54 protein-coding genes and 2 tRNA genes (1 of these 56 only partly in view) are annotated in these 57,399 nt (G+C 66.7%); 21 read left to right on the top strand and 35 right to left on the bottom strand.

Features of this window, described 5'->3' with window-relative positions:
* Positions 1-63: 63 nt before the first annotated feature.
* On the top strand, positions 64-486 hold the full coding sequence (locus OHB12_RS26785) for a PPOX class F420-dependent oxidoreductase (protein WP_327111816.1): 423 nt from the start codon (positions 64-66) through the stop codon (positions 484-486).
* 185 nt (positions 487-671) lie between these two features.
* On the opposite strand, the gene OHB12_RS26780 is transcribed toward OHB12_RS26785, so the two are convergent.
* From OHB12_RS26780 to OHB12_RS26760, 5 genes are all read right to left on the bottom strand, one after another.
* Positions 672-747, bottom strand: a tRNA-Thr gene (locus OHB12_RS26780).
* 62 nt (positions 748-809) lie between these two features.
* Positions 810-2,009, bottom strand: coding sequence for a DNA polymerase III subunit delta' (locus OHB12_RS26775; RefSeq protein WP_327121506.1), 1,200 nt, complete (start codon positions 2,007-2,009; stop codon positions 810-812).
* Positions 2,010-2,071: 62 nt separating this feature from the next.
* Entirely contained in the window at positions 2,072-2,578 is a 507-nt protein-coding gene (locus tag OHB12_RS26770; protein WP_327111814.1) for a mycothiol transferase, read from the bottom strand.
* Positions 2,579-2,615: 37 nt separating this feature from the next.
* Positions 2,616-5,516, bottom strand: coding sequence for a type I DNA topoisomerase (gene topA, locus OHB12_RS26765; protein ID WP_442799853.1), 2,901 nt, complete (start codon positions 5,514-5,516; stop codon positions 2,616-2,618).
* A gap of 322 nt (positions 5,517-5,838) precedes the next feature.
* Entirely contained in the window at positions 5,839-6,045 is a 207-nt protein-coding gene (locus OHB12_RS26760; protein ID WP_011206895.1) for a cold-shock protein, read from the bottom strand.
* Between the two features lie 499 nt (positions 6,046-6,544).
* On the opposite strand from OHB12_RS26760, the gene OHB12_RS26755 reads away from it, so the two are divergent.
* Positions 6,545-8,845 (top strand): DEAD/DEAH box helicase, encoded by a 2,301-nt coding sequence (locus OHB12_RS26755; RefSeq protein ID WP_327111812.1) that lies wholly within the window; start codon positions 6,545-6,547, stop codon positions 8,843-8,845.
* A 311-nt stretch (positions 8,846-9,156) separates the two neighbouring features.
* Here OHB12_RS26755 and OHB12_RS26750 read toward each other — a convergent pair whose 3' ends face one another.
* The 7 genes from OHB12_RS26750 to ssd form a co-directional block, all read right to left on the bottom strand.
* Entirely contained in the window at positions 9,157-9,696 is a 540-nt protein-coding gene (locus tag OHB12_RS26750) for an Rv3654c family TadE-like protein (RefSeq protein ID WP_327111810.1), read from the bottom strand.
* Positions 9,693-10,007, bottom strand: a complete 315-nt coding sequence (locus tag OHB12_RS26745) for a TadE family type IV pilus minor pilin (protein WP_327111809.1) — start codon at positions 10,005-10,007, stop codon at positions 9,693-9,695. The genes OHB12_RS26750 and OHB12_RS26745 overlap by 4 nt, the downstream gene beginning before the upstream one ends.
* A 53-nt stretch (positions 10,008-10,060) precedes the next feature.
* The gene (locus OHB12_RS26740; protein WP_327111807.1) at positions 10,061-10,246 is read right to left on the bottom strand and encodes a DUF4244 domain-containing protein; all 186 of its coding nucleotides are present in this window, start codon (positions 10,244-10,246) and stop codon (positions 10,061-10,063) included.
* Between the two features lie 126 nt (positions 10,247-10,372).
* Positions 10,373-10,999: a type II secretion system F family protein gene (locus OHB12_RS26735; protein WP_327111805.1), complete on the bottom strand. Its 627-nt coding sequence runs from the start codon at positions 10,997-10,999 to the stop codon at positions 10,373-10,375.
* A 285-nt stretch (positions 11,000-11,284) separates the two neighbouring features.
* Positions 11,285-12,076, bottom strand: a complete 792-nt coding sequence (locus OHB12_RS26730; RefSeq protein WP_327111803.1) for a type II secretion system F family protein — start codon at positions 12,074-12,076, stop codon at positions 11,285-11,287.
* Positions 12,073-13,257: a TadA family conjugal transfer-associated ATPase gene (locus OHB12_RS26725; RefSeq protein ID WP_327111801.1), complete on the bottom strand. Its 1,185-nt coding sequence runs from the start codon at positions 13,255-13,257 to the stop codon at positions 12,073-12,075. The genes OHB12_RS26730 and OHB12_RS26725 overlap by 4 nt, the downstream gene beginning before the upstream one ends.
* Before the next feature lie 10 nt (positions 13,258-13,267).
* Positions 13,268-14,374, bottom strand: a complete 1,107-nt coding sequence (gene ssd, locus OHB12_RS26720; protein ID WP_327111798.1) for a septum site-determining protein Ssd — start codon at positions 14,372-14,374, stop codon at positions 13,268-13,270.
* A 539-nt stretch (positions 14,375-14,913) separates the two neighbouring features.
* Between ssd and OHB12_RS26715 the strand changes: the two genes are divergently transcribed.
* Positions 14,914-15,723: an HAD-IB family hydrolase gene (locus OHB12_RS26715; RefSeq protein WP_327111796.1), complete on the top strand. Its 810-nt coding sequence runs from the start codon at positions 14,914-14,916 to the stop codon at positions 15,721-15,723.
* Between the two features lie 489 nt (positions 15,724-16,212).
* On the opposite strand, the gene OHB12_RS26710 is transcribed toward OHB12_RS26715, so the two are convergent.
* The 5 genes from OHB12_RS26710 to OHB12_RS26690 form a co-directional block, all read right to left on the bottom strand.
* The gene (locus OHB12_RS26710) at positions 16,213-16,956 is read right to left on the bottom strand and encodes an oxidoreductase (RefSeq protein WP_327111794.1); all 744 of its coding nucleotides are present in this window, start codon (positions 16,954-16,956) and stop codon (positions 16,213-16,215) included.
* Between the two features lie 45 nt (positions 16,957-17,001).
* Positions 17,002-18,702, bottom strand: coding sequence for an ABC transporter ATP-binding protein (locus OHB12_RS26705; RefSeq protein ID WP_327111792.1), 1,701 nt, complete (start codon positions 18,700-18,702; stop codon positions 17,002-17,004).
* Positions 18,699-19,658, bottom strand: a complete 960-nt coding sequence (locus OHB12_RS26700) for an ABC transporter permease (RefSeq protein WP_327111790.1) — start codon at positions 19,656-19,658, stop codon at positions 18,699-18,701. The genes OHB12_RS26705 and OHB12_RS26700 overlap by 4 nt, the downstream gene beginning before the upstream one ends.
* Positions 19,651-20,577 (bottom strand): ABC transporter permease, encoded by a 927-nt coding sequence (locus OHB12_RS26695; RefSeq protein WP_327111788.1) that lies wholly within the window; start codon positions 20,575-20,577, stop codon positions 19,651-19,653. Before OHB12_RS26695 ends, OHB12_RS26700 begins: the two co-directional genes overlap by 8 nt.
* Positions 20,578-20,640: 63 nt before the next feature.
* On the bottom strand, positions 20,641-22,230 hold the full coding sequence (locus OHB12_RS26690) for a peptide ABC transporter substrate-binding protein (protein WP_327121502.1): 1,590 nt from the start codon (positions 22,228-22,230) through the stop codon (positions 20,641-20,643).
* A gap of 411 nt (positions 22,231-22,641) precedes the next feature.
* On the opposite strand from OHB12_RS26690, the gene acs reads away from it, so the two are divergent.
* From acs to OHB12_RS26670, 4 genes are all read left to right on the top strand, one after another.
* Positions 22,642-24,621: an acetate--CoA ligase gene (gene acs / locus OHB12_RS26685; RefSeq protein ID WP_327111786.1), complete on the top strand. Its 1,980-nt coding sequence runs from the start codon at positions 22,642-22,644 to the stop codon at positions 24,619-24,621.
* Between the two features lie 180 nt (positions 24,622-24,801).
* Positions 24,802-26,019 (top strand): Na+/H+ antiporter NhaA, encoded by a 1,218-nt coding sequence (nhaA, locus tag OHB12_RS26680; RefSeq protein ID WP_327121500.1) that lies wholly within the window; start codon positions 24,802-24,804, stop codon positions 26,017-26,019.
* Positions 26,020-26,289: 270 nt separating this feature from the next.
* The gene (locus tag OHB12_RS26675; RefSeq protein WP_327111785.1) at positions 26,290-26,796 is read left to right on the top strand and encodes a phage holin family protein; all 507 of its coding nucleotides are present in this window, start codon (positions 26,290-26,292) and stop codon (positions 26,794-26,796) included.
* A gap of 45 nt (positions 26,797-26,841) precedes the next feature.
* Complete coding sequence (locus tag OHB12_RS26670) at positions 26,842-27,777, top strand: alpha/beta fold hydrolase (protein ID WP_327111783.1); 936 nt, start codon at positions 26,842-26,844, stop codon at positions 27,775-27,777.
* A 60-nt stretch (positions 27,778-27,837) separates the two neighbouring features.
* Here the strand turns inward: OHB12_RS26670 and OHB12_RS26665 are convergent, their stop codons facing one another.
* The 4 genes from OHB12_RS26665 to nth all read right to left on the bottom strand — a co-directional run bounded on the left by OHB12_RS26665 (position 27,838) and on the right by nth (position 31,187).
* Positions 27,838-29,031, bottom strand: coding sequence for a MarP family serine protease (locus OHB12_RS26665; protein WP_327111781.1), 1,194 nt, complete (start codon positions 29,029-29,031; stop codon positions 27,838-27,840).
* On the bottom strand, positions 29,028-29,744 hold the full coding sequence (locus OHB12_RS26660) for an NUDIX hydrolase (RefSeq protein ID WP_327111779.1): 717 nt from the start codon (positions 29,742-29,744) through the stop codon (positions 29,028-29,030). The genes OHB12_RS26665 and OHB12_RS26660 overlap by 4 nt, the downstream gene beginning before the upstream one ends.
* An 82-nt stretch (positions 29,745-29,826) precedes the next feature.
* Positions 29,827-30,417: a TlpA family protein disulfide reductase gene (locus OHB12_RS26655; protein WP_327121498.1), complete on the bottom strand. Its 591-nt coding sequence runs from the start codon at positions 30,415-30,417 to the stop codon at positions 29,827-29,829.
* Between the two features lie 68 nt (positions 30,418-30,485).
* Entirely contained in the window at positions 30,486-31,187 is a 702-nt protein-coding gene (nth, locus tag OHB12_RS26650) for an endonuclease III (RefSeq protein ID WP_327121496.1), read from the bottom strand.
* A gap of 238 nt (positions 31,188-31,425) precedes the next feature.
* Between nth and OHB12_RS26645 the strand changes: the two genes are divergently transcribed.
* Entirely contained in the window at positions 31,426-31,653 is a 228-nt protein-coding gene (locus OHB12_RS26645; RefSeq protein WP_327111777.1) for a hypothetical protein, read from the top strand.
* Positions 31,654-31,870: 217 nt separating this feature from the next.
* On the top strand, positions 31,871-32,545 hold the full coding sequence (locus OHB12_RS26640) for a Crp/Fnr family transcriptional regulator (RefSeq protein ID WP_019044571.1): 675 nt from the start codon (positions 31,871-31,873) through the stop codon (positions 32,543-32,545).
* A 75-nt stretch (positions 32,546-32,620) separates the two neighbouring features.
* Here OHB12_RS26640 and OHB12_RS26635 read toward each other — a convergent pair whose 3' ends face one another.
* The 3 genes from OHB12_RS26635 to OHB12_RS26625 form a co-directional block, all read right to left on the bottom strand.
* Positions 32,621-33,412: an MBL fold metallo-hydrolase gene (locus tag OHB12_RS26635; protein WP_327111760.1), complete on the bottom strand. Its 792-nt coding sequence runs from the start codon at positions 33,410-33,412 to the stop codon at positions 32,621-32,623.
* 709 nt (positions 33,413-34,121) lie between these two features.
* Positions 34,122-34,580, bottom strand: a complete 459-nt coding sequence (locus OHB12_RS26630; RefSeq protein WP_327111758.1) for a RidA family protein — start codon at positions 34,578-34,580, stop codon at positions 34,122-34,124.
* A gap of 14 nt (positions 34,581-34,594) precedes the next feature.
* Complete coding sequence (locus OHB12_RS26625; RefSeq protein ID WP_327111756.1) at positions 34,595-34,756, bottom strand: DUF4177 domain-containing protein; 162 nt, start codon at positions 34,754-34,756, stop codon at positions 34,595-34,597.
* An 866-nt stretch (positions 34,757-35,622) separates the two neighbouring features.
* Here OHB12_RS26625 and OHB12_RS26620 point away from each other — a divergent pair.
* Together OHB12_RS26620 and OHB12_RS26615 are read left to right on the top strand one after the other, a co-directional pair.
* Positions 35,623-36,642 carry an ArsA family ATPase gene (locus tag OHB12_RS26620; RefSeq protein ID WP_327121494.1) on the top strand — a complete coding sequence of 340 codons (1,020 nt, stop codon included), beginning with the start codon at positions 35,623-35,625 and terminating at the stop codon, positions 36,640-36,642.
* Positions 36,639-37,778 (top strand): ArsA family ATPase, encoded by a 1,140-nt coding sequence (locus OHB12_RS26615; RefSeq protein ID WP_327111754.1) that lies wholly within the window; start codon positions 36,639-36,641, stop codon positions 37,776-37,778. The genes OHB12_RS26620 and OHB12_RS26615 overlap by 4 nt, the downstream gene beginning before the upstream one ends.
* 100 nt (positions 37,779-37,878) lie before the next feature.
* On the opposite strand, the gene OHB12_RS26610 is transcribed toward OHB12_RS26615, so the two are convergent.
* Positions 37,879-38,202, bottom strand: a complete 324-nt coding sequence (locus tag OHB12_RS26610; protein WP_014981178.1) for a WhiB family transcriptional regulator — start codon at positions 38,200-38,202, stop codon at positions 37,879-37,881.
* Positions 38,203-38,572: 370 nt separating this feature from the next.
* Here OHB12_RS26610 and OHB12_RS26605 point away from each other — a divergent pair, with 370 nt between their 5' ends.
* On the top strand, positions 38,573-40,942 hold the full coding sequence (locus OHB12_RS26605) for a penicillin-binding protein (RefSeq protein WP_327111749.1): 2,370 nt from the start codon (positions 38,573-38,575) through the stop codon (positions 40,940-40,942).
* Between the two features lie 60 nt (positions 40,943-41,002).
* On the opposite strand, the gene OHB12_RS26600 is transcribed toward OHB12_RS26605, so the two are convergent.
* Positions 41,003-41,467 (bottom strand): GatB/YqeY domain-containing protein, encoded by a 465-nt coding sequence (locus OHB12_RS26600; RefSeq protein WP_327111747.1) that lies wholly within the window; start codon positions 41,465-41,467, stop codon positions 41,003-41,005.
* 133 nt (positions 41,468-41,600) lie between these two features.
* Here OHB12_RS26600 and OHB12_RS26595 point away from each other — a divergent pair, with 133 nt between their 5' ends.
* From OHB12_RS26595 to OHB12_RS26575, 5 genes are all read left to right on the top strand, one after another.
* A complete protein-coding gene (locus tag OHB12_RS26595; RefSeq protein ID WP_327111745.1) occupies positions 41,601-42,563 on the top strand; it encodes a metallophosphoesterase in 963 nt (320 codons plus the stop codon).
* A gap of 37 nt (positions 42,564-42,600) precedes the next feature.
* Positions 42,601-44,622 (top strand): hypothetical protein, encoded by a 2,022-nt coding sequence (locus OHB12_RS26590; RefSeq protein ID WP_327111743.1) that lies wholly within the window; start codon positions 42,601-42,603, stop codon positions 44,620-44,622.
* Positions 44,623-44,682: 60 nt separating this feature from the next.
* Positions 44,683-44,756: transfer RNA gene (locus tag OHB12_RS26585), tRNA-Pro, on the top strand.
* A gap of 325 nt (positions 44,757-45,081) precedes the next feature.
* The gene (locus OHB12_RS26580; protein ID WP_327111741.1) at positions 45,082-45,654 is read left to right on the top strand and encodes a hypothetical protein; all 573 of its coding nucleotides are present in this window, start codon (positions 45,082-45,084) and stop codon (positions 45,652-45,654) included.
* Between the two features lie 137 nt (positions 45,655-45,791).
* Positions 45,792-46,523, top strand: coding sequence for an SDR family NAD(P)-dependent oxidoreductase (locus tag OHB12_RS26575; RefSeq protein ID WP_327111739.1), 732 nt, complete (start codon positions 45,792-45,794; stop codon positions 46,521-46,523).
* A 172-nt stretch (positions 46,524-46,695) separates the two neighbouring features.
* On the opposite strand, the gene OHB12_RS26570 is transcribed toward OHB12_RS26575, so the two are convergent.
* Entirely contained in the window at positions 46,696-47,163 is a 468-nt protein-coding gene (locus OHB12_RS26570) for a hypothetical protein (RefSeq protein ID WP_327111737.1), read from the bottom strand.
* A 293-nt stretch (positions 47,164-47,456) separates the two neighbouring features.
* On the opposite strand from OHB12_RS26570, the gene OHB12_RS26565 reads away from it, so the two are divergent.
* Both OHB12_RS26565 and OHB12_RS26560 read left to right on the top strand, forming a co-directional pair.
* On the top strand, positions 47,457-48,164 hold the full coding sequence (locus OHB12_RS26565) for a GntR family transcriptional regulator (protein ID WP_327111735.1): 708 nt from the start codon (positions 47,457-47,459) through the stop codon (positions 48,162-48,164).
* Positions 48,165-48,654: 490 nt separating this feature from the next.
* Entirely contained in the window at positions 48,655-49,878 is a 1,224-nt protein-coding gene (locus OHB12_RS26560) for an FAD-dependent monooxygenase (protein ID WP_327111733.1), read from the top strand.
* 269 nt (positions 49,879-50,147) lie between these two features.
* Here OHB12_RS26560 and OHB12_RS26555 read toward each other — a convergent pair whose 3' ends face one another.
* The 8 genes from OHB12_RS26555 to OHB12_RS26520 all read right to left on the bottom strand — a co-directional run bounded on the left by OHB12_RS26555 (position 50,148) and on the right by OHB12_RS26520 (position 56,023).
* Positions 50,148-50,777: a hypothetical protein gene (locus OHB12_RS26555; protein ID WP_327111731.1), complete on the bottom strand. Its 630-nt coding sequence runs from the start codon at positions 50,775-50,777 to the stop codon at positions 50,148-50,150.
* A gap of 899 nt (positions 50,778-51,676) precedes the next feature.
* The gene (locus OHB12_RS26550) at positions 51,677-52,441 is read right to left on the bottom strand and encodes an ESX secretion-associated protein EspG (RefSeq protein ID WP_327111729.1); all 765 of its coding nucleotides are present in this window, start codon (positions 52,439-52,441) and stop codon (positions 51,677-51,679) included.
* A 64-nt stretch (positions 52,442-52,505) separates the two neighbouring features.
* Positions 52,506-53,852: a hypothetical protein gene (locus OHB12_RS26545; RefSeq protein WP_327111728.1), complete on the bottom strand. Its 1,347-nt coding sequence runs from the start codon at positions 53,850-53,852 to the stop codon at positions 52,506-52,508.
* On the bottom strand, positions 53,852-54,256 hold the full coding sequence (locus tag OHB12_RS26540; RefSeq protein WP_327111726.1) for a hypothetical protein: 405 nt from the start codon (positions 54,254-54,256) through the stop codon (positions 53,852-53,854). The genes OHB12_RS26545 and OHB12_RS26540 overlap by 1 nt, the downstream gene beginning before the upstream one ends.
* Positions 54,257-54,304: 48 nt before the next feature.
* The gene (locus OHB12_RS26535) at positions 54,305-54,853 is read right to left on the bottom strand and encodes a DUF3558 domain-containing protein (protein ID WP_327111724.1); all 549 of its coding nucleotides are present in this window, start codon (positions 54,851-54,853) and stop codon (positions 54,305-54,307) included.
* A 234-nt stretch (positions 54,854-55,087) separates the two neighbouring features.
* Positions 55,088-55,324: a hypothetical protein gene (locus tag OHB12_RS26530; RefSeq protein ID WP_327111722.1), complete on the bottom strand. Its 237-nt coding sequence runs from the start codon at positions 55,322-55,324 to the stop codon at positions 55,088-55,090.
* Positions 55,306-55,581: a hypothetical protein gene (locus tag OHB12_RS26525; RefSeq protein WP_327111720.1), complete on the bottom strand. Its 276-nt coding sequence runs from the start codon at positions 55,579-55,581 to the stop codon at positions 55,306-55,308. The genes OHB12_RS26530 and OHB12_RS26525 overlap by 19 nt, the downstream gene beginning before the upstream one ends.
* A complete protein-coding gene (locus tag OHB12_RS26520) occupies positions 55,574-56,023 on the bottom strand; it encodes a DNA-directed RNA polymerase subunit beta (protein WP_327111718.1) in 450 nt (149 codons plus the stop codon). Before OHB12_RS26520 ends, OHB12_RS26525 begins: the two co-directional genes overlap by 8 nt.
* 294 nt (positions 56,024-56,317) lie before the next feature.
* On the opposite strand from OHB12_RS26520, the gene OHB12_RS26515 reads away from it, so the two are divergent.
* Both OHB12_RS26515 and OHB12_RS26510 read left to right on the top strand, forming a co-directional pair.
* Positions 56,318-57,205 carry a helix-turn-helix domain-containing protein gene (locus OHB12_RS26515; RefSeq protein ID WP_327111716.1) on the top strand — a complete coding sequence of 296 codons (888 nt, stop codon included), beginning with the start codon at positions 56,318-56,320 and terminating at the stop codon, positions 57,203-57,205.
* Positions 57,195-57,399, top strand: the 5' portion of a protein-coding gene (locus OHB12_RS26510; RefSeq protein WP_327111714.1) for a DUF397 domain-containing protein. Its footprint extends 2 nt past the window's final position; 205 of the gene's 207 nt are visible here — the first part of the coding sequence; it begins with the start codon at positions 57,195-57,197; its stop codon straddles the right edge of the window (only 1 of its three bases is visible, at position 57,399). The genes OHB12_RS26515 and OHB12_RS26510 overlap by 11 nt, the downstream gene beginning before the upstream one ends.

Genomic DNA, 57,399 nt, shown 5'->3' with positions numbered 1-57,399 from the left:
TTCGATGCCGGTCAGCGCTGGTGCGCAGGGAATGAAAGCGTCGGTCAAGCGGTAGAACAACACATGAAACTCGACGATTCCGCTCGGGCCCTCATCGGTTCCGGTGCCGACGCAACGCTGGTCACGATCAACCCCGACGGGAGCCCTCAGGTGTCCGTCGTCTGGGTGGCCCTGCAATCAATGCCGGACGGCGACGAACTGGTTTCCGCTCACCTCGCCGAGTACAAGAAGACCCGCAACATCCGCCGCGACCCCCGCGTCGCGGTGACGATCCTCTCCCCCGAACGTGGCGAAGTGATGCGGCCCTACCTGTCGATCACCGGGACCGCTCGCATCGTCGAGGGCGGCGCCCCCGAACTCCTCACCGAACTGGCCAAGACCCTGGCCAGCCCGAACGTCGATTTCCCACCCGAAAACGCTCCACCCGGCCTGCTCACCCGCATTCGAATCGAAAAGGTCGGCGGCATCGGCCCATGGACGTCTTGACAACCGATCGACAGGAATCGACCCCCGCACCGAGCTCCAACGCGAACTCGCAGACAGGCAGGCAACTTGCCAAGTTTGCCGGTTTTGTGTGGCGCGACCGAACCGCAACGAGTGGCATTCGACGAAGATCCTCGCGATATCGCGCAGGCGTGTCTCACTCAACGGGTTTACTGGGGCTTTATCCGTGGAGCCGCCTGGGGGAATCGAACCCCCGACCTTTTCATTACGAGTGAAGCGCTCTACCGACTGAGCTAAGGCGGCGTGCCTCTCGGCCACGCGAGTCTATCGTCTCCGGCCCGGATCGCGAAAACGGGTGGTCACGGTCATTGGGCCGCGATCAGGGCGGCGGCCATGGCGGCGAGGGCGAAGCGGGGTTTGACGTTTAGATCGAGGGCTTCGCGGCAAGCGAGGACGGCCTCGATGGAGCTGAGCAAACCCTCGGGGCGCACCCGCGCGGCGAGGTCGTGGATCTGATCGGACAGGTCCGGGTGGGTGAGGGCGACGCCGGAACCGTTGCCCGCGGCGCCGAACCGGACGGCCAGCGCGTCGCGGTAGACGCCCGCCACGTCGATCAGGGCACGGTCGAGGGCATCGCGTCCGGTGCGGGTGGCGCGGGATTTCTGCCGCCGTTCCAGGTCTTTGAGTACGCCGGCGGACCCGCGGGTGGCACCGGCCGCACCCTTGCCGGTGCCACCCGCGCCCAGCGCGGTCGCGAGTTCCTCGCGTTCGCGTTCGTCGCGGGTGGCGCTCATCTGCTTGGCCTCGTCGTCGGCCGCACGCACCAACTCATCGGCGGCGGCGTAAGCCGCGCCGGGCTTGCCGACCGCGGCGACCAGGGCCAACGCGCGTTGACGTCGGGCTCGCGCCTCCTCGTCGGTGGCGAGTCGTCGGGCGCGACCGACGTGCCCGCCGCTGATGGATGCGGCCCAGGTCGCGGTCTCCTCGTCCAGCTTGTCGCGTTCCTGAAGCACCCGCGCGATGGCGGGTACCGACGGCGTCACCAGGTGCACATGCCTGCATCGAGAACGCAGCGTCACCGAAATGTCCTCGGGATCCACCGACGGTGCGCACAGCAGGAACACTGTCCGGTTCGGCGGCTCCTCGACCACTTTCAACAGCACGTTGCCCGCGGCCTCGGTCAACCGGTCGCCGTCCTCGATGACGACCACCTGCCAGCGCCCCGTGCTGGGCCTGCGCGAGGCGACCTGCACGATCTCGCGCATCTCCTTGGTGCTGATACTCAGCCCCTCGGGCACCACTCGACGAACGTCGCCGTGCGTGCCCGCCATCGTCGTCGTGCAGGCGTGACACCTGCCGCATCCAGGGGTCTCCGGGTCGGTGCATTGCAATGCGGCCGCGAAGCACAGCGCCGCAACGGATCTGCCCGATCCCGGCGGTCCCGTGAACAGCCATGAATGGGTCATCGCCCCTGCTACCACGCCCCCGCGAGCCGCGATCGCAGCGGCCGTCAGCTCGGACTCGACCGCATTCTGGCCGACCAACCGATCGAAGACACCCGCCACGTCGTACACCATAGCCGCCCGCACCGACACAACTGCCCGGACATCGGTCCCGAATGCGCGAGCTAAGAGGCGCGCTGATGCGTGGTGCTCGCGCCGTCGAGCGCCTCACGAATGAAATCGGCGTGCCCGGAATGGTGCGCGATCTCCCGCAGGATGTGCAGCACTGTGTAGCGCACCGACTGCCAGATTCGGTCCGGCGTCCACGGCGTGGTCGGTGTGGGGATAGAGGTGTCGAGGCTTTTCACCGAACGAATCAACTCCGCCGTAGCCGCGGCGACCTCGTCCCAGGTAGCCAGCAGCCCAGCGACGGTCTCGTCGGCCGCCATCACGTACTCGCCCTCGAATTCTGCGAGATCGAGTTCCGCATGCTCGTCACGCTCCACGATCACCGCGGTCCAGTGCCGTTCGCAGCTGATCAGATGATGCAGCAGACCACCTAGGGTCAGCTCGCTCGTCGTGGTCCGCCGACTAGCCAGCTCGTCATCGATGCCGCGCAAGGTGATCCGGAAAAGTTCGCGCTGGTCGGCGAGCATCGCCACGAGATCCTCGCGTTCCTGTTCGGTACTCATGGCGCTCAGGCTACGGCCGATACCCCGCTGCGCGAATTCACGACTTTCCGATGCCGGTCCTCTTCGCCGTCGCCTTCTGCGCCGGGGTCTTCTTGGCCACCGTCTTGGTGGTCGTCGCCTTCTTGGCGGCGGCCTTCTTGGCAGCTGTCTTGGCCGGGGTCTTCTTCGCCGCGGTCTTCTTCGCCGCGGTCTTCTTCGCCGCCTTCTTCACCGGTCCCCGCGCCCGCCGATCAGCGAGCAGCTCCATCGCCCGCTCCGGGGTGATCGACTCGATCTCGTCGCCCTTCCGCAGCGTCGCGTTGGTCTCACCGTCGGTGACATACGGACCGAAACGGCCGTCCTTGATCACCATCGGCTTGCCGGTGGCCGAGTCGTCCCCCAGCTCACGCAGCGGGGCCGCGGTGGCGGCCTGCCGCCCGCGCCGTTTGGGCTCCGAGTAGATCTTCAGCGCCTCTTCCAGCGACACGGTGAAGATCTGATCCTCGGTGTTCAGCGATCGCGAGTCGGTGCCCTTCTTCAAATACGGCCCGTACCGCCCGTTTTGCGCGGTGATCTCCTCACCGGTGGCCGGGTCGGCGCCGACCACGCGCGGCAGCGACAGCAGCTGGAGCGCATCGTCGAGCGTGATGGTCGCCAGGTCCATCGACTTGAACAGGGAACCGGTGCGCGGCTTCGGCGCGGTGGCCTTCTTCGCGGTCTTCTTGGCGGGCGCCTGGCTGTCCGCGGGCAGGATCTCGGTAACATACGGACCGAAACGCCCTTCTTTGGCAACGATCTCGTGCCCCGACTCGGGATCGATACCGAGCGAACGTCCTTCCTGCGGCGTCGCGAACAGCTTCTCGGCCACCTCGGGCGTCAGCTCGTCCGGCGGAAGGTCGTCGGGCAGGTTGGCGCGCTGCGAAACCGAACCCCCTTCGGGGTCATCGGAATTGGCGATCAATCGCTCCAAGTACGGCCCGTACTTACCCACGCGGACGACGACGTCGCGTCCCTCGGAATCACCGAACAGCTTGATGGAGTTGATTTCCCGTGCATCGATGTCGTCGAGCCGCTCGCCGACCATCTTCTTCAGCCCGCCCGACCGCGCGACCGAACCCTCGACGCCGTGATCGCCACCGAAGTAGAAGCTGGACAACCAGTTTCCGCGCTGCTCGCGTCCGCCCGCGATGGCGTCGAGATCGTCCTCCATGGCCGCGGTGAAATCGAAATCGACCAGTCGACCGAAATGTTCTTCCAGCAGGCCGATCACGGCGAACGCGACCCAGGACGGCACCAGCGCGCTGCCTCGCTTGTACACATACCCGCGGTCCAGGATCGTCTTGATGATCGACGAATACGTCGACGGACGGCCGATGCCGAGCTCTTCGAGCGTCTTGATCAGCGACGCCTCGGTGTAGCGCGCGGGCGGATTCGTGCTGTGCCCATCAGGATTCAGCTCGACCGCGGTGACGCCCTGCCCCTCCTCCAGCGCGGGCAAGCGGGATTCGGCGTCGTCGGACTGACCGCCCGCCTCCTCGTCCACACTCTCCACGTAGGCCTTCAGGAAGCCGGGGAAGGTGATGGTGCGGCCGGAGGCGGAGAACACGCATTCCTCGCCGGTGCCCGCGACGCCGGTGATGCGCAGAGTCAGAGTGGTGCCCCTGGCGTCGGCCATCTGCGAGGCGACAGTGCGTTGCCAGATGAGTTCGTAGAGCCGGAACTCGTCGTTGTCCAGCCGCGAGTGCAGCTGTCCAGGCGTAGCAAACGTATCGCCTGCGGGCCGGATCGCCTCGTGCGCCTCCTGCGCGTTCTTCACCTTGCGGTTGTACTGCCGCGCAGTGGGGTGCACGTACTCGGCGCCGTACAGCTGCGTCGCCTGTGAGCGAGCCGCGGCGATCGCTGACTCCGACAGCGTGGTCGAGTCGGTACGCATGTAGGTGATGTAGCCGTTCTCGTACAGCCGCTGCGCCACCCGCATGGTCCGCTCGGACGTGAAGCGCAGCTTGCGCCCCGCCTCCTGCTGCAGCGTCGAGGTCATGAACGGCGGGTACGGCTTGCGGGTGTACGGCTTGGCCTCCGCGGAGGAGACCACCAGGTCGGCGCCGTCCAGCCCCTCGGCGAGACGCCGGGCGTAGCCCTCGTCCAGCACGATGACGCCGTTGGTGGCCTTGAGTTGTCCGTCCGAGCCGAAATCCCGGCCGGATGCGACCCTCGCGCCATCGACCACGACCAGTCGTGCGCCGAAGGTCCTCGGGTTGGCGGCGTCGGCTTCCTCGCCGGTGCCCGCGTCCAGCTTGGCGGCAATGTCCCAGTACTCGGCCGAGCGGAACGCCATCCGCTCGCGCTCACGTCGCACGATCACCCGGGTGGCGACCGACTGCACGCGGCCTGCCGACAGCCGGGGCATGACCTTCTTCCACAGCACCGGGCTGACCTCGTAGCCGTAGAGCCGGTCCAGGATGCGCCGGGTCTCCTGGGCGTCGACCAGGTCGCTGTCGAGTTCGCGGGTGTCCGCGGCGGCGGCCTGGATAGCGGGCTCGGTGATCTCATGGAACACCATTCGCCGGACCGGCACCTTGGGCTTGAGCGTCTCAAGCAGGTGCCAGGCGATGGCCTCGCCCTCGCGGTCGGGGTCGGTGGCCAGATAGAGTTCGTCGGCGTCCTTCAGCAGGCTCTTGAGCTCGGTGACCTTGGCCTTCTTGTCCGGGCTCACGATGTAGATGGGCTCGAAGTCGTTGTCCACGTCTACGCCGAGGCGGGCCCAGGACTGCCCTTTGTACTTGGCGGGAACGTCCGCCGCGCCACGCGGCAGATCCCGGATATGACCGACCGACGCCTCGACCATGTAGTTACGACCGAGGTAGGGCGCGATCTTGCGGGCCTTGGTCGGGGACTCGACGATCACGAGACGACGCAGGGGACGGCCCTGGTCGGCTGCACCGCGGTCTCGTGTTGCCACCGGCGAATACACCTTTCCTAATCGACCCGCGCTGCGTTGTTTTGCGCTGTGCGCGGCTGGGGCAAGCGGCGGCGACGGCTGGACGTTGCCACCAGACACGTTTATACCTTGACGCCGCGTGCGGTCGAGTGCTTGCGACTCGAACCACTGAGCGTACGCGCGTCAGTTCGGATCAGTATGCCCTGTCTTTTGGCTACACCTGCGCCGCGGCGTGCTCCGGCGGGCCTTCCGCCGTTCGCGCGGCCGTGTCCAACCCCAGATATAGCTCGTCCCTCACCTCCGATACCGGCGGTGAGGGACGAGCGATAGATCCTTTCGTCGCTCAGCTGAGCGCGCGGACTCCGGTGGCCTGTGGGCCCTTTGTGCCCTGGCCTACCTCGAACTCGACCTTCTGGTTCTCCTCGAGGGTGCGGAAGCCCGAACCCTGGATCTCGGAGTAGTGGACGAAGACGTCAGCGGAGCCGTCCTCGGGCGCGATGAAGCCGAACCCCTTCTCCGCGTTGAACCACTTCACAGTTCCCTGTGCCATTCTGTTCCTTCTCTTTTCTTACCGGAACGGCGGACAACTGGGTTCGTCCACCGGGTCCGTTCCGACCGCTGTACTGTTGGTTCCCCCTGCAGGAAAGCACCTAGCACACCGTTCGCAACATCGATCCTGCTGACGGTTTGGACTTTGGATCCGTCCCTCGAACACAGAAGCTTGCGACCAGGAACCAGTGAACCATGTCTTCGGGCAATTCAACAGTCGAGTTAGCGACAATTTGCAAAAAAGTTGATCTTGCGAATGCGCAGGTAAGGGACACAATGGCGGAATCTGGACTTGGGGTTCGTTTGCCCCTCGATAACCGAGTCACCGTTCGGCAATCAGGCTGTGACCCAGGTCGCTATTTGGTATCGAAATGGCAGGTGGAGCTTCCCAAGCGCACACGTTTCACACTATCTGAGCGTGTTGCGGAGCCTGCCTCGTGAATCCGGCGGAGTCTGCAGTCCGTTCGGAGCCTCGAACCGGCCTCAGCTATGGCGCATCGTTGCTGAATCGTGTCCTAACCGGGGTCCCGGATAACGATCCCCGGCTGACCCATGTCGTCGAACTCTCCGCGCGGGCCGCCGATGTCACCACCTGGCCGACATGGGCGGCGCCGGAAGTGGTTGCGGCATTACACGACATAGGCGTCGACACACCGTGGACTCATCAGATCAGGACGGCGGATCTCGCGTTCCAGGGAAACCACGTGGTCATCAGCACCGGAACCGCATCTGGTAAGTCGCTCGGTTATCAGCTTCCGGTGCTCACCGCGCTGCAAGCGGATCCGAAGGCCACCGCGTTGTATCTGGCGCCCACCAAGGCGTTGGGCGCCGATCAGCTGCGCGCCGTCGGCGCGCTGACCCACGAGAGTCCGCTGCGCGACGTCTATCCGGCCACCTACGACGGCGACACCCCGGCCGAGATCCGGCAGTGGGTGCGCGCCAACGCACGGTGGATTTTCACCAACCCGGACATGCTCCACCTGGGAATTCTGCGGTCACACCAGCGCTGGGCCCGTGTCCTGCGCAGATTGCGCTATGTGGTCATCGACGAATGCCACGCCTACCGTGGGGTTTTCGGCTCGCACGTGGCGTTGGTGCTGCGCAGGCTGCGGCGGATCGCGGCACGGTACGGCGCCGATCCGGTGTTCGTGCTGTGCTCGGCGACCACCGCCGAACCGGCGGCGGCCGCGTCACGGCTGATCGGGGCGCCCTGTGCCGCGGTCACCGAGGACGGCTCCCCGCAGGGGCCGCGGACCATCGCACTGTGGGAGCCGCCCCTGCTCACCACGGTGACCGGCGAAAATGGCGCACCCGTACGCCGGGCGGCCACCGCGGAGACGGCGCGGATCCTGGCGGACTTGGTGACGGAAGGAGCACGAACCTTGGCGTTCGTGCGCTCGCGCCGGGCCGCCGAACTGACCGCGATGGACGCGAAGAGGCGGTTGGCCGAGGTCGATCCAGCCCTGGCCGAGCGGGTTGCGTCCTATCGCGCGGGGTATCTCGCGGAGGATCGACGCGATCTGGAGGCGGCGCTGTCGGACGGGTCCCTGCTCGGCGCGGCGACCACCAACGCGTTGGAACTCGGGGTCGATATCGCGGGGCTGGACGCCGTGGTGATCTCCGGATTTCCCGGCACCGTCGCATCCTTCTGGCAGCAGGCCGGACGTGCCGGGCGGCGCACCCATGGATCACTGGTCCTGCTGGTGGCCAGGGACGATCCGCTGGACACCTACCTGGTCCACCACCCGGAGGCGCTGCTGGACAAGCCGGTCGAGGCCACCATCACCGATCCGCACAATCCCTATGTGCTCGGGCCGCAACTGCTCTGCGCCGCGCTTGAACTGCCGCTCAGCGACACCGAGGTCGCGGAACTCGGCGCGCATGAGGTGCTGCACGATCTGGCCGAGAAAGGGCTGATCAAGCGGCGCGCGGTGCGGGAAGGCGCGCGGTGGTACGTGACCGCCGATGCACAGCCGCACGACGCGGTCGACGTCCGCGGCGGAATCGGGAATCCGGTGGCCATCGTGGACGGCGAGACCGGCAGGCTGCTCGGCACCGCCGACGCAGGCCGAGCGCCGGCGAGCCTGCACCAAGGTGCCGTGCACCTACACCAAGGCGACACCTATGAAGTCGACGAGCTGGACCTCGAAGGCGGCGTCGCCTTCGTGCATGCGTCCGAACCGGGATGGACCACCAGCGCGCGGCAGGTCACTTCGATCGCCATCGACACCGTGACCGAACACCGCCGCCACGGTCACGTGACGACCGGACTTGCCCAGGTGCGGGTCACCAGCCAGGTGGTCGGCTACCTGCGCACGCTGGTCACCGGCGAGGTGCTCGACTTGGTCGAACTCGACCTGCCCGCGCAAACGCTGCCGACCAGGGCGGTCATGTACACCGTGACGCCCGAGCTGTTGGCGCAGGCCGGAATCGAACCCCAGGACGTTCCCGGAGCCCTGCACGCGGCCGAGCACGCGGCAATCGGCCTGTTGCCCTTGGTGGCGACCTGCGACCGCTGGGATATCGGCGGTGTCTCCACCGCCGAGCACCCGGACACCGGGCTGCCCACCGTCTTCGTCCACGACGGCCAGCCAGGAGGAGCGGGCTTTGCCGAGCGGGGGTTCACCCGACTGCGGCACTGGCTGTCCGCGACCCTCGCGGCCATCGAGTCGTGCGGATGCGCGGGCGGGTGCCCGTCCTGCGTCCAATCACCCAAGTGCGGTAACGGGAATCATCCGCTGAACAAGGCGGGTGCGGCGCGGCTGCTCACGGCTGTGCTGGCCGAGCTGCCGGCCATGTGAAAGCCGCCGCACTCGATTTCATGACGATGTCGAGCCGAGCATGTGACCGGTTGACCGTCCGCCCGGGAGATCTCCGGGATCACCGAGGTGCGTCCGAGTGGAATGGAGTCACTTCACCCCTCTCTGAATAAAAAGGAATAAATTCATGTTAACTACGTTATTGCCACGCGGCCATTTGCGAACATGCGCATTCATTCGTTCCGGTTATCCGCCCCCGCGCGGAGAATTCGCTAGTCCACATTTATCCCGCCAGCGGAATTGCAGATTCAGCCGCTCCGACAACGACCGACTAGCGCGTTGGCGGCACCGTCTCACTCTTCAACCGGACCGGCGCGGGCGACCGCGGAAACTATCCGATCCCCAAACAGACCTATTGGTACATTTCTTTGGACAGCGACTGTCACGTCCCACTCCGCGGCCGCACAGCCTTCGAGCCGCGAGCCCATCCGCCGTGCCACCAGTTCTGCCTCGACGCACGCGGCCTCCAGTCCCTGCGCCAATGCACCTGCCGCGGCGAGCGAAGCAAGATCCGCTGCCGCCTGCGCCTGATGTCGCGCCACCACGACGACCCCCATCTGTCCGATCAGCAGCGTCGCGCCGATCAGCGCCACCAGCCCAAGGCACGCGAACACGGTCGCTACGCCCTCCTCCGCGGACCCATGACGAACTTCCACCGCGGATCTCATACGTCGTGCACGGCTGACCCACACCGTCGTCGACCTCGGGGTGTAGCGGAGCAGCCCTACTGCCGCACCGATTACCGGTTTGACCATCGACTCGGGTTCCCTGCCCGAGCGCAGCACCGTCCCCCGGTTCGCCCCGGCACGAACCACCCTGGATACCGCGTTCATGAGGCGGCCCCTGGCTCGAGGGTGGCGACCGCTTCGGCGCGGAAAGTGAGCAGCGGCAAGAGCGGAGTACGAGAGGAGACAACAGCCGAAGCACGAGTGCCCTCAACGCGGACAGTAATGTCCGCATCTGGCGGGGCGACACTTGCTGCCGCGCGGACGGCGTTCGAGTCATCACCGCGGGCGGCCAGGCGGGCCGCCTCGCGAGCGGCGTCGACACAGCGGACCTGCGTCGACGCCGCAAGCAGGGCACCGAGGCACAACACGATCGTCGCGACGACCGCGGTGAGCGCGATCGCGGCCTCGATCGTCACTGCCCCATGGTCGCCGGCGAGGCCCGGTGCACCGCGACCACCAGCACGGGTGGCTACACCCTGGTGTTGAGCGCCCGATCGATGATCTTCGTCAACGCGTTCACGATGCTGTCGCCCGTCACGACGCCATAGAGCACGGCGCCGAAGGCTGCCGCCGCGATCGTGCCGATCGCGTACTCGGCCGTGCTCATGCCATCGTCCGCGACCATCGCTTGCACCATTCGCGAACGCAGTGCCATATACACAGCCCGCAAGCCCTGGCCCGCGGACCTCCTTATCCGCTCGATTCGCACCTGATTCCCCTCTCACTCCCGCCCATGCGGCCCATCCGCGCGAGCACGTTTCCATCGGCCGGGTGCGTGACGTCACAACAGCCCACCGCCGAGCACTCGGCCCGCCAGTCCGATCACGACGGGCACGATGCCGAGGCAGACAAAGGCGGGAAGGAAACACAATCCGAGAGGGCCTCCGATCAGCACCCCGGCACGCTCCGCCTTCGCGGCGGCCTCGTCTTCGAGCGCGCCCCTGCGCTGTTCGGCCAACTCCCCGACCGCGACCGCCAGCGACGCTCCGGACCGCGCGGAGCGCCGCGCCATCCGGGCAAGCGACTCGATCTCTTCCGCCCCCGCACGCCCGGTCCCGTCGCGCGCGACCCGCTCCCACGCCGTAGCCGCATCGGCGCCGAGTGCGAGCAGATCCGCTGCCCGCCGCAGAGCATCCCCCAGCGGTTCCGGCGCGCCGGGCGCCACGGCCCGCGCCGCGCCCGCCATGGGGAGCCCGGCCCGTAGACAGGCGGCCAGCAGGTCGAAGACCGAAGCTACGGCAAGCGGATCGGCCTTCCGATCCGCTCCGCGCGACGACTCGACCGGTCCGGTGCTCAACTGCCGGAGGGCACGCAGCCGCCGGCTCACCGCCACCCGCCCGGGGAACACCGCCAACGCGACCATCAGCAACAACAGCGGGACTATCGAATTCTCCGTGATGAACTCCATCCCCAACTCCCGTCACGAGAACAGATGCGTGAAAATGCCGCGCAGACAGCACAACCGGCCACCCAGCCCAGCAATGGACTGCCGGTGGTCTCGGTGCCGACGGCTGACCGGCCGGGGCCGGGCAGGTCGATCCGGAACCAGGCATGGTCGATGACCCGCGCGTCGATCTCGACCTGCTGCCACTCGCCGGTCGCGGCGTGCGAAATCCGTGATGACCACTTCGCCGAGGGGAACCTGTTCGACCCTCATCAGCTGACCGGTTCACCACCAATGCTGAAAACCGCGTCATACCAGAACTCTTCGTGTAATGGCGTCGGTCCACAGCAGACCAGCACAGGCCAGACCGGCGCCGAGCGGCAGCAGGACCACCCCGATGGACGAGGCGAAGAGGACACGCAAGGGCGAGGCACCCATCATTTGTCCGAGAACAATTCCCAGGAATGGCAGGCCCGCCAAGACCGCGGCGGTCGCACGGGCACCCGCCAGCGCCGCCGTGGTGCGGCCGTGAAACCGAATGCGGCCAGCGAGATCGGTGCGCGCCGCCGACAGCAACTCCGCGAGCGCAAGGCCGTGCTGCTCGGCGACCTGCCAGGCATCCGCGATCCTGGACAGCTCCACCGCGACAATCGAATCCGGCTGGCGCAGCCCCGCCGCCGCAGGGCCGCCGAGCCTGCTACGCGCGGCGCCGACGGTAAATGCGCGAGCCGAGTCACCCCGCGACTCGCGCGCCGCGACCTCTGCGGCGGCACTCGGATGTGCGCCGACCCGCAACTCGCCGATCACGGCCTCCAGTGCGTCGAGCAGGTACCCGCACTCGGCGTTCCGGTGCCGGTCCCGCGTGGCCCTGCGGATCCGGAATCCCACAGTCCCGGCGACCAGACCGGCCGCCAGGAACGGGCCTGGCCCGAAAGCAAGCAGGGCCGCGATGCCCACCAGAGCGCATGCTCGGAAAATACTGTTCTGCGGAGACTTTCGACGCTCACTCGACGCGGCGAACATTCGCGCGAACCGGCACCGTGAGGTCGACGCCGGGACCACAAGCACAGCGAGCGCCAGACACACTATCGCGGCGCTCATCTGGTGAGCCGTTCGTCAAGCAGGTGGTACAGCTCGTCGGCCGCAGGGGCGTCGGCAGTAGCGTGCCAGGCGGGAGTGATCCGCACGCGCCCACCATCGTCGCGGTGCACAAGGCCGATCTCGCGGAGCCCGCGCGATCCGTCGGATCGACGGTGCACGTGCAGGACTACCTGCACGGCGGCGGCGAGTTGGCTGTGCAGGGCCGCGCGGTCCATTCCGCCGAGGGCGGCAAGGGCTTCCAGTCGAGCGGGAAGCTCCTGCGGCGAGTTGGCGTGCACGGTGCCCGCGCCGCCGTCGTGGCCTGTGTTCAATGCGGTCAGGAGGTCGACCACCTCGGCTCCTCTGACCTCGCCGACCACGATGCGGTCGGGCCGCATGCGCAGCGCCTGCCGGACCAGGTCGCGAACGGTGACCTCACCGACGCCCTCCACGTTCGCAGTTCTGGCTACCAAGCGGACCACATGCGGATGCGGCGGTGCCAGCTCGGCCGCGTCCTCGACGCAGACGATCCGCTCGGTCGGCCCCACCGTGGCGAGCAGGCCGGACAGGAGCGTCGTCTTGCCCGCGCCGGTGCCGCCGACCACGAGAAATGCCAACCGCGCCTGCACGATCCGCTGTAGCAACAGCTGTGCGTCGGCGGGCACCGCACCCGCCGCGGCGAGCGCGTCCAGCCCCTGGGTGGCGGGACGGAGGACGCGCAACGAGAGACAGGTGCCGCCGTGGGCGACCGGCGCGAGCACCGCGTGCAGACGAACTCCGAATGAATCCCCCAGGGCCGCACCGGTTCCGGACAGCCTGCCGTCCACCCATGGCTGCGCGTCGTCGAGTCGCCGCCCCGCCGACAGCGCCAACCGCTGCGCGAGTCGTCGGATCGCCGCCTCGTCCGGGAACGTGATGGACGTCTTCTCCAATCCGTGGCCCCGATCGATCCACACCGCGTCGGGCCCTGTTACCAAGACGTCCGCGACGTGTGGATCGTGCAGCAACGGTTCGAGCGCGCCGGCCCCGGTCATTTCCGTCTGCAACAACCGCAGCGCCCGGAGCAGGTCGGTGTCGCCGAGCACCCCGCCCGCTTCGGCCCGGATGGCGGCGGCAACCTGCGCCGGATCCGGATCGCCCGTCGCTCCTGCCAGCCGCTCCCGCACCCGATCCAGCAGCTCGGAAGTCACCAACGCACTCATTGCCGCCTCCTCACCGCTGCCCCGCGGGTGCGCTCAGCACCCCGAGCACGGCATCGGCGGCATCGCGCAGCGGTCCACGGCGGCGCACCGAGACCCCGCCGCGTTCCACGCGCTGCGCGAGCCCGGTCTGCGCGCGGACGGCGGCGAGCAACGGAAGATCGAGCACCTCGGCGACCTCGGCTCCGCGCAGACCACCGGGCGCGGGTCCGCGGACAATCAAGCCCCGGTTCGGGTTTCGACGCGCGACGTGGGCAGACACCGCCTCGGCGGCGGCGACAGCCCGCAGCCGCGCCGGGACGACCAGAACGACGAGATCCGCCGAGTCGAGCATCTGGTCGGCATGCGGACCCCGCTCACCCGAAATGTCGCAAACTACCAAATCGCCTGCACCCCGGCCCGCTTCGATGACCGCACGGACGGCGGCCGATCCGAGCTCACGAGGCAATCGACCCGCACCACGGCGGCCGCAGGACAGCACCGCCAGGCCGGAAGCGGCGGTGGGCAGCGCGCCGTGCAGCGCGGCAGCGGACACGCGCCCGTCCTCGACGACCAGGTCGGGCCAGCGCGGACCCGCCGTGGTCTCGATGCCGAGCAGCAGGTCGAGGCCACCACTGAACGGCGCGCCGTCGACCAGCAACGTTTCGTGGCGGAATCCCTCGGCGGCGGCGCGCAGCGCGAGCGCGGCGGCCAAGGTGGACGCGCCCGCGCCACCGCCCGCCCCGACGATGGCGACGACGATACCGTCGCCCGCACGGTGCTCGCCGTACTGGGCGAACATTTCGATCAGCCCTACCGCGGCACCGGGCAGGGCGATAACTCGCTCCGCGCCGACCGACGCCGCCGCCTGCCAATCGAGCAATCCCGGCTCACCGTCGGTTACCAAGACCACACCCGCCCGGCGCAGATAGCCGGCCGACGCCGCGTCTCGTGCGGCGTTTGTGTCCAGGACCACCAGCGGCGCACCGGTCCACGCGTACCTGCCGACCGGGTGTAGCCGCTCGTCGAGGCCCCGCTGGGCGGCGGCCGCGACGCGCCGGACTTCGTCGCTGAGACGGTCGTCGTCGATGAGCACGAGAGCCGGTGGCGGGCCGTCGGCCGGTGGCGCTTCGAGATTCATGCAGGTCAGCGTTGCCGAATACGCTCAAGGAGAGAAGAGGCGAAGTGCCGAATGTGGACAACTCGCGGGCTGTGGATAACTTCCCGCGCCACGCGAACCGCGAACCGTCCCCGAAATAGAGGACGGCCCCAGCCGGGGGGGGAGGAGGCTGGGGCCGTCGGGGTTCAGCCCCGGGGGGTCGGGCTGAACGCGCCTGGACTATGTCCAGGTGCCACAAATACTACACCCAAGCCCCGGACACAACGCAAGTCTGCCGCCGGAGAACTTTGCAACCGTCGTGCCCCGGCGTCTGCGGGGCAAACTCACCCGTAACGTCGCGTGCTCCGACCCGCCCTCCACCGGGGTCCACGCATGCCTAGGGGCACGCCGAGCCAACACAGAGGCAGCCGCACATCAAACACAGCCAGACTCTGTCCGCCCTCAGCCCGCGCCGGGCCGAGCGAAGGCGAGGCAGCCGCACATCAAACACAGCCGGACTCTGTCCGCCCTCAGCCCGCGCCGGGCCGAGCGAAGGCGAGGCAGCCGCCTATCCTGGTCGGGTGGACAACCCAGCCACCGCGGGCGGCCGCGTCGCCGCCTTCTTCGATCTCGACAAGACAGTGATCGCGAAGTCGAGCACGTTCGTGTTCAGCAAGCCCTTCTACGCACAGGGACTGCTGAACCGCCGCGCCGTCCTGGAGAGCAGCTACGCCCATTTCCTGTTTCTGCTGTCGGGCGCCGACCACGACCAGATGGAGCGGATGCGCGCCCATCTTACGAACATGTGCGCGGGCTGGGATGTCGAGCAGGTGAAATCCATTGTGGCCGAGACTCTGCACGAGCTGGTCGACCCGCTGATCTACGCGGAGGCTGCCGATCTCATCGCCGACCACAAGATTCGGGGCCACGATGTGGTGATCGTCTCGGCATCCGGCGAGGAGATCGTCGGTCCGATCGCGGAAGCGCTCGGCGCCTCGCATACCGCGGCTACCCGGATGGTCGTGGCGGACGGCAAGTACACCGGCGAGGTCGAGTTCTACTGCTATGGCGAGGGCAAGGTCGCCGCGATCGAAAAGCTCTCCGCCAGCGAGGGGTACGACCTGTCGCGCTGTTACGCCTATTCCGACTCGATCACGGATCTGCCGCTGCTGGGCGCGGTGGGCCACCCGACGGCGGTCAATCCGGATCGCAATCTGCGCCGCGAGGCAACGGCGCGTGGCTGGCCGATCCTGGCCTTCTCCAACCCGGTGTCCCTGTGGGCACGCTTCCAGGCGCCGTCGTCCACCACGCTTGCGGCGACGGCAGCGGTCGGCCTGAGCGCGGTGCTGGCCGGTGCCATCAGCTACCGGCTCCTGCGGCGGCGACGCTGAGTTTCGACTGCCCGCGCAGCCTGCCCTGCGATGGGTTACGCGGCGAACTCCTAGCATCTGCCGACATCACACGGGGGGCGGGACGACCAGGCATTTAACCACGAAACACCGGATGACATGCCGCTTATTGAATGTTCTCCGATCTCTTGATGTGAGGGCAGTCACAGTGTAGAAATGGAGCTACGGAAGGACGGAAGGCCAAGGCAGGACCGGAAGAGAAGGTATTGTCTCCCATCCCCCCCTTCCCAGCACGGACACCAGGCACCCACGCGGAGCGCGCCGCGACAAGGGCAGAAGCGTTGTGGGCCTGCGAAATACGGATATTCGACGGCGAGGGCCTCGCACAGGTTGCGGGGATGAACCGATGATGTCCGGATTGTCGCCGAGGCCGCAGAACACAACCCACATAGCACGCTTGGTAACCGGGCGTCCGTGCTAGCGGGCGGTGAGGTCGAAAGACACGCCGCCCGCTTTGACGTGTACGGCCCGCTATCCCGCGGAATCGGCGATCGATGTGGCCTCCCGCGCCCCGTCCTCGAACGCGCCGCAGCACAGGATCACCCAACTGCCCACAGCATCCGGATCCCCGGTTCCAAATGCGACGGCCGCATCCAGGTATGCCTGGCGCCTGCGCAACCAGAACACCTCCGGCACGCCGAGACTGTGCGGGTCCAGCCCACTCGACACCGCGACCAGGCGCGAGGCGGCCCGTGCCACCACACCGTCCGCCGTTCCGAACGGTCGCAGGGCCAGTAGCTCACCGTGCACCACCGCGGCGAGTACCGGCGCGGGCGCACTCGATCCGAGCACCGTCTGCACCAGCAGATCCAGCCGCTCCGCCACGCCTGCGTCGCCGCGCGGCCTGCCGAGCGACTCCTCCTTCGGCACCAGATCGACGGCGGCGAGCAGATGCAGCCGCGCCAGCGCCTGCAACGGTGCCCGCTGCCAGGTGCCGACCAGATTTCGCAGCGCGTCCCCGTCCAACGCCTGCCCCACCCGCAGCGCCCCGGCCAGAATCGGATCGGCCACCCGGCCGTCGGCAGGCAGCTCGGTGTTGCCGCCGTCGATGGCAGCCGAGGATCGGGCCGCACGCACCGCGGCCTCGGCCGCCGTAGTGGGCCACCCGCGCCGGTTGGCTTTGTGCCGGTGCACCTCGGCCAAGGCGGCACGGGCCCGGTCGGCCGCGTCCCGGACACCGGGCAGATCGATGAGGGGTTGTAGCGGATCGGTCACGGCATACGAGGCTACTTCCGGTCGCGTGAACCGATCCGGCCTGCCCTATCCGGCCAGCAGGTCGCGCCCCGGGATGGCATCGAGCAGCCTGCGGGTGTACTCCTGCTTCGGAGCGTCGAACACCTCGTTCGTCGTCGCCGCCTCGACCACTTTCCCGCGCTGCACGACCAGCACATCGTCCGCGATCTGCCGGACGACGGCCAGGTCGTGGGTGATGAACAAATACGACAGCCCGAGTTCGGCCTGCAGATCGTTGAGCAGCCGCAGGATCTGCGCCTGCACCAGCACGTCGAGCGCGGAGACCGCCTCGTCACAAACCACCACCTCCGGCTGCAGTGCGAGCGCCCGCGCGACGGCAACGCGTTGGCGCTGCCCGCCGGACAGCTCGTTGGGATAACGCCGCAGCACAGTGGACGGCAGTGACACCTTGTCCAGCAGTTCCCGGACCGTCACCGCACGCTGCTCGGGCGTGCCGATCTTGTGCGTACGCAGCGGCTCCTCGATGCAGCGGTAGATCGAGTACATCGGGTCGAGCGAGCCGTAGGGGTCCTGGAAGATCGGCTGCACCCTGCGCCGGAACGCGAAGGCGCCCTTGCGATCCAGCTTCGCCACCTCCTTGCCGTCGAAGGTCACCGACCCAGAGGTCGGCTCTAGCAGACCGAGCACCATCTGCGCGACCGTCGACTTACCCGATCCGGACTCGCCCACGATGGCTGTCGTCGCGCCGCGCCGCAATCGGAACGACACGTCGTCCACCGCGACGAAGTCGGTCGACTTCCACGGCGTGCCGCCGCGAATCGGGAACACCTTGGTGAGATGTTCGGCCACAACCACATTGTCGTCAACGGCCGTCGGCTCGCCCTCGGCCGTGGCCACCTGCGCGGCGACCTGCGCCGCCTGCGCACGGATCTCGGCCCGCTGCCGCACCGACGACAACCGCTGCGAGGCAAGCGAAGGTGCCGAGTTCACCAACCGCTTGGTGTACAGATGCTGCGGGTCTCGCAGAATCCGCAGGGCCGGACCGGATTCCACCACCCTGCCGCGGTACATGACCACCAGATGTTCCGCACGTTCGGCGGCGAGACCGAGGTCGTGGGTGATCAGCAGAACCGCGGTGCCGAGTTCGGCCGTCAGCCCGTCGAGGTGATCGAGGATCTGCCGCTGCACCGTGACGTCCAGCGCCGAGGTCGGCTCGTCCGCGATCAGCAGCTTGGGGCGGCAGGCCAGCCCGATCGCGATCAGCGCGCGCTGGCGCATGCCGCCGGAGAACTCGTGCGGATACTGGTTGACTCTGCGCTCGGCATCGGACATGCCTGCTTCCTCGAGCAGCTCGACGGCCCGTCTCCTGGCCGCCTTACCTTTCGCGATGCCGTTGGCCTCGAGCGTCTCCCGGATCTGGAACCCGATCTTCCACACCGGGTTCAGATTCGACATCGGGTCCTGGGGCACCAGACCGATGCCGCTGCCACGCACGGCGACGATGTCCCGCTTCGAGGCCGCGGTGAGGTCTTTGCCGTCGAACATAATCTCGCCGGAGGTGACCCGCCCCGTTCCGGGCAGCAGATCGATGACGGCATGCGCTGTCGTCGACTTCCCGGAGCCCGATTCGCCGACGATGGCTACGGTCTGGCCCGGATACACCGACAGGCTCACATCGCGGACCGCGGGCACCCGCTTACCCTCCGCGGTGAAACTCACGTTGAGGCCGGTGATCTCGAGCAGCGGCGTCTGCGCGGCGTCGCTCATCGCTTCCTCGCCTTCGGGTCGAGGGCGTCACGCACAGCGTCGCCCAGCATGATGAAGCTCAGCACGGTGAGCGCCAGAGCCGTCGCGGGATAGAACAGGATCGCCGACGTGCGGATCTCCTTCTGCCCGGAGGCGATGTCCGCGCCCCAGGACACGACCGTGCGTGGCAATCCGACGCCGAGGTAGGACAGCGTCGCCTCGGTGACGATGAAGACGCCGAGCCACAGCGTAGTGACCACGATCAGCGGTCCCGCCGCGTTCGGCAGCACGTGACGCAACAACGTCTGCATTCGGGAGACGCCCAAAGCCTTTGCCGCTGTGACGTAATCACTGTTCTTCGCCTGGATCACGGCGCTACGGGCGATCCGCGCCGCCTGCGGCCAAGTGAACGAGGCGAGGATGACGACCACCGTCCAGATCGTGCGCGAATCCAGCAGCTGCATGATCACGATGGCGGCCAGCATCAGCGGGATGGCATAGAAGACCTCCGCGACGCGAGACACGATCGAGTCGAGCAGCCCGCCGTAGAAGCCCGCGAGCGCCCCGAGCGTGCCGCCGATCAGCACGAACAGCACCGTCGCACCGACACCGGCCAGCACGGAAGCCCGTGCGCCGTAAACGGTTCGGGCATAGATGTCGCATCCCTGCTTGTCGAAGCCGAACGGATGTCCCGCGCCGCTCGGGTCCATGCTGAAGTCGCCGTTGCAGTATCGGGGGTCCTGGCCGGTGAACAACCCCGGCCAGATCACAACGATCAGGACGAACACGATCAACAGCGCCGCGATGACGAAGATCGGATTGCGCCGCAGCTGCCGCCATGCATCACGCCAGATACTGGTCGGCGCACCCGAATCCACCACCACGTCGGTGCCGAGCACCTCGACCTCGTCGGGCGGAGCGACGAAGTGCTCCTGCCCGACGCGCTCCGGGCCGGAGCCTTTGTTCGGGTCAGGCATAGCGAATCCTTGGGTCGAGTGCGGCGTAGAGCAGGTCGATGACCAGATTGGAGATCAGAAAGATGACGATGAGCACCGTGACGAACGAGACCACCGTCGGCGGTTCGCCCCTGGTGATCGCCTGGTAAAGCGTGCCGCCCACACCGGGGATGTTGAAGATGCCCTCGGTGACGATCGCCCCGCCCATCAGCGCGCCGAGGTCGGCACCGAGGAAGGTGATCACCGGGATCATCGAATTGCGCAGGATGTGCACGGTCACCACACGCGGCCTGCTGAGCCCCTTCGCGGTCGCGGTTCGTACGTAGTCGGCGGACATGTTCTCCGCCACCGAGTTTCGCGTCAGCCGCAGCACGTAGGCGAACGACAGCGAGCCCAGCACGAACGCCGGAACCAGCAGCTCCCCGACGCTGGCCTTCCCGGTGACGGTCACCGGCGCGATCCCCCATTTCACCCCGAGCAGGAACTGCGCGAGGAAGCCCACCACGAAAACCGGCACCGCGATGACGATCAGGCTGATCACCAGCATCGTCGAGTCGAACAGCTTGCCTTTGCGCAGCCCGGCGATCAAGCCGAACACGACGCCGAACACGGCCTCGATGACCAAGGCCATGAACGCCAGTCTGATGGTGATCGGAAAGGCACGCGCGAGCTCGTCACGCACCGGCCTGCCGGAGAAGGCCGTGCCGAAGTCCAACGTGACGATGCCCTTCAGGTACAGCAGGTATTGCACGATGAATGGCTGGTCGAGGTGGTAGCGCGCGCGAAGCTGGGCCTCCACCGCGGGCGTCATCGGCTTGTCGCCGGCCAGCGCGTGGATCGGGTCGCCGGGGACAAGGAACACCAGGGCATAGATGAGCAACGTCGCCCCGAGGAACACGGGGATCATCTGGAGCAGACGCCGCACGACATACCAGGCCATTACGCCTCCTGGGTGAGCGGTGATCCGCGCCGCCAACCGGAGACGACGCGAATCGCCGAGCGGCTATTTCTCGATGTTCTCGAAGTCGAACAGACCGTTCCAGGCGAGTTCGGCCTTCTGCACCTTGTCCGAGCGGCCCGCTGCGGCGACGTAGTCGAGCACCGGGATGTCGGCCATGTCCGCGAGCAGCAGCTCCTGCGCCCGCGCGACGATCTTGTAGGACTCCTCCTGGGTCGGGGCGGCCTGAGCGGCGTCGAGCAGACGGTCGAACTCGGGGCTCTTGTAGTCGACGTTGTTGGTGTCGGAGTAGCTGTAGTACTGCGAGGTGAGGAACTGCAGCATCGTGGGGTAATCACCCTGCCAGCCGTACCGGAACGCCTTGTCGATGGTGCGTCCGTTCACCTCGTCGCGAATATTCTTGAACGTCGGGTAGGGTGTGCCGATCGCGTCGATGGCGAGGGTGTTCTTCACACTGTTCGCCACGGCCTCGACCCAGGCCTGATGGCCGCCGTCGGAGTTGTAGGCGATCTCATAGCGACCCGACCACGGCGAGATCGCGTCGGCTTGCGCCCACAGTTTCTTGGCCTCGTCGGGGTTGTACTTCAGCATCTCTACGCCGGGCAGGTTTCCGTCGAACCCGGGCAGCGTGCTCGCGGTGAAGTCGAGGGCCGGAATCCGGGTGCCGTGGAAGATGTTCTCGCAGATCTGTTCTCGATTGATGGCCAGCGAAATCGCTCTGCGCCGCAACAGCCCTTCCGCACCCGCGAAGTGCGCGACATTGGATTGGATGCCGATGTGCTGGTTCTGCGCGGTCGGCTTCGTGATCGCGCGGTCGCCGAGATCTTGCTTGTAGGAGGTGAGCGCGCTGTCGGGCACGGTGTCCAGCGCATCGAGGTTGCCCGCCTGCAGATCCGCGTAGGCGGTGTCGAAGGACTGGTACATCACGAACCGCAGGCCCTTGTTCTTAGCCGGGCGACGGCCCGGGTAGTCCGGATTGGACACCAGATCGATCTTGACGTTGTGCTCCCACGCTCCGGTACCGGCGAACTTGTACGGACCGTTGCCGATCGGGTTCTCCCCGAATGCCTTGATGTCCTCGAACGCGACCTCCGGCAGCGGATAGAACGGCGCGTACCCGAGCCCGGTCTCGAAATCGATCGACGGCGCCTTCAGCTCGATGGTGAAAGTGCGGTCATCGACCACCTTCAGGCCCGACATCGTCTGTGCCGTCGGGTTTTCCGCCGATACCTCCTCGAAGCCGAGGATGGGAGTGAACACATAGCTCTGCAGCTGGGCGTTGGTGCCGAGCGCGCCGTAGTTCCACGCGTCGACGAACGACTTCGCGGTCACCGGAGTGCCGTCGCTGAACTTCCAGTTCGGCTTGATGGTGACCCGATAGTTCTTCCGATCCGTGGTCTGGATCGACTCCGCCATTTCGTCGTGCGCCTTGCCGTCGGCGTCGTAATATTTCAGGCCAGCGAACAGTCGGTCCACCACACGACCACCCATGTTCTCGTTGGTGTTGGTAGGTACCAACGGATTCTGTGGCTCGCCGCCGTTCACGGTGATGATGTCGGCGTCGGCACCGTCGTCCGACGAACAGGCGGCCAGTCCGAGGCTTGTGGCCAGAAGTACAGCCGCGGTCAGCGCCATCGCTCTGTGGAATCTCAACGCATTCTCCCGGTGCGTGAAGGGGGGAAACCGACGACAGGCGCGCGAGGTCCATCAGCGCACGCCGACACGATCCGCCTTGGGTGTTCGCAGAGTATCCACCGCGGCAGACGCTGTCATCGGATCGACCCGAGTTCATTCCACTTGTTACCAATCCGGCAACATCACAGAAACACGTCAAAACTCACGCGAAATTGATCCGTTCGCCGCAACATCGCCTCCGTCGAGGCGATCCGATGGGACCACGGACCGGCCGCCGCCGTGTCGATCGCGCACCGCGTGACGGTATCGAACCCGGTGGGCACACCGGACGCGGCTCAGGTCACAGTTGATTACTGTCGAACTCGGCTGCGTCGATTCGTGCGCTCAGGCTACGTGGAAAGAAGAGATGAGATGACCGAAACCACCGCCGACCACAGGGACTCGTACCCGCCGACCGCGGAATTCGCCGCCGCGGCGAACGCCGATGCCACGCTCTACCAGCGGGCGACGGTCGATCGCGACGCGTTCTGGGGTGAGCAGGCCGATCGGCTGCAGTGGCATCGCCCGTTCGATCGGGTGCTGGACTGGAGTGCCGCGCCGGTGGCGAAGTGGTTCGTCGGCGGCACGCTCAACGTCGCCTACAACTGTGTGGACCGGCATGTCCTGGACGGGTACGGCGACCAAGTCGCCATCCATTGGGAAGGCGAACCCGGCGACTCCCGCGCCATCACCTACACAGAACTGCTCGCCGAGGTGTGCCGGGCGGCCAACTGTTTGACCGAACTCGGGTTGCGGGCCGGCGACCGGGTCGCCATATACATGCCGATGGTGCCCGAGGCCATCGTCGCTATGCTCGCCTGTGCCCGGCTGGGCCTTACCCACTCGGTCGTGTTCGCCGGATTCTCCCCCACCGCCCTTCGACAGCGTGTCGACGACGCCGGTGCCCGGTTGATCATCACTACCGACGGGCAGTGGCGCCGCGGCAAGCCCGTACCGCTGAAGGCGGCTGTCGACGAAGCGCTATCGGCCCATGGTGATGCGCCCTGCAGTGTCGAGCATGTGCTGGTGGTGCGCCGCACCGGGATCGAAGTGCCCTGGGCCGAGGGCCGCGACCTGTGGTGGCACGACACCGTCGGGCGAGCCGCCCCCGAACACCAGGCCCAGCCCTTCGACGCCGAACACCCCCTGTTCATCCTCTACACCTCCGGTACCACCGGAAAACCCAAAGGCATCCTGCACACCAGCGGCGGCTACCTCACCCAAACCTCCTACACCCACCACACCGTCTTCGACCACAAACCCGGACAAGACATCTACTGGTGCACCGCCGACATCGGCTGGGTCACCGGACACAGCTATATCGTCTACGGGCCTCTGTCCAACCGCGCTACCCAGGTCGTCTACGAAGGCACCCCCAACTCGCCGAACGAGCACCGACACTTCGAAATCATCGAAAAATACGGCGTCACCATCTACTACACCGCACCGACCCTGGTACGCACCTTCATGAAATGGGGTAAGCAGATCCCCGCCGCGCACGACCTGTCCAGCATCCGGCTACTCGGATCCGTCGGCGAACCGATCAACCCCGAAGCCTGGCGCTGGTACCGCGAGGTGATCGGCGGTAACCGCACCCCGATCGTGGACACCTGGTGGCAAACCGAAACCGGCGCCATCATGATCTCCCCGCTACCCGGGGTCACCGCCACCAAACCCGGCGCCGCGATGACCCCGCTACCCGGGATCTCCGCACAAGTGGTCGACGAGGACGGCCAACCGGTACACCAACCCCATACCGAGGCCGATTCCTCGGACCGCTCCGCGGTCGTCGGCTACCTCGTGCTCGATCAGCCATGGCCTGCCATGCTGCGTGGTATCTGGGGCGATACCGAACGCTTCCGCGAAACCTACTGGACACGCTTCGCCGAACACGGCTGGTACTTCGCCGGCGACGGCGCCACCCTCGACACCGACGGTGACCTGTGGATACTCGGCCGTGTCGATGACGTCATGAACGTCTCCGGCCACCGCATCTCCACCGCCGAAGTCGAATCCGCGCTCGTCGGACACCACGGCGTCGCCGAAGCCGCGGTCGTCGGCGCCACCGACGCCACCACCGGCCAAGGCATCGTCGCCTTCGTCATCCTCACCGCCGAAACCGACAACACCGGAACCGACCTGATCGACGAACTCAAAGCAGAGGTATCCCAAGAAATCAGCCCGATCGCGCGACCCAGAGAAATCCACATCGTCCCCGAACTCCCCAAAACCCGCAGCGGCAAAATCATGCGCCGCCTACTACGCGACATCGCCGAAGGACGCGAACTCGGCGACACCTCGACCCTGGTCGACCCCAGCGTCTTCGAAGCGATCCGGGTGGGCAAAGCCTGACCCGACATGGGTGAAAACGGCATCCTATGGCCGGTTACGTCCCTCGTCACCGGCCGTGCCCGTTAGAATTGCGTGAGGTGTGCCGGGAAGTCTGGTCGGCGTGCGGTCGTGTGCCCGATAACCTAATTCGGTGGGAGCGCGTCCGCTCGTCCTGACCGTTCCGCCGAAAGGTTCCCCGTGATCACGCAGGTGCGCTCGGAACTGACCCGCTATCTCCGCACCGAGACCGTCGGCGGCGCACTGCTTCTGATCGCGGCAGCTGTCGCGTTGCTGTGGGCGAATTCGCCATGGGCCGACAGCTACGTGCGGATGACCGACACGGTCGTCGCCATCTGGCCGCTGCATGTGGAATGGACCCTGGCCGACTGGACCAAGGACGGCCTGCTCGCGATCTTCTTCTTCGTCGCGGGCCTCGAGCTCAAACGCGAGTTCGTCGTCGGCGAACTGGCCGACCGCAGGCGCGCCGCGCTGCCGATCGTCGCGGCGGTCGGCGGCGTGGTGACCCCGGCGCTGATCGCGTCGGCGGTCGGCTTCGGCGTCCCAGGCATGGAGCGCGGCTGGGCCATCCCGGTCGCCACCGACATCGCGTTCGCGCTGGCCGTGCTCGCGATGACGGGCTCGCGCATCCCGGCAAGCGCGCGCGTGTTCCTGCTCAGTCTCGCGGTGGTCGACGACCTGTTGGCGATCATCCTGATCGCCGTGCTGTTCACCGGCGCACTGTCGCTGCTGTGGTTGCTCGCCGCCGCGGCTTGCTTCGCCGGGTGGGCGCTTGCCCAGCACAAACGGATCAGCACGCCGATCCTCTATGTCCCGCTGGCGCTGGTGTCCTGGTACGCGCTACACGAGGCGGGCATCCACCCGACCCTGGCGGGCGTGGCGTTGGGCCTGCTCACCAGGGTGCGGCCGGACCCAGGCGAGGGGCAGGCGCCCGCCACCCGGCTCGAACACTTGATCCAGCCGATCTCCGCAGGACTGTGCGTCCCGCTGTTCGCACTGTTCGCGTCGGGAGTTCCGTTGGATACCAATGTGTTCGGCGAACTGTTCACCGATAGGCTGGCACTGGCCGTGATTCTCGGCTTGCTGCTGGGCAAGACCATCGGCATCTTCGGGATCAGCTGGGTCGCAATCCGATTGGGCATTGCGAAACGCCCGATGGGGCTGGGGTACCGGGACATGTTCGCCCTGTCGGTGCTCGGCGCGATCGGCTTCACGGTTAGCCTTCTCGTGGCGGAACTCGCGCTGGGCGACGTCGGAGACGGCTCCGCCGTCGAATTGGCGAAGGCCGCTGTGCTGGTCACGTCGATGACGGCGTCGCTCGCGGGTTCGGCGCTACTGTTGCGGCGTGGGCGTGTCCACCAGGCGCGGCGGGACGCGCGTGCGCTACAACGTGAAGAGTGATGCGGCGCGAGCGATGTGCCCGGAGGCGGTAGCCTGCGTGACCACGAAGGGCACCGGGAGCGCCGCAGAGAGAACAGAGCGGCGCGAGCGATGTGCCCGGAGGCGGTAGCCTGCGTGACCACGAAGGGCACCGGGAGCGCCGCAGAGAGAACAGAGCGGCGCGAGCGATGTGCCCGGAGGCGGTAGCCTGCGTGACCACGGAGGGGACCGGGAGCGCCGCAGAGAGAACGGAGCCGAAGCAGTGCCGGGACAGGGAGAAGGGTCGACCAAGTGAGTTTCAACCACGGCGGTAACGGGAGCGACGCACAGCGCGGTCGTACGGTAACCTCCATTCCCCTGTCGGACACCGATCCCCTCGGCTCCGCGAGTTTCGGGAGCCTGGTCCGCGACGCCACCGAGCAGATGTCGACCCTGGTCCGCGCCGAGGTCGAACTGGCCAAGGCCGAGGTCACCGGCGAGATCAAGAAGGGCCTCCAGGGCAGCGTCTACTTCATCCTCGCCCTGACCGTCCTGCTGTTCAGCACCTTCTTCTTTTTCTTCTTCGTCGGTGAACTCCTCGACGTGTGGCTGGCGCGTTGGGCCGCCTTCCTGATCGTCTTCGTTCTGATGGTCGTGGCGACCGCGGTGCTCGCGTTGCTCGGCTACCTGCGGGTGAAGAAGCTGCGCGCGCCGGAGAAGACGATCGACTCGCTCAAGCAGGCGCGCACGGTACTGCCGCACAGCCTCGGCGGGTCCGCACACGACGACCACCTCGTGTTGGAGAAGCGGACTTCCTAGGCGCGCGTCAGCGGGCGGGTACGGCGGCTACTAGGCTCGATCGCCGTGTCGTCGAACTTGCTTCCGGACCCGTCCAGCGTCCGCTACGACGGACCGTGGACGCATCGGGATGTTCATGCCAACGGCATTCGATTCCATGTCGTCGAGGCGGCCACCGAGCGTTCCGACGCCCCGCTCGTCGTGCTGCTGCACGGATTCGCGGACTTCTGGTGGTCTTGGCGTAATCAGCTGACCGGCCTCGCCGACCTCGGCTATCGCGCCGTCGCTGTCGACCTGCGCGGCTACGGCGACAGCGACAAACCCCCGCGTGGCTACGACGGCTGGACATTGGCAGGTGACGTCGCCGGGCTCATCCGCGCACTCGGCTACACCGACGCCACGCTGGTCGGGCATGCCGACGGCGGGCTGGTCTGCTGGACGACCGCCGTGCTGCACCCGCGGCTGGTCCGCTCGATCGCGCTGGTCGGCTCGCCGCATCCGTCGGCGCTGAAGAGCGCGGTGCTGCGCAACCGCCGCCAGCGCGCGGCCTGGCTGCCGAACTTCCTGCGCTACCAACTCCCTCGCTACGGCGAGCACCTGCTGACCACGGCCGATGGCTTCGAGGTTGAACGGTTGCTGCGGCAGCGGGTGAGCGCAGGCTGGTCGGGCACCGCCGAATTCGTCGACACCGCGCGACGGATGCGGTCGGCCATCCAGATCCCCGGCGCGGCGCACTGTGCGCTGGAGTATCAGCGCTGGGCGTTCCGCAGCCAGTGGCGCCCGGACGGCCGCCGGTTCATGGCGACCATGCGCGCACCCATCCATATCCCGGTGCTTGCCATGCGCGGCGACCTCGACCCGTACGTGCTGACCGGCACGGTCCGCCGCGGCCATCACCTTTCGCCAGAACGGCGCCTGGTCGCCATTCCCGCCGCGGGCCACTTCGCCCATCAGGAGAACCCGGATGCCGTCACGACGGAGCTTGCGAAGCTCCTTCCCTGAGCCTTTTCGCGTTTCGCCGCGTGCTTCCCTGGCCACGCACGTGCGTGGCCAGGGACTCGATCAGCTGAGGACGCAGGCTCCTGTGTCGACCGCCACGTCGATCCCGGCGGCCGCGTCGAGCTGGGCGCGGACCTCCGCGAGCGTGAGCACGTAGCCGGTGTCGTCGTCGGTGACGGCGGCGCCGAACACCACGCCGAGCACCTGTCCGTCCGTATCCACCAGCGGCCCCCCGGAATTGCCCGCCCGGACCTGGCCGCGGACGGTGTAGACCTCGCGCTCCACGGTGCCGTTGCGGTAGATGGTCGGGCCGGTGAGATCCAGCGTCTCGCGAACACGAGCAGCGCTGGCCGTGTACGGACCGCCGCCTGGATAGCCGAGCACGATGGCACTGTCGCCCGAGCGCGCCGGCGCGGGCGCCTGCCCGACCACCGGAGCGGTCAGCCCGGGCACCGCGAGCACCGCGACGTCCTTGGACGGGTCGAACAGCACCACATTGGCGTCCAACGGGCCACGTGGGGTGTCCACCGCGACGCTGGTGGTGCCCGCGACCACGTGGGCGTTGGTCATCACCCGCTCCGGCGCGACCACGAAACCCGAACCCTCCAGCGCCCGTTGGCAACTCGGCGCGACACCGCGAATGCGCAGCACGCTCTGCTGCAACGACGCCGCGACCGGGCTGGCAAGCACGCTCGGATCGGGCGGTTCGACGGCCGCGATCGGCGCGCGGCCGAACGGCCCGATCACGTCCGGCAGACCGGAGGTGTTGAGCAGCTTGGAGAACTCGTTGGGCAGGCGGCGCAACCAGTTCGGCGCGACGTCGTTGACGTCGGCGAGCACCCGCGAACCGTTGATCGCGGTCGCGACGGCCGGTTGCGACGAGGTGGCCAACGGCAACGCGAGCAGCCACGCGGTGACCAGAACGGCCACCGCCTGCAGCACGGCGCCGACCACACTGTCCACGCTGCGCGTGAACGGGTGGCGCATGCCGCTGCGGGCGGCGCGCCCGAGCACCATGCCCGCGACCTCGCCGACGATCACCAGCACCACGATGAGCAGCACGCCGGTCAGCACCCTGGTGCGTCCCTCGTCGACGTGGACCAAGATGTGCGGCGCGATCAGGATGCCCGCGACCGCGCCGAGCACCACGCCGAGGAAGGCGAGCGCGGAGGCCACCGCGCCCTGCCGCCACCCTGAGGAGGCGGCGAGCAGCGCAAGCAGCACAACCGCGATGTCGAGCCAGGCCGACGAGCTCATAACGTCATCCCCATGGCGGCGAGTGCTGTCTCCAGGTCACGAACGTCCTCGTGGTCCCACTCCCGTTCCCAACCCGCGGCTCTGAAGATCCCGCCGAGGATGCCGCCGGTCAGTCCCCAGACCAGCATCCCGTCCACCTGGAAAGCTAGGCTCTGGTAGCCGAGGGCGCTCTTGACCAAGAAGCGGTTCGCCGGATCGAGCAGCCGAGCGACCGGAACGCGCGCGACACGCTCGGTCTCGCTCTCGTTCACCACACGGACCTCGCTCGGCGTGCGCCAGTATGCGACGACCGGCGTCACGTCGAACCGGGACGGCGGCACGAACAGTTTCGGAAGCACGGCGAAGGGTTGCACGCCCGTGCGGTCGAGTCCGGTCTCCTCGCAGGCTTCGCGAAGTGCGGTGTCGATCGGCCCGGTGTCGCCGGGGTCCACCTCACCGCCGGGGAAAGCGACCTGACCGCGATGCTGGCGCATGGTGGACGCGCGCTGGGTCAGCAGAACCTCCGCGTCCGCGGGCAGTCCGCCGGGCGCGTCCGGGTCCGCGTCGGCCGAGCCGCCGAACAGCACGAGCACCGCGGCCTGCCGCGGCGTCGAGGTCACGGTCATGGCCCTGCGCAACGCACGGTCCATCGTCAAGGTGTCGGCGGTGTCGACGGCCGGGTCGGCCGACCTGCTCAGCCACTTCGGAATATCTTGTGGCACAGGGATGGTCATCTCGCGCCTCCCCGCACGACGCCGCCGACCCGAATGAACGCCCGCACCAACACCTCCACAACCGATCTGTCCGCCCGCAGTGTCATGCGGCCACTCCGAGCTCGCCTGCGACGGTGTTCGCGATGTCATCGACCCCGTCGAAGGCACGCACCACAACCTCGGCAACCGAGCCGTCGGCCCGCAGCAGCACCGAAACCGGCAGTACCGCGGGGGCTCCGACGGCCGTGCGTACCCGCGCGGCCGCATCGAGCACGCCGGGCAGTTTCACGGTCAGTCCAGTCAGCCTGGACAGCGCTTTGGCCTCGTCGGGGTCGCTGTGCACGGTCAGCACGGTAATCGCGTTCCCGGCGCGCTGCGCGAATTGCTGCAAATACGGCAACTCTTGGGCACACGGTGCACACCAGTAGGCCCAGAGGTTCAGCAGGGCGGGCTTGCCCGCCAGGGCGGCGGCCAGGGCGACCGGCCTGCCGTCTGCCAGGCATTCCAGGGTGATGCCTGCCAACGGGCTGTTTCCGGCGGGGCCTCCCGCGGGTTGCGGGCAGGCGGGCAGACCTGCCGCGGCGCGCAGCTCGTCCGACACGCCGAACGCGGCGCCGGTCGGCTGTTCGCGACCCGGTTTCGCGTCGTTGTCGTCATTCCCGCGCGGCCACACCGCGACCGCGAGCGCTACCACCACGATCAGACCCGCAAGTGCCCAACGCCATCCGTACCCTATCCCTCTACCGACGGAGGGCTCCGAGCTCACCGGCCCACCAGCTCGAGCAGATGCTCCCGCTCCGGCCCCTTCACAAGCTTGGCCGCGATCTCCGGATCGGTCGGCCCGGTCCCGAACGACGGGCAGTCCTTGGCCAGGACGCACACACCGCACGCCGGTTTGCGGGCATGACAGACGCGGCGCCCGTGAAAGATCACCCGGTGCGACAGCATCGTCCATTCCTTGCGCTCGATCAGCGCGCCGACGATGTGCTCGACCTTCACCGGATCTTCTTCGGCGGTCCACTGCCAGCGCCGCACCAAGCGGCCGAAATGTGTGTCGACCGTGATGCCGGGCACCCCGAACGCGTTACCGAGAATGACGTTGGCAGTCTTGCGTCCGATCCCGGGCAAAAGAACGAGTTCTACCAAGGTGTGAGGCAATTCACCATCATGCTGCTCGAGCAGTGCCTGCCCGAGGCCGATCAGAGCGGTGGTCTTGTTGCGGTAGAACCCGGTGGGCCGGATGTATTCCTCCAGCTCCGCGCGGTTTGCCCCGGCGTAGGCACGAGCGTCCGGGTACCGCGCGAACACCGCCGGGGTGGTGCGATTCACGCGCTCATCGGTGCACTGCGCGGAAAGTATTGTCGCCACCGCCAATTCGAGCGGAGTGGTGAAATCCAGCTCACAGTGCGCGTCTGGGAAAGCGACCGCGAGTTCCCGGTTCATCCGGCGCGCTCTCCGGACCAGCCCGAGCCGGGTTTCCGCCTGTCGCGCCCTGGTTTTCCGTTTCGGAGCCGCGGCAGCGACCGGCTGCGCATCGGAGGCGTCGGAGGCAGGCGAAAGCCCGTTCCCGGCGGCGATGGAGGGGGAAACTCGCACGCGTCCACCATACGTAACCGGCGGACAACGTTGCCCTTCCAGTTGGGTTGCCGTGTTCCATCTGAGACCTGGACCGTGTTTACTGCTCGACATGCAAGGACTCGCTGTGGCGCTCTTCCCAGTGGTGTTGATGCTGTTCGCACTGGGCATGGAGCGGGTCGAGAATCGGCTCAGCAAGCTTCTCGAACCCGACGAAGAGGTTCAGCAGTACCTGGACAACGCAAGCAACGCCGAGGTGAAGGAGCTGACGAAGCTCGGTCTGCCAGCGGCCGTGGCCCGGATGCGCAGGCGCCGCTCTCGCGGCGAGGAGCTGGATGTGGCCCGGGCAAGCTGACACGGTGCAAGCGACGGTCCCGGCGGCGGCAGCTTGCGTAACCACGAAGGGACCCACGAACGCCGCCGATCGGACACTGGTACGGTTCTCCGCTGCGTCGCGCAATTCACCCGTTACGTGGTGTCTGTCACTACGCTGTCATCATGCCGCGTAGACTGCGCTGTTGGCCGAGTCGCTTCGGTCCAGTACAGAGCCATTTCCCATAAGGAGCACATTCGTGGACGAGGCCCTCGCCAGAGCAGGCATCTTCCAGGGCGTCGAGCCCACTGCGGTGGCCGCCCTCGCCAAACAGCTGCAGCCCGTGGATTTCCCGCGCGGCCATGTCATCTTCAACGAGGGTGAGCCTGGCGACCGGCTGTATATCATCACGTCCGGCAAGGTGAAGATCGGTCGTCGCTCGCCCGATGGCCGGGAGAACCTGCTGACCATCATGGGCCCGTCCGATATGTTCGGTGAGCTGTCGATCTTCGACCCCGGCCCGCGCACCTCCACCGCTACCACGGTGACCGAGGTTCGCGCCGTGACGATGGACCGCGACGCCCTCAAGGCATGGATCGACCAGCGCCCCGAGATCGCCGAGCAGCTGCTCCGCGTGCTCGCCCGCCGCTTGCGCCGCACCAACAACAACCTGGCCGACCTGATCTTCACCGACGTTCCCGGCCGGGTCGCCAAGGCGCTGCTGCAGCTCGCGCAGCGGTTCGGCACTCAGGAGGCGGGCGCACTGCGGGTCACCCACGACCTGACCCAGGAGGAGATCGCCCAGCTGGTCGGTGCCTCCCGCGAGACCGTGAACAAGGCGCTCGCCGACTTCGCGCATCGCGGCTGGCTGCGGCTGGAGGGCAAGAGCGTGCTCATCTCCGACTCCGAGCGGCTCGCTCGCCGCGCGCGGTAACACTCGTACCGACAACGCACAGCACGCCGGATTCAGCGCTCCACTGAACCCGGCGTGCTGTTGTCGTCTACCTGGTCAGCCGTACACCCGAAGGTATTCCAGCTGTGCCTGCACCGAACTGCGCGCGGCCGGCCACAACCGCTTGTCCACGTCGGCGTACACGCGCCGCACCACCGCCATCGCACCGGCGTCCGGCCCAAGCACGCGCAATGCCGCACGCACCTGGTCGAGCCGCTCGTGCCGATGGGCGATGTAGTACCGCGCGATCGACTCCAGGTCGGGATGGTCCGGGCCATGCGCGGGCAGCAGCGCCTTGCCCTTGCCCGCCTCGACCAGCTTGTCCAGCGACGACAGGTAGTCGGCCAGGGTGCCGTCGCTGGAGTCCAGCACGGTGGTGCCCGCGCCGAGGATAGTGTCGCCGGTCAGCACCGCATCGTCGAGAACGAAGCTCACCGAGTCGCCGGTGTGGCCCGGCGTGTGCAGCACGGTGATCCGCAAACCCGCCGCCTCGATCACCTCGCCATCCACCAGCGTCGCGTCCGAGTCCCGCAGAAAGCCGGAATCCTTTGCCCGTACCGGTGTTCCGGTCAGCTCGACCAGCCGATCGATGCCGCCGGTATGGTCATGGTGGCGGTGGGTGATCAGGGTAAGGGCGATCTCGCCCCCGGCGGCCTCGGCGATCGCCTTACCGTGCGACTTGTCCTTGGGCCCCGGGTCGACCACCACACAGTCCGATCGTCCCGGAGCGCGCAGTATCCAGGTGTTGGTCCCCTCCAGCGTCATCGGCCCTGGATTGTCGGCGAGCAGCACCGCCGCCGTCGGGGTGACTCGACGCAACTGACCATACGCAGGGTGCTCAAGTGCCATGCCACATTGTCCTCGAGTGAAACGGATAGATCTACACAAGCATTCGTTCGCGCCGACTCGTGCCTATAGCGCCCCCCTGCGAACATCGACAGAACCCGGGATCGGAACGGAGTGAAACCTGCCATCCTCCATTCCCACCCCGCGCAGCGCGAGTCTTACGAGCGCGTTCGCGGCCGGGCTCGCATCCGAGCGGCCAACACGTCCCGCGACGAAGCCGCCACCGGCCACCCCAACACACGACACCGACCAGCCACAAACACCCAGGATCACAGCCCCCACCCAACACGACCCCATCGGCTCAACCCCCGCTTCCGAGCGAAGCGAGACCAAGCATTCCCCGTTCGCGGCCCGACTCGCGTCCGAGCGGCCAACACGTCCCGCGACGAAGCCGCCACCGGCCACCCCAACACACGACACCGACCAGCCACAAACACCCAGGATCACAGCCCCCACCCAACACGACCCCATCGGCTCAACCCCCGCTTCCGAGCGAAGCGAGACCAAGCATTCCCCGTTCGCGGCCCGGCTCGCATCCGAGCGGCCAACACGTCCCGCGACGAAGCCGCCACCGGCCACCCCAACACACGACACCGACCAGCCACAAACACCCAGGATCACAGCCCCCACCCAACACGACCCCATCGGCTCAACCCCCGCTTCCGAGCGAAGCGAGACCAAGCATTCCCCGTTCGCGCCCGCGCGGCAAATATCACAGCACCTCGGCGATCAATTCGACTTCGACCGGAGTGTTCCTGGGAAGTTCGGCGACACCGACGGCGGAGCGCGCGTGCTTGCCCGCATCGCCGAACACCTGGCCCAGGAGCTCCGACGCGCCGTTGACAACCACCGGCTGCTCACCGAATCCCGGTGCGGAGGCCACGAATCCGACCACCTTGACAATCCGCACCACCGCGTCCAGCCCGACCAGATCATGCACCGCGGCCAGCGCGTTCAGCGCGCACAGCCGCGCCGCCTCCTTGGCCGCCTCGATCGAGACCTCGGCGCCGACCTTGCCGACCGCGGATAGCTCACCGTCCACGAACGGCAACTGGCCGGAGGTGTAGACGAGCGACCCGGTGCGGATCGCAGGAATGTAGGCGGCGACCGGGGCCACAACCGGAGGTAGGGTCAGTCCGAGCTCGGCGAGATTCTTCTCCCACTGGGTCATTGCGTCATCCCTCTCTACTTGGGCCGCTTGAGGTAGGCGACGTGCTGTTCGCCGGTCGGGCCGGGCAGGACGGTGACCAGCTCCCAGCCGTCGGCACCCCACTGGTCGAGAATCTGCTTGGTCGCGTGCGTCAGCAGCGGCACGGTCGCGTACTCCCACAAGGTCGCATCACTCATGTGCGAGAGCGTACTGTGCTTAATTTGCAGCGCCTGCGGCGCTGCGTGCTCTGTGTCGGATTGCAGCGCCTGCGGCGCTGCGTGTTCGCGGCTCCTTGATGGCTCGCATCCGACCGGCCGCGACTGGCGACTTCGTCGCATGCGTCGCGGCCGGTCGGATGCGAGCCGAGCCGCGAACGGGCAATGCTCGGTCTCACTTCGCTCGGAAGGGCGGGGTCGGCCGAGGTTGACGGTCTCTTCCGCATCGACCTGATGGGTCGTACGCTGATCGGCTTGGCGATCTATGTGCCGCTGGCCTGGGGCGTCTCCTACGTGCCCATCCGGAGCCCGTCGTTACGTCGCCCATCTGGCGGTCGCCCATCCGGCAGCGGTCATCAGATCACCCATCCGGCAGCAGTCGGTAGTCCCGCCGATCTTCGCTGCGGCTCGTACTCGCCGAAGCCTGCGTCCGGCATCACCTCCGCCTGCTGCGGTCCTCTGGCAGCGGATGTCCGGGCAATTCGAGTTGTCCGAGTTGGCAGGTGGTGCGTCACCAAACGTTGCGGCAGTCCTCTGTCGGCCGATCTCTGGCGGCGGCCTTGTAGGTGGACAAGGCCGACGTTCCGTACGTCACACCTGGGTCGGCCCTATGGCACCAATCGCCGCTGCGGCCCGTACATCACCAGCGGGCGACGGTATGTCCTCAATCCAGCGACGGTTCCCGCATCACCAGCTCTGACATGTCCTTATGTCGTGCCGCCCCGGGGCCGCTGCCCCAGCGGCATTGTCTGGTACAGCAGCACGTCCTGGACCTGAGACTAGCCGGATCCCTCGGACGTGAACTCAGAACGGGTTATAGGCTCGCGAGCGTGGGAGTACCAACAGTAGTGCCACTTTCGGCGGAGCCGGGGCTGGACACAGGGTGGCCGAAGCGCGCGGAAGAGGCCCGCTTGCACTACGTCTCCGGCAAAGGGGGCACGGGCAAGTCGACGGTGGCCGCGGCGTTGGCACTCGCGCTCGCCGCGGGGGGCCGCCGGGTGTTGTTGGTGGAGGTGGAAAGCAGGCAGTCGATCGCGCAGCTGTTCGATCTGCCGCCGCTGCCGCCGACCGAGACCAGGATCGCCACCGCCGATGGTGGTGGCGAGGTGGCCGCGCTGGCATTGGATATCGAGCACGCCTTCCTCGAATACCTCGACATGTTCTACAACCTGGGCTTCGCGGGCCGGGCGATGCGCAGGATGGGCGCCATCGATTTCGTCACAACGATCGCGCCCGGTCTTCGCGACGTCATCCTGACCGGCAAGATCAAAGAATGCGCGGTCCGCGTGGACAAGTCCGGCAAGCGGGTCTACGACGAAATCGTGGTCGACGCGCCGCCGACCGGCCGGATCGCAAGCTTCCTCGACGTCACCCAGGCCATGGTCGAGGTGGCCAAGGGCGGGCCGATCGCCTCGCAGGCCGAGGGCGTTTCGAAGCTGCTGCACTCGGATCAGACCATGATTCACCTGGTCACACTGCTGGAGGCGCTGCCGGTGCAGGAAACCGCCGACGCCGTGGCTGAGCTGACGGCCGCCGACCTGCGCATCGGCACGGTGGTCGTGAATCGCGCGACCGAGGGCCAGCTGCCGCCCGACCTGCGCGCACGGGCCGCGCAGGGTGATCTCGACTCCGACGCCATCCGCGCCGGCCTGGGCTCCGCAGGAATCACATTGTCGGACAATGATTTCCAGGGCTTGATCACCGAAGCCGTGGAACACTCGGCCACTTTGCAGGCACAGGACGACAGCGCGGCGGAACTGGCCAAGGTCGACGTGAACCGGCTCTACCTGCCCGCTCTCGCGGACGGGATGGACCTGGGCGGAATCTACGAACTAGCCGAGCATCTCAGCGCGCAGGGAGTCCGATGAGCACGCCGATCCCGTCCGTGGCGGCCCCGCTGGACATGTCGAAGATCCTCGCCGACCCGTCGGCGCGCGTGGTGGTCTGCTGTGGCTCCGGCGGCGTCGGGAAGACGACCACCGCCGCCGCGATCGCGTTGCGCGCGGCCGAGCAGGGGCGCAAGGTCGTGGTGCTCACCATCGACCCGGCTCGCCGACTGGCCCAGTCGCTCGGCGTCGCCGAGCTGGACAACAGCCCGCAGCGGGTAGCACTTGGCCCGGAAGCCAAGGGCGAGCTACACGCGATGATGCTCAACATGCGTCGCACGTTCGACGACATGGTGCTCGAGCACACCAGCCCGGAGAAGGCGGAGCAGATCTTCGCCAACCCCTTCTATCAGACCGTCGCGTCGTCCTTCGGGGGCACGCAGGAGTACATGGCCATGGAGAAGCTGGGCCAGCTGGCCCACCAGCGCGAGTGGGACCTGATCGTGGTGGACACCCCGCCCTCGCGTAACGCCCTCGACTTCCTGGACGCGCCGAAGCGGCTGAACAACTTCCTCAACGGCCGCATGATCCGGGTGATCATGGCGCCGGGCCGCGGCGTCACCCGGCTGGTGACCGGTGCGATGAGCCTGGCCGTGCGCGCGGTGTCCACCATCGTCGGCGGGCAGATGCTCAAGGACGCGTCGAACTTCCTACAGTCGCTGGATTCTCTGTTCGGTGGCTTCCAGGACCGCGCCGACCGCACCTACGCGATGCTGTCGAAGCCCGGCACACACTTCCTGGTGGTCGCGGCGCCGGAACCGGACGCTCTGCGCGAAGCCTCGTTCTTCGTCGATCGGCTCTCCACCGAGCGCATGCCGCTGGCCGGGCTGGTGCTGAACCGGACACATCCGGCGCTCAGCTCGCTGTCGGCCGATCACGCGCTGACTGCCGCCGACCAGCTCGAGGAGTCCGATCCACTCACCGCGGCGGTGCTGCGCGTCCATGCGCGCCGGGTTGCCACCGACAAGCGGGAACAGCACCTGCTATCCCGCTTCACCGGCGCGCATCCCCGCGTACCGATCGTCACGGTGACCACGCTTCCGTTCGAGGTGTCCGATCTCGACGCACTGCGCGCCGTCGGCGATCAGCTCACCCGCACCGTCCAGGTAACCGTCTGATACTCAGGCGTATCCGCTATCGGTTCAACCGTCTTCAAACGAAACTGAGCCCGCTGCCGCGGGCTCCGTTTCATTGTTCTGCTAGGACTACCTGCCAGGACTACATCGCCACCTGATGCTGGCGCTGGGCCTGGAAGAAATCGGCCCAGGATGTCACCTCCGGATGCTGCTTCAGCAGCGCGCGGCGCTGTCGTTCGGTCATGCCGCCCCACACGCCGAACTCGACACGATTGTCGAGAGCGTCGGCACCACACTGCATGAGCACCGGGCAGTGCCTGCAGATCGTCGCCGCTTTGCGCTGCGCCGCACCGCGGACGAACAGCTGATCGGGATCTACTTCTTTGCATCGGGCCTGGGCTACCCAGGCGATTCTTGCTTCGGCCTGCTCCACGTCCAATCGAGCGATGGGGGTTGTCATGTGCATTTGGTGTGCCCCTTTGCAGTCCGAACACCGGGTCAACGGCGCTCCAGAATCGCGTGTCACCACCGCAGCAACCCAAACCCCGCTGCGCAGTGCACCACATTCCACATTTGAGTGTTAGCTCTATCACACTGGGTTCTCAATCTAGGTAAAGGTATAGCGCTTGCGCAAGACCGTCCCGAGATTTTTTGGTACGTCCGTCCCTGCAAAGTCGGGCTCATACAGGACGGTCAGGCAGATTCCGGATATGCCGTTCCCCGACACGCCAGAGCCGAATCCGCGACACGCCCATGCTGGTTCACGGATCACCAGTTCCGGCCATCGGACAAATGCCGCCAAGAAGGCGCGCGGGGCACCCCGTAGTCTTGGGGTCGTGCCGATCACACATACGCTCGCGAGGCTGGCCGGCAGCTGCGCGCTGGCCGCCGTGCTCGTCGCCGGGTTGTTGTTCCCGCTCGCGGGCGGTTTCGGATTCGTATCCAACCGCGCCGCCGACGCCGTCGACAACGTCTCCGCGGAATTGGTGGAAGGAACGGTGCCCGCAGTCTCGACCATGGTCGACGCGGCGGGCAATCCGATCGCCTGGCTGTACGAGCAGCGCCGGTTCGAGGTCCCCAGCGACAAGATCTCCAACGACATGAAGCTGGCGATCGTGTCCATCGAGGACCGACGTTTCGCCGAACACGAGGGCGTGGACTGGCAGGGCACGCTACGCGCGTTCCTTACCAACACCAGCAGCGGCGAGGTCCAGCAGGGCGCGTCGACGCTGGATCAGCAATATGTGAAGAACTTCCAGCTGCTCGTGGTCGCCAAGACCGACGCCGAGCGCCGCGCCGCCATCGAGACCACCCCGGCCCGCAAGATCCGTGAGATCCGGATGGCGCTCACGCTGGACCGGGAGCTGACCAAAGACGAGATCCTTACCCGGTACCTCAACCTCGTCCCGTTCGGTAATTCCTCCTACGGCATCCAGGACGCCGCGCAGACCTACTTCGGCGTCGACGCGTCCGAGCTGAACATCTGGCAGGCCGCGATGCTGGCGGGCATGGTGCAGAGTTCCTCGAAGCTCAACCCCTACACCAATGCCGACGGCGTGCTGGCCCGGCGCAACACGGTGCTGGACACCCTGATCCAGAACATCCCGAGCCGCGCCAACGAGTTCCGCGAGGCCAAGACCAAGCCGCTGGGGGTGCTTCCGGAGCCCAAAGGCCTGCCACGGGGCTGCATCGCGGCCAACGACCGCGGCTTCTTCTGCGACTACGCGCTGCAGTACCTCGCGAACGCGGGTATCAGCCGCGACCAGATCGATAAGGGTGGCTATCGCATCAAGACCACCCTCGACCCAGCCGTACAGGACTCGGTGAAGCGGTCGGTGGCCGAGGCGGCCAACCCGAACCTCGATGACATCGCACAGGTCATGTCCGTGGTCGCGCCGGGGCCGGACTCCCACCCGGTGCTCGCGATGGCAAGCAGTCGCACCTACGGCCTGAACCGGGACGCGAGCGAGACCGTGCAGCCCCAGCCGTACTCGCTGGTCGGTGACGGCGCCGGCTCGATCTTCAAGCTCTTCACGACCGCCGCGGCCATGGAGAAGGGCCTCGGCATCGACGCCGAACTCGACGTGCCCGGCCGGTTCGAGGCCAAGGGTATGGGTAACGGTGGTGCGCGCGGCTGCCCGCCTGCCACTTATTGCGTCGAGAACGCGGGCAAGTACAAGTCGCCGATGTCGGTGACGGAGGCGCTGGCCACCTCACCGAACACCGCCTTCGTCAAGCTTATCCAGGCGGTCGGAGTCACCCCGACCGTCGACATGGCCATCCGCCTCGGTATGCGCACTTACACCGAGGCGGGCACGTCCGGCCACGGCAACCAAAGCCTGGCCGACATGGTCAAGGACCAGAATCTCGGCTCCTTCACCCTCGGCCCGGTCGCGATCAACCCGCTCGAGCTGTCCAATGTCGCCGCGACACTAGGCTCCGGCGGCCGGTGGTGCCCGCCGAACCCGATCAAGGATGTCGTGGACCGCCAGGGCAGGCAGGTGCCGCTGACCCAGCAGGCGTGCGAGCAGGTCGTCGAGCCAGGTCTGGCGAACACCCTGGCCAACGCGATGAGCAAGGACGACATCAGCGGCACCGCCGCGGGTGCGGCTCGATCGGCGGGCTGGAACTTCCCGCTCTCCGGCAAGACGGGCACCACCGAGAGCCACCGTTCGTCGGCCTTCCTCGGATTCACCAACTCGCTGGCCGCCGCGGCCTACATCTACGGCGACAGCCCGACGCCCGGCGAGATCTGCTCGTTCCCGCTGCACAGTTGCGGCGACGGCAACCTGTTCGGCGGTAACGAACCGGCGCGCACCTGGTTCAACGCGATCAAGCCGGTGGTACCCCTGTTCCCGACGCCCGGGCTGCCACCGCTGGACGACAAGTACGTGCGCGGCTCGAACAACGCCCAGGTGCCAGACGTCGCAGGCAAGACCCAGGGCGAGGCCACCTCCGCGCTGGTCGCCGCCGGCTTTCAGGTGACGTCGGTGACCGGCGCCGGGTCGCAGCCGAAGGGCACCGTGATGGGGACCGCGCCGAACGGCTCGGCGATCCCCGGTTCGGTGATCACGCTCTACATCAGTGACGGCACCGTGCGGGAAGCCCCGCCGCCCGGGCCACCACCGGGGCCGCCACCGGGGCCGCCCGGCCTGCCGATACCGCGGCTGCCACCGATCCCGATTCCGATCCCGATCCCGCGCTGAGTGACCGAAAAGGGGCCGCGAACCATCCGGTTCGCGGCCCCTTTCGCAGTTCACGCGACGCTACAGTCGTGCCTTCACCGCGGCCGAGATCCGCGAACCGTCGGCCTTTCCCGCCGCGAGCCCGGTGGCGATCTTCATGACCTGGCCCATCTGGCGTATGCCGGGCCGCTCACCGATTTCCTCGGCCACCTGCGCGATCGCGGTGTCGGCGAGGTCGGCGACCTCAGCGTCGGTCAGTTGGGTCGGCAGGTATTCGTCGATGATGTGCGCTTCGGCATGCTCGTTCGCCGCCAGTTCGCCGCGCCCAGCCTGGGTGTAGACCTCGGCGGACTCGTTGCGCTTCTTCGACTCCTTCTGCAGCACGGCGACGACCTCGGCGTCGGAGAGCTCGCGTGCTTCCGAGCCTGCGACCTCCGCGGTCTGGATCGCCGTGAGCAGCATCCGCAACGTGGAAAGGCGCAGCGTATCCTTGGCTTTCATCGCGACGGTCAGGTCCGTCCGCAGCTGCGATTTGAGTTCCGACATGCAGCTCACGGTAGCCGGTCCGTCGCGGCGGGCCCACCACATTTGCACCGCTGTCGGATTTCTCGGCGTCCGAACCCGCGCTTGTGCGGAAACACACCCGGCGCTCCCGCGCGGGGTCACCTATGCTGGGCAAATGCCCGTGATCTCGACCTCTGCTGTACGCACGACCGCGCTGGGAGCCGCCGGTGCCGCGGTGGCCGGAATCGGCTACGCCTCGCTGGTCGAACGCAACGCCTTCGTTCTGCGGGAGGCGACCATGCCCGTGTTGGCGCCGGGGTCGTCATCGCTGCGGGTGCTGCACATCAGTGATCTGCACATGATGCCAGGCCAGAAGCTCAAGCAGCAGTGGCTGCGCGAGCTGGACCGCTTGGAGCCAGATCTGGTGGTCAACACCGGCGACAACCTCTCGCACCAGAAGTCGGTGCCCGCGGTTGTCCAGGCCCTCGGCGGATTGCTTTCCCGCCCGGGTCTTTTCATCTTCGGCAGCAACGACTACTTCGCGCCGGTGGCGAAGAACCCGCTGAAGTACTTCAAGAAGGACCACCGCCGCACCTTCGGCGCTCCGCTGCCGTGGAAGGACCTGCGCGCGGCCTTCACCGAGCGCGGCTGGCTCGATCTGACGCACGTCCGCCGTGACCTCGAGGTGGCGGGCATCCGGATCGCCACCGCCGGTGTGGACGATCCGCACCTGCAGCGCGACCGCTACGACACCATCACGGGTGCTCCGAACCCATTGGCCGAATTGCGGATCGGTCTCACCCACTCACCCGAGCCGCGGGTACTGGACCGCTTCGCCGAGGACGGCTACGACCTGGTGCTGGCTGGGCACACGCACGGCGGCCAACTGTGCCTGCCCGGATACGGCGCACTCGTCACCAACTGCGGCATCGACCGCTCCCGGGTGAAGGGCCCCTCCAAATGGGGTGGGCGCACCCAGTTGCATGTCTCCGCGGGCATCGGCACCTCGCCGTGGGCGCCGTACCGATTCTGCTGCCGCCCAGAGGCAACCCTGTTGACGCTGGTCGCCGCGCCACCGAGGCGTCCGGGAGCCGACGCGGGCCAGGGCGTGTCGGCGTCGGAGGCCGTCGCCCGCTAAGGTCCCCTGCCGAGACGAGTGTCAGGTAGGGAAAACGGTGAGTGAATTCGACGACCGGCGCGACGACCCGGCGGTTCCGGGACGGCCGGGTGCGCAGCAGCCTCGGCAACAGCCGTCCGGAGCAGCATATTTCGATCCCGATGCGACGCGTGACGGTTCCGATCCCACGGGGCGGCCGACCTCCGGGGCGCATCCGGCGGCGCCCGGGCAGTCCGAAACGCCGCAGGGACACCAGTTTTCGGGCGCTGAGTGGTCGGGCAGTCCGAGCACCGAGGGACACTCGACTCCTTCCACACACCGGTGGCCCGGCGCGACCGAGCACCCCGCGGCGAGCGAACCCGCCCGCCCCGCCACACCATGGCGGCGTAGCTCGAATGAGCAAGCGGGCGAACGTGATTCGGATCAGCTCACACCGCAAGGGCGTCCGAACACGGGAGGGCGTGAACAGGCGGAACCGCGGTACGACCAGTACGCTCCGACTTCGCAGTGGCAGCCGGGAGTCGGTGCGCCCGAACCGCCACACGAAGGGAACGCTCCGTCCTATCCGTGGCAGCCGAGCCCGGCAGGACAGGCAGGACAGACACCTGACGCGCAACAACTCGGCCACCTGAACCAACCCGCGTCCGGACCGACGGCTCAGCCCGACCCCACCCAGCCGGGAATGGGCGGTCAGGCCGCGCCCACACTCCAGTGGCAACCCCACTCCGCGGAGCCTGCCGCGCCTTCGTGGCCGCACAATGCCGGTTCGGCCGCACAAGCCGACCCGACGCTCCTGGCCCAGACGCCCGCCGGACAGTGGACATCGAGCCCGCAGCCCTCGTCCGGCCAGGCCGACCCGACCCTGCTGGCGCAGCCACTCGCCGAACACCGGCAGCCCGGGCAGGACACGACCGGCCGAACCGACGAGACGATGCAGGCCCACCACCTCGGCGGACACGTGGCGCCCGGACAGTACGCGCCGGGGCAGCGCGACTTCGGCTCGCCCGAGACGGGCCACGGGCACACCGGTCCGACCATGCTCGGGCAACCGCTGGGTCCGCTCGACCAGCCCGCGTCCTCCGGTGGCTGGCAGCAGAGCGCTGGAACCCCGGGGCGAGGTGGGCCGGACGACAGCACACCGACCTTGCTCGGATATCCGAGCGCCGACGGGTTCGGGCAGCCGGATCCGAACTTGCAATGGCGACCAGCCCACAGCGGGCCGGAGCAGTACGGCGAGGTGATCCCGCTCGAGCGCTACCGGCCCGGCTACGGCGCCGCGCAGTACGCTCCGCACGCCGGGTTTTCGGGTTATGGACCGAACCGCGGTGGCCGGGGCAAGACTGTGCTGCTGGTCGGGCTGGTCGTGCTGCTGGTGGCCGGTGTCGCGGTGACGGCGGTGGCGCTGGCCAAGCGCGGATCGGATTCCGCGCAGGAGAGCTCACCATCGATGGTGAGCGCACTCACCACGACCGGGGGCGCGCACACCTCCGCGCAGACGACAACGCCTGCGCCGACAACAACCGCGAGCGGCGCAGGCAACGAGGCCTCGCTCATCCCGGGCTACCAGGTGGTCGTCGCACCGGACCGCGGTGCGGCCTACGACGTGCCCGCCGACTGGACCGTCGCTTCGCAGGGCACCATCGGCGGCTTCGGCGAGCCGCCCAACGCGGTCGCGGGCAAGGGTTACGCCAGCGAGGGCAAGGGCTACTGCCCTGGCTCGACCCGAACCGTCGCCTTCCTCACCGGCTCGAATGACGCCGATTCGGCAAGCGCGGCAACCGAACTCGGTACGAGGACAGCCAAACTCGCCTACAAGGAATCCTCCGACAGCACCCCGGGCGCGCCCGTGCCGTTGGCGTCGCTGGACGGATCACAGCACGGCATGTTCGTGGAGACCAACGGCACCGTCAGCCAGGCCAAGCCCGGCTGCGCCACGGCGTACTCCGTCTACACCGTCGCGTTCCCCAGCGACAGCGGAAACTTCGTCATGGTGATCGTCGCCGACACCGGCGTCCCCAACGCCCTCGGCACCGAGACCGCCAAGCGCATCTTCACCAGCATCCGGCCCCACGAAGGCTGACTGACCTGCCGGTTTAACGTCTCACCCCACCCTGTTGTAAGCTACTCCAGGTTCGATTCACGGGGTGTGGCGCAGCTTGGTAGCGCGCTTCGTTCGGGACGAAGAGGTCGCAGGTTCAAATCCTGTCACCCCGACTCGTGGTTGAGACGACAAGAAGGCCCCTGACCATTCAACTGGTCAGGGGCCTTCTTTGTTGCATGGTGAGGTCGGTATCAGAACTATCCGAATGCCCTGGGGCCACGATCTACAGCCGACGCCGTTATCGGTCGCGAGCCGAGTTCGCCCGGTGAGTTCAAGTCCAGCCGACCCCTCGCGGCATGATCAGGGTCACACCGGTCCCGACGGCAGTCGGGACCGGTCCCGGCTCGGAGGCACGGGGTCGGCGCGATCAGCGATCCGAATTCGACTGGCCGACAGGGCAGTTGAGATGCGTCCAACCAGAGTGCATAGGCTTGGGCGATGCTTGCGCTCTACAGTGCGGTGATCGCCATCGTCACCGGCGCGACCTCGGCGTGGATCGGCTACTACTTCAACGTTCGCAAAGATCGTCTGCAATGGAGCCGTCATCATGCGACACGATGGGACAGCGCACGGCACGAGGCCTACGTTGCGTTCGCGGGTGCCATCAAGCATGAGGTTCGGCTGCACGTGAAGATGGCTGCCGCGATGCACCCCGAGCTATGGCCTGGCCATGAGACGCTGTCCATGTCCGAAGGCTGGCCACTCTTGGCCACTGCGGAAGACGCACGCGCTGACCTGCTCGAGTCGATCCTGCTGCTCGCTGACGGTCCGACGGTCGAGGCAGCGCGGAACTGGCAGCAGAAGGTCTGGGAACTGCGCGTGCTGCACACCGATACCGCGGTGTCCGCCGAGGCCATCCGCCAGGCTCTGATCCGGGCGTCGGATGCCAGGGACCGCTTCTACGCATGCGCGCGACCCGACCTGGGCATTCTGACCGCGCTTCCGGCGCCACAGCTACTGCCATCGCCTGCCATTTCCGATGTGCCTGACGCGAATACGATCAGCGGTTAGTGTTCGATGCGGCGCGGAACAAGCCGGTCCGGCGCACGACGCGCCCGATCAGGTACGCGGGCTGTCGGCGACATCGTCCGCCGCGCAACGAATACCATCCTGAGACATTGTTTCCGCAATCGGCGAAAGGTCGGCACATGAGCAAGCCCGTCGATGGGGTCCGCGCAGACAAACCGCTGTCCGGGAAGACAGCACTTGTCACAGGGGCCTACACCGGGATCGGACGAGCGATCGCGAAAACACTTGCTGCGCAAGGGGCGCAAGTTGTGGTCCATCATCCGCATTTCCCGGAGGCGGCGGCTGACGTGATCAAGGAGATCACGGCCGCTGACGGTACCGCTCTCGGGCTCGCGGCCGATCTCGGCGACCACGCGGAATACGAGGAGCTGGTACAGGTGCTGCTCGAGGACTGCGGCCGGTGGGACCTGCTGGTCAACACCGCGACGGTGCCCGATGCCGAACCGTTCGTGAAGATCAGCGGGGAGACGTTCGACCTCGGCTTCGCGGTGACGGTGAAGGGGGTGTTCCACGGTATACAGCTGGCCTCGGCGCACCTGGCCGACGACGGCCGGATCATCACCGTCTGCGATTCCGCCAGCCCGCGCGGCGCGCTCTACGACGCGACCCGCGGCGCCGTCGAGCAGCTCGGTCAGGCCGTGGCACCGGACTTCGCGCCGCGGCGGATCACCGTCAACACGGTCAGCCACGGTGCCGGCGAGACCGGAAACGCGGAGCTCGATGCGGTCATCGCAACAATGAGCCAGCCCGCGGAGGTGGTCGCCTACCTGGCAAGCGCGGCGGCGAGCGCGGTGACCGCGCAGGCCATCCGAATCGATGGCGCCGCCCGGGCCGCCGAGGCGCCGCGGTAGATCCGGACGGAGCGGCCTCGGTGCTGGTCGGGCGATAGTCGCATATCCGCAGGGCACGAAACCCAGCGTGCGGTAGACGGATCCACCGGCGGCCGGCGCGTAGCGAGGTGCGATGATCCGCGTCCCTCGCACAAGCCGACCGCCGATGACATGCCCTTTTCCGACACCCGAATTACGGGATCGCGGCGGAGATGATGCCGCCGTACGCGCTGAATCCCCGCCCCTTCGCGTTGCAGGTGAAACTCCCGTGGAAACCGATTCGGCACGACGATCCCGCGTGCTCGATGACCGGCCCCCACATGTCTTGGCCAGTCTTCAGGTCGTAGATGCTGGGATTGCCGGCGGCCAGCGTGTACGACGTGCCTCCGGCGAAGGTGGGGTGCGCAGGCAGCCACGGTTGATCGATCACGATCTCGCTGATCGGAATCGACAACGGAAGGTAGGTGGTGCCCACGGTGTAGTTCAGGCGAAGGGGAGATCCCAGATCACACCCGACGCTCCCGTCACCGAAGATCGCGCAGTTCGCGCTGCCTGCCGAGAAATAGACCGCGCCTTCGTCGGCTCCGGCGTTGCCGGCCAGGATGCTCGGCGCCACTGCTGCGGCGGCCAGGACCCCGGCGAGCTTCGTACTGCGCTTCATGCCATCTCCTCGGTGAAATCGCTGATGTAGACAACCGACCTGACAACTCTGTCGAACCAACGGCGGATTCTGTTTCGATCCGTCCCGCATCGAACACAAGCGGAGTCAGCGTGTTCGACCGGCACAAGCCCCGTAAATCGTGGCGCGCCGCCGTAGTACCCGCCCGCATTTGGCATTCGTATCCACATCCCAGTCGGATGGCCACAGAAAGGACCGGCGCTGTGCGCAGACGCTTACTCGGCCATAACACGCGGACATCCCACCGAAACGCAAGGTCAATAGCGTATACAGACATGTCGACACGGCTGGCCACACTGGAGAACGCGGCGGGCAAACCCCTGCGCGACGTGGTGTACGCGGCGCTGCGCCGCGAACTGATGAACGGGGACATCAAGTTCGGCGAGCGGCTGACCGAGCCGAAACTGTCGGCGCGCTTCGGCATTTCACGTACGCCGATCCGGGAAGCCCTGACGGTTCTGTGCTCGGACGGACTGCTCCAGCGCGAAGAGTACGGTTTCAGCCCGGTGCGGCCGAGTATCCCGCTGATCCGCGACCTCTACGAGCTGCGAATAACGCTCGAGCTGGGCGGTTTACAGCGCGCGATGACCAATCCGGCCGTTGTGCACGATCAGGAACTGCTGGAGGCCGAACACGCCGCATGGCTGGAGTTACGCGCCGCTCCGCCCGAACAGGAACCGGGGTTCGTGGTGCGCGACGAGGAGTTCCACGTCACGCTGCTCACCGCGGCGGGCAACGCCGAGATGGTGCGGGCGCTGAAGGCGGTGAACTCACGGATCCGCCATGTGCGGATGTACGACTTCATGGTCAACAACCGGATCGAGACCACCATCGCCGAGCATCTCGGCATCCTCGACGCCGTACTGGCGGACGATCTTTCCCTCGCCTACCGGCTGCTGCATACGCACATCGGTGAATCGCTGGATGTCGTGCTCGAACGGGTCACGCGCGCGATCGCGGCGATGTCCCTGGCCACCGAATAGTTCGCAATCGGCCCGGCCGGTTGATCGTGAAGCCGATGTCGGCGAGCTCGTCGGTGATGCGCTGTGCGGGCCACTTGTTGACGCCTCGTGCCCTTCGGGGGTGCTGTGTCGGCGCTGCTGGATGAACGACGCGGCGAGTACGCGGGTTGGCTGCCGGATGTTAGCGATCAACGCGCCCGACGCGTCAATCCCTCATCGCTAGCGTCACGAACGTCCGACCCCGCAACAACTAGAGGTTCACCCGGTGCCACCAACGTGGGGTCCTCGTGAGCCACCTTGGTGACAGAGCCCCTGACCCACGGGGAAGAGTGCGGAGCTGCGAGCTGTTCCGGGAGTCGGCGGAATCAAGGACAGAAACTGGCCTGAGGGCGGACTTCGCCGCGACCATGCGCCACTCGTCGTTTGGACATTTGTGCTAGACAGTCGTGCCAACCTGTGTTAGACATATGTCTAAGACGTTTGGATGAAGTGTGAGTCGGAGGAATCAGCTATGAGCGTTCAGCCTCGTGTTCTTGTCGCAGGCGGCGGAATCGGCGGTAATGCCGTTGCGCTGCAACTACTTCGGGCCAATATTCCGGTCACGGTCGTGGAGCGGGCAGCGGCACCACGCCCCGGCGGACAAGCCGTCGACCTGCGCGGTCCGAGCCGCGAAGTGGCCGAGCGGATGGGGCTGATGCCGGGGATCCGTGACTATCAGCTGGATGAGCGCGGCATGCGGTATGTCGATGCCGAGGGTCGCGAGATCCTGCGGATGTCCGCCGAGACCTTCCAAGGCAAGGGCACGGTCGCCGAAATCGAGATCACCCGTGGCGATCTCAACCAGGTGCTGCTCGATCTGGTCGCCGCCGAGGGCGGCGTCGACTACCGCTACGGGGAATGGATCACCGAGATCCGGCAGGACGACGCGGGAGCGGACGTGACGTTCGCCTCCGGCGCCGCCGAGCGGTTCGACATCGTGATCGGCGCGGACGGTCTGCACTCCGCTACCCGCCGCATGGCGTTCGGTCCCGAGGAACGATTCGCCACCTATCTGGGCGGATACATGTCCTTCTTCACCCTGGCGCGACCGAAAGACCTGGAGCCGCACTGGTTCACGATGCACTCACTGGTCGGCGCCACCGGGCTCGGCCTGCGCCCGGACGCCGACCCGGCCACCTGCAAGGCGCTGGTCGTGCTGCGATGCCCAGCGGATCCCGCACTGCGCCGGGACATCACGGCTCAGCAGAACTTGATCCGCGAGCGGTTGGCCGGCGGCGGCTGGGAGTCGGCACGCATCATCGCCGCAATGGCCGACGCACCGGACTTCTACTTCGACGAGCTGGCCCGGATCGACATGCCGACCTGGGTCGGGGGCCAGGTGACACTGCTCGGCGACGCGGGCTACTGCGGCTCGCCGCTCACCGGCCAAGGCACCGCCATGGCACTGGTCGGCGCGTACGTCCTCGCCGGTGAGATCGCCACGCACGCAGGGGAGCCGAAGCACGCTCTGGCCCGCTACGAAGAGGTGCTGCGCCCCTTCGTCAAGACGGCGCAGGAGCTGCCGCCGGGCGGTCTGAAGGCCATGACCCCCCGGTCCCGCTTCGGCATCCGCGCGGGCCAGACCGTCAGCAAGCTGATGACCTCGAAGCCGATGCGTCCGGTCATGATGAAAATGCTCGCCAAGACCGAGTCCTACGACCTGCCCGACTACTCATCGCTGAACGTCGGCCGCTAGGCCATCGACCGGGCCGTCCCCGCAAGGCCCGGTCAACGTTCGACCGTCGAACGGTGCGCTCAATTGTGCGGCACGCTGCATCGTTCGGTGATCGGTCGACGTCGGCAGCTGTCACGGCGGACGCATAGTTCGCGGTCCCGTACTCGCCGCGAATCCAACAGATATGGCATAGGCCTGAGGGGGTCGCGCTCGGCTTGGCCGCCGATGCGATTAGTCGGCGTGCTGGAATCCAGCCCGGCGACGACCCCGAACGCACTCGGAGCAGCGAGTCAGCGGTTCGGATATGGCGGCTGGCCGTACGGTAGGGCCGGGAGGCCGGGGGGTGGAGCGGTGGGATATCCGTAAGGCTGGTGGCCGTACTGCGGGGACCAGGGTTGACCAAATGGCGGTGCGGGCTGGTGGCCGTACGGCGGAGTTGGTTGACGACGTGCCGCGATCCACCGGCCGGTCGGACTGATGGCGGCGAGAACAAGGGTCGCCAGCGTCAGCACGCCAACGGCTATCGGCAGCAAGCCGAAAAGGCCTACCATCGCGAGCCCGACTGCCATGTTGATCAAACTCAGCGCACTGCCGACGATCACCAGAACTCGGCCGACCGTCAATCGACACAGCAGCAGGACGCCGCCCAGAATGAGCAGGAACGCCACGAATCCGGCCACGGCCACGCTGACCAGCGCAAGACCTGCCAGAGTGTCGAAGGTCTCCGATCCGGCCGTCCCCATCGACACGAGACCGAATATCTCCCAACCGCCGCCCAGCAGCGCAAGAAGTGCCGCCGCGATTCCGGTGCCACCACCTGCCGAAGCTTGGGACGGCGGATGGCCGTGACCAGGCAGGTGAGGATGCGGGGGCGGATAGCCGCCCGGGGCGGCACCCGGCCCGGCGTGCTGGTAGTTCATATCGGCAGTCATTCCTCCTCGGTCGCTGCGGACCATACCGTGCCCATGGCCGGCTGCCCCAGGCAGAGAAGCCTCGCCAATTCCGCGAGGCAGCCGAGAAATGACCATTCCAAAACTGTCTAGAACGTGTTGCATAACGGCCGAGCTGATCACTCCCCACACCAGCCCGGTCCCCACCGCATCAGGACCGTCGCTGCACCCATTGGTTACCGTCGGCAGCGGCAACACCCTCTCGTTGCCGGTCAGCTCCAGGAAGAGCCAGCGCGAGTGACACGCTTCGCGTCCCATGCTGTGCCGGGCCGGCCACCCCTCGTGGACCGGCCCGGCAAGCACCCCCGTGACGCAACCTGTCACCCCCCGAGACAGGCCACGCCGGGTTCCCGCCGTCGGTGACGGCTTGTTGTCTTTCCCGTTTCCGGTCTTGACACAAAGAACAATGCAGGCGCGGGCTTGGCGCGCACTTAAGAACACCTTGCAAGATCAAATCCGCAGGTAGAGGGATCGTTTTTGGCAGGAACCCATCGAGTCGCACCATGCGGCCCCGGTTCGCGGGATGATGGAGACAAGAGCGCCGAGAAGATCGGAAGCGACGATGGAAACCGTGGTGGTCTGGATACTGGCCAGCCTGCTCTACTGGTGGGGCCTGCTGTAGGTGATCCGAAACCTGGCCGACTCCGACCAGGTCTATGCAATCGGTCGTAGGTTTGCTCCAGTCGAACGCACACCTCGCCGATCGGAGAGTCGTCATGGCTCAGTCGCCCACAGCACAGGCGGACACTCGCCCCGGTTCCGCTTACACCGAATTACGCTGGGCCACCGTTGTCTTTGCCGTCGCCCATAGCGGAAGTGCAAGGCCTTCCGCGCCGCCGTTGGCGAAGGTCAGCCGAACCGGTAGGCGATCACCACGTGGAAGTGCGGGCGCGGTTGGCGGTGTCGATCCTGTTTTGCATTTGTCGCATCAGTTCGTCGGCCGGACCCGGGGCGAAACTGAAGTCGTCCCGATTGTGGTTGAACAGGAGATAGCGCCCGTCGCCTGGGTAGTCCATCCAGATGAAGGGGCGGCCGTCATCGGTGGGCCGGATATCGTAGGCGGCGCCCGGATAGACGGTGATTTCCCCGGTGCCGCTGCGCGGGCGCCGGACGAATTGTTGCAGTTCCTCGATGGGTGACAGCTTGGTCGGGTGGCGCGCGTACACCGGCTGGTTCAGGTCGGACCGCCGCGCTGAGAACGAATAATGGCTTCCACCTTGACAATTCGGCAACATCGCCGCGATCTCTGCGACAAGTTCGCCCGCGCCGCACTGGGTGATGATCACGTCGCGGCCGTGTTCTCGGTCGGGGCCGGGCAGTTGCTGAGCCACCGTGGCGAACCGACCCGCCAGACTCGCGTGGACGCGCACCACTTGCGTCAGCCCAGGACCGTGAAAACCGTGGACCTCGATCCGCACCTGCGGTTCCAGCAGTGTGGTCAGCGCCCGATGGAACCGTTCGTCGAACAAGGGTTGCAATTGCTGCGCCGCGCGTGCACGCAGCCGTTCGTAATCGTCGCGGCGCTCTATGAACTCCGGCTGGTAGCTCAAGGGGTATGGCAGGCGGTCGCGCCCCATCGCCGACATCGCGAGAGTGAACGCGAAACCATCCAGCCGCCAGGGGGTTTCCCTCATACCTGCGCCTCGCGGGCGCTCGGTTCCAGCATGCGCGACGCGCACTGCGGCATGATTCGCTTGCTCATCCGCCGATGACCCCGCCCGGCGGTAGCACACCCGGCTGCACGCCGAGAAGCTCAGTAGTGCGGTCCTGGACCAGGTAGTCCGGGGTCTTGTGCTCTTGCTCGTCGTCGCCCTTTCCGCGGGCGCCGGCGGGCACACCCATGCCGGGCATGCCGGGGCGACCGGCCTGCGGGTTGCCCGCCCTCGACCCGGGCGCACCTGGACCGGGCTGACCGGACGGCTTGCCACCGGGGACGCTTTTACCCGGACTCGGGGTGCTGTTCGGCATACCGGAAACGACCGGAGTACCGGGCGTACCAGGGCTCGGCGCTCCGGGGCGGCCGAGCGGGTCCTCCAGGTAGTTCTTCGGCGGGTTCGCGGTGGGAGACGCATTCTGCGGCGTGGTGCTCGCTGGAGTGGTGTCGGCTCGAGTGTTGTTCTGCGGGCCCGTGTTCTGAGAGTTGGTGTTCTGCGGATCGCTGTTGTTCGGGTCGCCCAATTGCTCGCCGTTGGGGCTGGACGCGTTCGGCGTGTTACCGGGCGGAACGGCACCGGGGTTGGGACCATTGGCGCCCAGGCCGGGCGCCGGCGTGGGTTGATCGCCAGGCTGGTCGACCGGATTGAACGGCTCCGGTAGCAGCGGGGTGCGCCCGTCGACCTTCAGCACACCGGGCTGATAGACCGTGGTCATTACCTCCTGCGCGTGCGCGGCCGCTTCGTTGGCGCGATGCTTGGACAGCTTCAACACGCCATTGCCAGGAATATGCCCCATGAACTCGCCGAAGCCGTCCACATTCTCCGGTGGTGGCACGGACCGCTTGGCCTGATCGAGATAGCCCTGCATGAGGTCGATCCCGTTCGAAACCATTTGGAAGCTCACCGTGAGCTTCTTGAATTCCTCCGAATAGCTGCGGGTGGCCTCCATGGCAGCGTTCGCGGCGCGACCGGCCCATAACGTCGAAATGTCCTGGTCGATGCCCCTCCGGAACGCATCGACCGCGTTCGCGGCCTGTTCGGTCAAGCGCCGCCAGCCGTCGGCACCGGCATTGATATCGGACTGCTCGACACCCATGACCCCACCATGACCATTGAGCGCTTCCCAAATCTGTTGATGCGACCAGGTTTCGAACGCTTCGGGGGAAAGGATCTTGTTCGGCGCGGGTTGATGGTACTGCGGGTCGAGCCGACCCCACTCGTTGTCGATGATCTGCCGATCGGCATTCCAATAGTCCTCGGCATCTTTGCGGCGATTCGAATCCCGGTCGTTGTTCTGATTCGACTGGGTGTGCGCGTCGATGATCGCGACGGGTACGGGGCCGGCGACCGCAGTGACAACAGCCTTGGCGACGTCCAGTGGGTTGACCATCAGCGCACTTCCTCGGTCAGGTTGCCCATCTGGCTTCCTGCGGCTTCGTCGGTAGCTTTCAGCTTGCCGATCGCGACAGCGTAGGTGTCACGCATCAAGGTGACGATCTCGATGTGTTGCTGCACTCGGGTGACGGCTGAGTCGTTCGGATCATGTGAATCACCGCCAGCGGCTTTCCCTTCGAACTTGGCTTGCAGGGTTTGCGCCGATGGGAGGCCGCCGTAGCCGGACAGACGGTCGAGACGCTGGGCCATGGTCTTCATGGATCTGAGTTCTCCGAGAAATGTTTCGCAGCGTGCGCGTAATGCCTCGCCGATTCCTTCTTCCATGCGAAACTCGCCGGATTCAGCCTGCTGCTTCAGCTGTTGCCAACGCCGTATCTCGCCCTGCATGTTGTCCGCCATTACGTCCTCCCTCACGCAGATCTGACGATTGCTGCCGAATTGCGTCGCCTACTTCGGCAGGATGGGCTCAAGAGCCTGGGCGTGCTTTACGGCCAACTCGCACAGGTCGGGTTTTCTGGCCTCGCTCTCCCAACCAACGGCAATCTCGAACATGCCCTGCTCCGCCGGGAAACTCGCATAGCAGCTGTCGCCCTGAGTGTCGGACTTGTCTCGGCTGACAACTCCATTGCGGGCGCCGATAGTGATCTCCCGGAGGATGGCTATCTTGTTGTTCGCCCGGGTCTCGGCGAGGGTATGACTCGAGGACATAACATCGACTTTGTACTTGTGCTCAGGTGGGTACCAGCCGCAGATGCGCCACGCTGAGGGCCCTTGGGGTGGATCAGTTGTGACGCTCTTGGCGAGCGGGTCCAGTCCGATTGCGCGCAACGCCTCGTCGCTGAGTTGGCTACACGGGTTGAAGACTTGGACGTCACCCCTGGATTCGGTCGCACCGGTCGTAGGCGCGGCCCCATCCACGTTCGACCCGCAACCAGTGGCTAGTGCCAGTACAGCGACACCGCCGAGTGCGGTGCGTAGGACGTCGGCGGTGCGCATACTTCTCCTGGCGTCGGCGTCAGTAATTCCCCGTCGCTACTATATGACGCGCCAGATCCCGCCCCGGTTCCATCCGATTTCATTGGCGTTGTGGTTGGGCAGGGGCGCGGACCGCGTCGAGGCCGAGCTGGCGCCGATCACTGGTAGGCGCACCTGGTGGCAGAACCGCAGAATCGGCGTGGCCGAAGGGTGCTCGCGATATCGGTTCGGATCGGTACGAGTATGGTCTCGCGTTCAGGGTTCGAGGAATAGGCGCTCGCATGGCAGGCGCGGTAGTTCGGCTGTGTCGCCGGGTAGTACGGTGACGGCGTCGGCGTGGTGACGTGTCTGGTGATCTTGGATGAACAGCAAGGCGGCGGTCAGACAAGCGGCGAAGTCGAATCGTGCGCCGTGTAGGAAGACGCTCAGGTGCACGTCCGGTTCTTCAGGGCGCGGGGAAGTGTTGGCGCCCTTCACTGGTCGCGGACCCATTCGAGCGCCTCGGTATAGATGAGTTCGTTCGGTTTGCTCGGGTCGGTGCGGTCGTCGACTACGCGGACACCGATCCATGGGCAGGGGCCGCCGTCAGTTCGCTCGTGGTCGGCGAGTTTGCCGTCGACCAACCGCACCCATACCGCGCAAAACCGGGAGGGGCAAGCAACCTCGACCAACGCGTTGGTGTGGGGGTCGAACTTCCCGAATCCGCAGTGCGACCACAGGATCCACGGCCCCCGCTCGCAGTCATCCACGGGTCACCGCCTGCCACCGTCCCGGATCGATGCACGCGCGGATCGCGTCTATCACGGCAAGTCCCGATGGCCGGTATATGCATCGTGGTGGCTCCACCCAACACCGGAACTCCGCGCATTGGTCGCCAGGGGACGGCAACGCGATGGTGCCGCCCTCGCGGACGACCGAGATGTTCAGGCGAAATAGTTCTGCGAAAAGCCTGTCCTCGTCGGGCAGGTCGGGCCGTACCAGATAGGTCCATCGGCGGGAACGGGGATGTGACAGGATCGGACCGAGATCTGTGTTCCTGGAATGGATTTCAATCTTCACCGCTTGCCCCAGATGGGCGGGCATCATCAGCGCCCACACGTGGGTGGCGGGCATGATGATGCGGCCCAGGTGTGGTGGTTCGATGACGGCGGGCAGGTCGCACACGCGTCGGTAGAAGTGGCACCGGGTCATGGGTGTGTCACCAAAGGGTATGTGCTCCATCGGGTTAGACCTCTGATCACGTCGGCGGGCTCGAGGATGCACGTCCGGCCCCTAGACGTATCCGCAAGGACCAGGGACGCGAGCTGAGAAGGGAATCGGGCGAGCTCCCTACCGGACGCAGATCAAGGACACTCCACTTTCGGCCGGATCGGAAGTTGGAATCGGGAACCCGAAAAATTGGTCCAAATCCGCAGCGAAGCGACCGAACCGCGTGCGAGAGTTTTCCCGATCCGGAATCACGCACCCGTCCGAAGGGGGAACGCAATGCCAGAGGGAGACAGCACTCTTCCGCGCCGCCAGTTGGGTCGATACTTGCGAGAGGCGCGCGAGGGGGCCGGTATGACGTTAGAGGAGGCGGCTGCTCTGATGGAGTGGGGCAAGAGCAGCCTGCAACGGATCGAGAAAGGCCAGAACCAAAAGATTCGGCTCCGCGATCTCGATGGACTGATCGAGATCTACGGCATCAACGAGGACCGCGCTGCTGGGCTGAAAGGGCTGGCGCAGCAGGCAGCGGAGAAATCCTGGTGGCACGAGTTCGGCGACGTAATCCCCTCGAACTTCAGCGTATACATGGGTTTGGAGTCCGCAGCTCGCAAGCTGATCACATACCAGCCCGATCTCACGCCTGGCCTGCTTCAGACCGAGGATTACGCGCGTGTACTCGTCCGCAGCGCCTTCCCAGATGAGTCCGACACGGAGATCGACAATCGAGTCCAACCGCGAATACGGCGGCAACTGCTGATCACCCGCAGCATCAAGCCAGCGACGATGCGCATCATCCTCCATGAAAACGTGTTGCGCCGAGTGATCGGTGGTCCTAACGTCATGGCAGCACAGCTGCGGTATTTGGCTGACGCGAGCACCCGTTCGAACGTCTCCCTCCGGGTACTACCGTTTTATGCCGGGATGCCGACAGGCGACCAGATCGGACCAGTCGTGATCCTGGACTTCGGGCTGGACAGCCAAGGCAAGCCGGTGGAGCCGACAGTGGTGTACGCCGAAGGGTTCGCCGGGGACATGTACTCCGAAAAGGTGGGTATCGTTCAGCGGTATACAGAGGCGTACGAACGCATCGAACGAGCCTCGCTGGACGAGGTGAACAGCAGGAACCTGCTGAGGCAAGCAGCAAGGGAGTACGAGCGTGAACGTTGACCTATCCGGTGCCCAGTGGTTCAAGAGCACCCGCAGCGGGGGCGCGAAAGAGTGTGTTGAAGTCGCCTTCCTCGATGAAGACATGGTCGGAGTTCGCGACTCGAAGAACCCGACAGGCCCAGCGCTGGTCTTCACCCCCGACGAATGGGCAGCCTTCACCACTGGCGTTGTCGATGGCGAGTTCGACCAGAAGT

The sequence above is a fragment of the Nocardia sp. NBC_01730 genome (genome assembly GCF_035920445.1).
GTDB lineage: Bacteria > Actinomycetota > Actinomycetes > Mycobacteriales > Mycobacteriaceae > Nocardia.
The sequence above is the reverse complement of the archived record's forward strand: the minus strand, read 5'-3'. Positions and strand labels throughout refer to the sequence as shown.

Excerpts from the sequence above, each read along its gene's own strand:
- OHB12_RS26785 (WP_327111816.1), top strand. The coding sequence starts at position 64 with ATGAAACTCGACGATTCCGCTCGGGCCCTCATCGGTTCCGGTGCCGAC.
- OHB12_RS26770 (WP_327111814.1), bottom strand. The coding sequence starts at position 2,578 with ATGAGTACCGAACAGGAACGCGAGGATCTCGTGGCGATGCTCGCCGAC.
- OHB12_RS26760 (WP_011206895.1), bottom strand. The coding sequence starts at position 6,045 with ATGGCACAGGGAACTGTGAAGTGGTTCAACGCGGAGAAGGGGTTCGGC.
- OHB12_RS26750 (WP_327111810.1), bottom strand. The coding sequence starts at position 9,696 with ATGAACGCGGTATCCAGGGTGGTTCGTGCCGGGGCGAACCGGGGGACG.
- OHB12_RS26740 (WP_327111807.1), bottom strand. The coding sequence starts at position 10,246 with ATGGCACTGCGTTCGCGAATGGTGCAAGCGATGGTCGCGGACGATGGC.
- OHB12_RS26735 (WP_327111805.1), bottom strand. The coding sequence starts at position 10,999 with ATGGAGTTCATCACGGAGAATTCGATAGTCCCGCTGTTGTTGCTGATG.
- OHB12_RS26730 (WP_327111803.1), bottom strand. The coding sequence starts at position 12,076 with ATGAGCGCCGCGATAGTGTGTCTGGCGCTCGCTGTGCTTGTGGTCCCG.
- OHB12_RS26725 (WP_327111801.1), bottom strand. The coding sequence starts at position 13,257 with ATGAGTGCGTTGGTGACTTCCGAGCTGCTGGATCGGGTGCGGGAGCGG.
- ssd (WP_327111798.1), bottom strand. The coding sequence starts at position 14,374 with ATGAATCTCGAAGCGCCACCGGCCGACGGCCCGCCACCGGCTCTCGTG.
- OHB12_RS26705 (WP_327111792.1), bottom strand. The coding sequence starts at position 18,702 with ATGAGCGACGCCGCGCAGACGCCGCTGCTCGAGATCACCGGCCTCAAC.
- OHB12_RS26700 (WP_327111790.1), bottom strand. The coding sequence starts at position 19,658 with ATGCCTGACCCGAACAAAGGCTCCGGCCCGGAGCGCGTCGGGCAGGAG.
- OHB12_RS26695 (WP_327111788.1), bottom strand. The coding sequence starts at position 20,577 with ATGGCCTGGTATGTCGTGCGGCGTCTGCTCCAGATGATCCCCGTGTTC.
- OHB12_RS26690 (WP_327121502.1), bottom strand. The coding sequence starts at position 22,230 with ATGGCGCTGACCGCGGCTGTACTTCTGGCCACAAGCCTCGGACTGGCC.
- acs (WP_327111786.1), top strand. The coding sequence starts at position 22,642 with ATGACCGAAACCACCGCCGACCACAGGGACTCGTACCCGCCGACCGCG.
- OHB12_RS26665 (WP_327111781.1), bottom strand. The coding sequence starts at position 29,031 with ATGAGCTCGTCGGCCTGGCTCGACATCGCGGTTGTGCTGCTTGCGCTG.
- OHB12_RS26660 (WP_327111779.1), bottom strand. The coding sequence starts at position 29,744 with ATGACCATCCCTGTGCCACAAGATATTCCGAAGTGGCTGAGCAGGTCG.
- OHB12_RS26635 (WP_327111760.1), bottom strand. The coding sequence starts at position 33,412 with ATGGCACTTGAGCACCCTGCGTATGGTCAGTTGCGTCGAGTCACCCCG.
- OHB12_RS26630 (WP_327111758.1), bottom strand. The coding sequence starts at position 34,580 with ATGACCCAGTGGGAGAAGAATCTCGCCGAGCTCGGACTGACCCTACCT.
- OHB12_RS26625 (WP_327111756.1), bottom strand. The coding sequence starts at position 34,756 with ATGAGTGATGCGACCTTGTGGGAGTACGCGACCGTGCCGCTGCTGACG.
- OHB12_RS26615 (WP_327111754.1), top strand. The coding sequence starts at position 36,639 with ATGAGCACGCCGATCCCGTCCGTGGCGGCCCCGCTGGACATGTCGAAG.
- OHB12_RS26610 (WP_014981178.1), bottom strand. The coding sequence starts at position 38,202 with ATGCACATGACAACCCCCATCGCTCGATTGGACGTGGAGCAGGCCGAA.
- OHB12_RS26600 (WP_327111747.1), bottom strand. The coding sequence starts at position 41,467 with ATGTCGGAACTCAAATCGCAGCTGCGGACGGACCTGACCGTCGCGATG.
- OHB12_RS26595 (WP_327111745.1), top strand. The coding sequence starts at position 41,601 with ATGCCCGTGATCTCGACCTCTGCTGTACGCACGACCGCGCTGGGAGCC.
- OHB12_RS26580 (WP_327111741.1), top strand. The coding sequence starts at position 45,082 with ATGCTTGCGCTCTACAGTGCGGTGATCGCCATCGTCACCGGCGCGACC.
- OHB12_RS26575 (WP_327111739.1), top strand. The coding sequence starts at position 45,792 with ATGAGCAAGCCCGTCGATGGGGTCCGCGCAGACAAACCGCTGTCCGGG.
- OHB12_RS26570 (WP_327111737.1), bottom strand. The coding sequence starts at position 47,163 with ATGAAGCGCAGTACGAAGCTCGCCGGGGTCCTGGCCGCCGCAGCAGTG.
- OHB12_RS26565 (WP_327111735.1), top strand. The coding sequence starts at position 47,457 with ATGTCGACACGGCTGGCCACACTGGAGAACGCGGCGGGCAAACCCCTG.
- OHB12_RS26560 (WP_327111733.1), top strand. The coding sequence starts at position 48,655 with ATGAGCGTTCAGCCTCGTGTTCTTGTCGCAGGCGGCGGAATCGGCGGT.
- OHB12_RS26555 (WP_327111731.1), bottom strand. The coding sequence starts at position 50,777 with ATGAACTACCAGCACGCCGGGCCGGGTGCCGCCCCGGGCGGCTATCCG.
- OHB12_RS26550 (WP_327111729.1), bottom strand. The coding sequence starts at position 52,441 with ATGAGGGAAACCCCCTGGCGGCTGGATGGTTTCGCGTTCACTCTCGCG.
- OHB12_RS26545 (WP_327111728.1), bottom strand. The coding sequence starts at position 53,852 with ATGGTCAACCCACTGGACGTCGCCAAGGCTGTTGTCACTGCGGTCGCC.
- OHB12_RS26540 (WP_327111726.1), bottom strand. The coding sequence starts at position 54,256 with ATGGCGGACAACATGCAGGGCGAGATACGGCGTTGGCAACAGCTGAAG.
- OHB12_RS26535 (WP_327111724.1), bottom strand. The coding sequence starts at position 54,853 with ATGCGCACCGCCGACGTCCTACGCACCGCACTCGGCGGTGTCGCTGTA.
- OHB12_RS26530 (WP_327111722.1), bottom strand. The coding sequence starts at position 55,324 with ATGGGTCCGCGACCAGTGAAGGGCGCCAACACTTCCCCGCGCCCTGAA.
- OHB12_RS26520 (WP_327111718.1), bottom strand. The coding sequence starts at position 56,023 with ATGACCCGGTGCCACTTCTACCGACGCGTGTGCGACCTGCCCGCCGTC.
- OHB12_RS26515 (WP_327111716.1), top strand. The coding sequence starts at position 56,318 with ATGCCAGAGGGAGACAGCACTCTTCCGCGCCGCCAGTTGGGTCGATAC.